Genomic DNA, 57671 nt, shown 5'->3' on the forward strand with positions numbered 1-57671 from the left:
TCCTTTTATAACTCCAAAGGTAAATTTGAATTATGCGTGCATCCCCAATCCAAAGCCAAGCTGAAATCCCGTCTGAAAGCACTGACAGGTCGTAGCAACGGAATGGGTTATGAACGTAGAAAACAAAAACTTAATGAGTATATAAGAGGCTGGATAGGTTATTATCACCTTGCCAATATGAAGCGTCTTCTCTTGGAAACAGACGAATGGCTACGCCGTCGCATACGTATGTGTATATGGAAATCCTGGAAGAACCCTAAGACGAGAATATCAAACCTGATTCGCTGTGGAATCCCTAAAAGGAAAGCCCATGAATGGGGGTACACTCGTCTGGGTTACTGGCGTATTGCTGACAGTTGGATAACACACAGTTCTATGACTAACGAACGATTAAGAGTTGCCGGATATCCAACACTCTATGACGAGTATCTCAAATGGTATCCCAAATAAAGAACCGCCACGTGCGGAACCGCATGCGTGGTGGTGTGAGAGGTCGGGAAACGAAAGTAGGAAGAAAACTGCTTCGTTTTCCTCCTACTCGATTTTATTTCTGATGTGCCAGTCGCTGCATCAGCACCACGTCCTTAAACGTATTGCCCATGTGCCACCATTCCTTCAGCAGGCCGCATTCCACGAAACCACATGAGCGAAACAGGTGCAGGCTGGCTTCGTGGTCTGAAGGAATGCGGGCTACCAACTGGTGGAAAGACAGGAAACGGAAAGCATAATCGCAGAGCAACTCCAATGCTTCGCGGGCATATCCTTGGCGGCGATGCCCGTGGTGAATCAGGATACCCACTTCGCCGCGGGCATGACGGGGCGAGAAGTCGGAGATGTCTACCGTACCCACTACAAGGCCCGTTGCCCGTTCTACGGCCATCAGCCGGAGCTGACGGTCGGCATAGACATCGCACTGCGTGCTTTCGATATATTGGCGGAGGGCGAAGCGCGAATAAGGGGCCGTGAGGTCGGACACGTTCCAGCAGTCCGGGTCATTTTCGACGTCATACATGAAGTCCAGATCCTCCGGTTCCACCGCACGCAAGTCGAGATGCCGGCCTTGCAGAAATAGATGTTCCTTCATACCTTATTCCTCTTCTTTGTCAATGTTCAACTCTCTGCGCAGACGTTGTTCGCCCGGGACGCAAAACAGCGAAGCCACCAAGCCTATCAGGGCACACAGCAGGCAGTTGTTGCTCATCAGCAGATAATATCCGGCCATGCCGCAGGCAATCGGCAAGAAAAGCATTGCCAGTCGCCACACACTCCACCGTACATAAAGGCTTATTGCCTGTCCGATGCCAGTCTGAGCAATTTGTCTTGACAAAATGCGGGCAAAGAGCTTGAGAGACACGGGCACGTTGAGCACAGTGAGAAGTATCACTATGGTTTCTGCTCCATACGTCATCCGCACATTGCCAGCCAGAAGCCCCGTCCACGAAGCTCCGGCTTCTCCCCATATTACGACTGCTACAGGAACTGCCCAGAAGATGGCATAACATGCTTTCAGGATACGGACCGCACGTTTGATTTGTTCTTCCATGATAGAATATAGATATAAAATAATGAAACAATTTCTACAGACTTCCAGTAAAGGGGGTACGGTTCACGATGCTGCGTCCCAAAGTTACCTCATCGGCATACTCCAGTTCATCGCCCACGGCAATGCCCCTTGCAATGACAGATAGTTTTACACCCAGCGGCTCCAGCTTGCGATAGATGTAGAAGTTTGTGGTATCGCCTTCCATCGTGGTACTCAGCGCCAAGATGACTTCGTTTATTCCCCCTGCCTTGACACGTTCTACCAGACTTTCAATCTGCAAATCGCCCGGACCTATGCCGTCGATAGGCGAAATCACTCCACCCAGCACGTGATAAAGTCCGCGATACTGCTGGGTAGCCTCCACGGCCATCACGTCGCGGATATTTTCTACGACGCAGACGGTAGAAGCATCCCGCTGGGGATTGGAACAGATGCGGCACGTTTCCGTATCAGAAATGTTGTGGCATACTTTGCAAAACTTGGCTTCGTGTTTCAGCGTAACCACGGCACCGGCAAAAGCCTCTACTGCTTCCCGCTCTTGGCGGAGCAGATGAAGCACCAGGCGCATGGCTGTCTTGCGTCCTATGCCGGGCAATTTGGCAAACTCACTTACGGCCTTCTCCAATAATACCGATGGATATTGTTCGTTCATTTTCAATGTTTCTATGAAGGGACTTAAACTTTCTGTCCAATGGTTTGATTCTTAATATGCTGATAATCAGTTTGCTGATTCGTATATATAACGAGCTCGCTGCTTATCGCTTGGAAGTTGGCTGCTTATCGCTTGGCAACCTGCTCTGAAGGGGTTATCAGAGAAGCTGCTTGGTGTACGGTGCACCCGTGTTTCGCATAAAAAGTTTAAATCACTTCTATTTACAAGGCACAAAGATACGACAAAAATGTGAATATATGCAGTTCATCCTGGAAGTCGGCTTATCTGTTGTGCCACAAAGTCTGTGTTATGCGTAACATTCCGTAGGTCATGCTTGTGCATACTGAATATTATATCTAAATTTGTCGTCCGTTCAACAGCGATGAATGACCAACTTAACAGACATAAAATATTATGAGAAAAACTTATCTATTGCTACTGATGCTCGGCTGTACGCTGGCCGGGCACGCAACTTACCGAGGGAGGGTCTATGTAGACTCCAACCGGAACGGAGTGTATGACAAAGGAGAGAAAACTCTTCGCAACGTATGTGTATCAGACGGGCTTCATGTGGTTAAAACTGGAGCAGACGGCACCTATTCATTGCCCGGACACGAGCGCCAGCGCTTTGTGTTCATTACCACCCCTTCCGGTTACAGTGCGGAAGGAAAATATTATCTGCGGACCGAAGGGAATCAAGAAGGACAGACATACGACTTCGGCTTGCAGGAATGGAACAGGTGCATCGGAAAAGATGGAAGCCACCGTTTTGTTCACGTGGCCGATACGGAGATTTTCAACACGGTCAATCAGGAAGACTGGGCGAACGAACTGCGTGACTATGCTGCTAATGAGAAAGTGGCATTCATGGTGCATACCGGCGATATTTGCTATGAGAACGGGCTGATTAACCACATCCGGCTGATGAATACTTCCAACATGGGCTGTCCGGTTTTCTATGGCATAGGGAACCATGATTTGGTAAAAGGGAAATATGGAGAAGAATTGTTCGAAAGCATTTACGGTCCGGTATGTTACTCGTTTGATGTCGGTTCCACCCACTACATCATGACCCCGATGCTGGGCGGCGACTATCAGCCCAGTTATAAGGCACGCGATGTATTCCGCTGGGTAAAAAACGACCTGGAGCAACAGCCGGAAGGCAAGCCGGTGATTTTCTTCAATCACGACCTGATAAGCTACACCGACCAATTTGTATTTGATTTGGGTGACGGAGAAACACTCGATTTAAGTGCTTACAATGTGAAAGGATGGTTTTATGGACATTGGCACAGTCACTTTGTACGGCAGCAGGGGCGCATACGCACCGTATCGACTTCTACTCCCGACAAGGGTGGAATAGACCATGCTACTTCTGCCTTCCGGGTCGTAGACATTGACCGTCAAGGCAATATCGAAAGTCGCTTGCGATACACCTACATTCATCAATCCGTTGCTTTCGCCTCCATAGCTAACGATGTGTGCGTGCAAGACGAAACGGGCGATTTCCTGCTTTCCATCAATACATACCACACTGCAGCCCCTGCCAAGAGTGTTACTTGTTCATTTACTGACAATAACGGTGCTTCCTTGGCTCCTGTCAAATCTCTGGCTCCGCAAAGCGATTGGAACTGGCGGGCTCATTTCAGGCTTCCCGAAACCTGCCGGGGCAGACGCATCTTTGTAACTGCCACCGTCCGTTTCTCAGACGGAAGTATTGCTAAGGAGCGGACTTCATTTGTGTACGATTCGCCTCATAACGTCTTGCATGCCGATTGGGTAACCAACCTGAAAGCCAATCTTCTTTACACGCAACCGGTGGTGGCAGAAGGAAAAGTCTTTATTGCTTCACTGGATGAAGAGTTGAGAGGGGAAGCGGCTGTATTTGCTCTGGATGCAGAAACCGGCAAACAGTTGTGGCGTCATGAGGTACGTAATTCCATCAAAAACAACATAGCTTATGCCGAAGGTACGGTGCTTGCACAAGATGCGGAAGGTTACCTTTACGCTCTGGATGCCGGTACGGGTGCGGTGAAGTGGGAAAAGAAACTGGCCCTTGACGGATTGCCACTCGTGCTGGAAGGACTGACTGTCGACCGCGGGAAGGTCTATGCCGGTACCGGACACGGATTGGCTGTTTATGATATAGCCTCCGGCGAACAAATCTGGAGAAATGTAGGTTGGCAACGGAATCAGGCCGCTACTTGCCATCCTCTGGTGACTGAAGATGTATTGGTCATGGGTACTCAATGGAGCGGACTCTATGGGAATGATCTGAAAACGGGTGACTTGCGATGGAAACTGGAAGAACCTGATATTCGGGAAAGAGGAGCTACACCGGCTTATGTCGACGGGCTGCTTTACATGGCATCCGGTAATGCCTTCTTTGTAATAGAACCGTCTACAGGGCATATCATCCTGCGAAAGCCGCTGCCTTTCAGTGCCAATACGAATTCTACTCCGCTGTTAACCGACCGCCTGGTGATTTTCGGGACACAAGGCTGCGGACTGGTAGCTCTCGACCGTGAGACTTGGGAAGAAGTCTGGCGTGTGCAGACACGTCCGTCATTGATTTATACCTCGCCCTATTCGCGTCATCCGGTAGCTACTGTCGATTCATCACCCATCCTGGTGGGAGACATCGTTTACTTCGGTGCTTCGGACGGTATCTTGTATGGAGTAAACAGGCAAGACGGGCAGGTTGTCTGGAAGCACCGGACGGGAGCTCCTGTATTCTCCAGCCTTACCAATGTTGGAAATCGCTTGTTTGCTGCTGACTATTCCGGAAATGTCTACGCTTTTACATTGCCTGAATAAATCTAAGGTATAGTCGTTAAGAAAAAGTTGAGCCAATGGCAGAAAGACGAAGTGTTGTCGTCAGACTGCCATTGGCTCAACTTTTTCTCGTTATATATATTTCTCTGTTACTGATAGAATGCATCAGGATAGCTTACCATTCCCTGCACGCCGTCCAGCCCGTGTTCTTTCAGTGCTATGGCCATGCAACACGGGTCGGGAGCATCAAACGGAAATTGAATCCCGAACAATGACGCTTTCTGATAGCCAAATTTCGGATAATATTCCGGGTGGCCAAGAAGCACGGCTGCTCCATAACCCAATTCCGAAGCTTTGCTATGTGCTGCACGGATAAGCATCCCGCCTATGCCCTTGCCCTGAAATGCGGGTAATACGGCTAAAGGAGCGACTGCCAACACCGTGTGGCTGAGGCTTCCTGAGACGACTTTTGCTTCGGACAGCAGAATATATCCCGCTATCTTCTTATCGGCGGTTTCTGCTACCAGAGACAACTCAGGTATGAACGTATCCGATTGATGCAGCCGCTCCACCAGCTTGTGTTCGGTATGGTCGCTTTCCTCCATTTGCAAAAACGCGAGTCTCACTACCTCTTGTATCTGGTTAAAATCCTTTTCCTTTTCTTGCCTGATTATGATTTCATCCATATCATATTGGTCTTATAGGACAGGCAAAGAAGTGATTAGAACTTTTTGCCTGACAAATACTTTGGTTGGTATCTTTTTGATAATCAGTATTGTATTTCATATATGTAACGAGCTTGCTGCTTATCGCTTGGAAGTTGGCTGCCTATCGCTTAGTAATTTTTTGTGAAGGGCTTATCAACTAAGCCCTTCTATATACGGTGTACTAATGTGGCACTTAACAAGCTTCCATTTCTTGCTTACTCGCAGGACTCTGCATTCAATCCCAGTTGGTGTTGCACCGGCGTGAGTATGAATGTGAATGAATAATCCTGGTAAGGCAGACGATATTCGGGCAGCGGCCAGGCTCCCCAGCTGTTGACACATCCCAGTCCCATCTGTGCTTTGTCGATGCACACGTTGGTCAGGTCGGCCTGTTCTATTTCGTTGGAATGGCGTTGAATCTTGCGGGGGCCTTCGTCCAGCGATTCGATGGTATAGTGCAGGGCCGATGCCGAGAAGGGAGCTTCGGAAACGATTTCCAGCCCGTTACCTCCAATATTGAGCACCTGCCACCAGCGCAGGTCTGTCTTATTGCCGGTTTCCTGAGGACGTACGTAGGGGTAGAATTGACTTTCTACGCTTTGCCGGTAGACTCCCAAGAAGGTGTTATGGTTACGGTCGGCGTAGTTTTCTACCGGACCACGGCCATAGTATTCGATGGTTTCGAACGAGCGCGGCATCTGAAGCTGCATGCCGAAGCGGAACATATCGGAAACTTTGGCGTTCTTGTCGGCTTTCAATTGCTGGGTAACTTTGATGGCTCCCTGGTTGTTGATGACATAGGTCAGCGACAGTTTACCCGATACGGCAGGTATGTCATAAGTAGCTTCTACAATGGCCTGTCCGTTTTCTGAGTGTTGCTTCAGACCGGTCAGCTTCAGTTCGGGATTGAGCCATACGCGGAAGCGGTTTTGGAGGCCGGCTCCAAAATCATTGTCTGTGGGGGCACGCCAGAAGTTGGGTTTCAGCACGCTGCCTTCTTTCAGGTAGGATAGTCCTTTTGCTTCGTAGAGAGACAGGAAGCCGTTGTACTTGTTGAATTCGATGCGGAAATCTTCACCCGTGATGATGAGATAATGCGAGTCGTTGTCGCGCACTGTAGGCGGTACCGTCTCTTCATTGCTTCCGGCTTGGTTGGCGAAATCCAGAGAAGGCTGCTTGTAGGGGTTCAGCACCAGCTGGTCGCGTGCCACGGCAAAACCGGCCGGCAGGATGCCATCGTCGGATTTGAGCTTGTAGGACACGTTGAGCAGCCATTCGGCGCACTGGCATGTAGGACCGATTGGAAGCTGCATGGTAGCAGTCTGGTGGGGAGCCACTTGGAGGTCGTCTATGCGTCCGCTACGCATAACTTTTCCATTCTTCAGTACTTGCCATTCCAAGTAATAGGCAGAGAGGTCGCGGAAGAAGTTTTCGTTGTAGATATTTATCTTGCCTTGCTTCAGGTCGGCGGGTGTGGTCCAGATGTTTTGGTAGAAATAACGTACCTCGTAAGCGTGTGGATTAGGCACGCGGTCGGGGCTGACAAGGCCGTTATTGCAGAAGTTGATGTCGCTGGCATCGAAACGGTTGAAGTCGCCTCCGTAAGCGTAAATGAGCTTTCCGTTAGAACCTATCTTGTGGATACCTTGGTCGACGAAGTCCCAGATAAATCCTCCCTGGTATTTGGGATATTTGCGTACAAGGTCCCAATACTGTTTGAATCCTCCCATCGAATTGCCCATAGCGTGAGCGTATTCACATTGGATGAGGGGCTTGGTTTTCGAGTCGTCTTCACAATAGGCGGCACAGTCTTTGTAGTCGAGGTACATGGGGCAGTAGATGTCTGTCTTGCCGCTGTATCCTGCCTGCTCGAACTGTACGGCACGGCTGGGGTCTTCGGCCTTAATCCAGTCGTAAGCCTGCTCAAAGTTGGGACCGTAACCTGCTTCGTTGCCCAATGACCAGAAAATGATGGCGGGGTGGTTGAAGTTTCGTTGTACATTGCGTTGGTTACGTTCCAGATGCGCTTGGAGATAGTCTTCGCGTTTGGCCAGTGTCTCATCGCCGTAGCCCATTCCATGCGATTCGACATTCGCTTCGGCTACCATGTAAAGGCCGTACCGGTCGCATAGGTCATACCAGTAAGAGTCGTCGGGATAATGGCAGGTACGTACGGCATTGATGTTGAGTTGCTTCATTACCAGTACGTCTTGTAGCATCCGTTCGCGCGACACCACGTAGCCTCCGTCGGGGTCCATTTCGTGGCGGTCGGCTCCTTTGAAGAGAACGGGCTGGCCATTAACGAGTATCTGCGAGCCTTTCAGTTCTATTTTGCGGAATCCTACTTTGACAGGGATGATTTCGGTCGGTGCCAGTTCGCCAATTTGTGCGTATAAGGTATAGAGGTAAGGCGTCTCGGCTGTCCATTTGTGGGGAGCTTCGATGTTCATGGTTACGGTTTCGCCTTGTGTGGTGGCATGTGCCACTTCTTTTCCCTCTTCGTCTTTCAGTATCAGAGATGCCCGGGCTTTTCCTTTCAGTTGCACGTCTACGGTGAGTGTGGCATCTTTATAGTCAGCATCAAGGTCGGGTGTCACTCGTATGTCTTCAATGCGTCGTTTATCGCGGGCGTAGAGGTAGCAGTCGCGGCCTACGCCGGAGTAGCGGAAGAAGTCCTGGTCTTCCAGATAGGTACCATCGCACCAGCGGAATACCTGGAAGGCGATAAGGTTCTCCTGACCGGGACGGAGGTAGCGCGTCAGGTCGAATTCGGCCTCCAGTTTGCTGTCTTCGCTATAACCTACGAAACGTCCGTTGACCCACAGGTAGATGTTGGAGGTAACAGAGCCGAAGTGTGCGATGATGTCTTTGCCTTTCCACGAAGCCGGTACGGTGATGGTGCGGCGGTAGGTTCCTACGTGATTGTTTTCAACGGGTACTTGCGGCGGGTTGTTCTTGTATTGTTCACGCCAGGGGTAACCCACGTTCACGTAAATGGGGTCGCCATATCCGTTCAGCTCCCATACGCCGGGTACGGGCATTTCCGCCCATGCCTTGTCATTGTAGTCAGCACGCCAGAATCCGGTGGGGCGCGCGTCGGCATCTTTCACCCAGTTGAATTTCCACATGCCGTTGAGCGACATGTAATAGGCTGATTGGGTACGTTCGCCTTGCTGGGCCGCATCAGACGACTCGTAGGCAAAGTAATCTGTGTGCATTGGAGCACGATTGATGGCATTGACCTGCGGGTCTTGCCATTCGGTAAACGTCTGTGCGTTTGCCGCAAGGCCGAGCAGTGTGGCCAAGCCGAGGGTAAGATACTTTCTCATGGTTCTTTGTAAATTGATGGTTGATAATTTATATGTATGTTTATTATAGGTATTCTTATAAGTACCTTTGTGCAGCAGACAGCCAGTATCCCAGTGCGCATAACAGAATAATGACAATAGGCAGATTATCCAGTTTCTGCTGTTTCCAGTTTTTCTTTCAGGAATTGTCCGGTGTAACTGGCTGCGCAGGCCGCTACTTCTTCGGGAGTACCGGCTACTACAAGGTTTCCCCCACGGTCGCCTCCTTCTGGACCAAGGTCTATGACATAGTCCGCGCATTTGATAACGTCCATGTTATGTTCGATGATGACAATGCTGTGTCCACGCAGAATAAGTGCATTGAAAGCTTCGAGCAATTTGCGAATATCATGGAAGTGCAGTCCCGTGGTAGGTTCGTCGAAGATGAACATTGTGGGGTCTGCTTTCTCCAGGCTGAGGTAGTAAGCCAGCTTGACACGCTGATTTTCGCCTCCGGATAGTGTGGACGAGGACTGCCCCAGTTTGATATAACCCAAGCCGACATCTTGCAGAGGGCGGAGTTTTTTGGCTATCTTCTTCTGCCTGTGCTGGTCGAAGAACTCGATGGCCTGGTCGACAGTCATTTCCAGCACATCATAGATGCTGGCTTCGTGGAATTTCACTTCCAACACATCCTGCTTGAAGCGTTTGCCGTGGCATGATTCACACTCCAACACTAAGTCGGCCATGAACTGCATTTCTACGGTGATAGTGCCTTCGCCCTTGCACTCCTCACATCTTCCACCTTCGCTGTTGAAACTGAAAGTGCCTGCCGTGTAGCCCATTTGTTTGGAGAGAGGTTGGTCGGCGTAGAGCTTGCGGATGTCATCGTACACCTTGAGGTAAGTCACAGGGTTACTGCGTGAGGACTTGCCGATGGGGTTCTGGTCGATGAATTCCACGTTGCGCAGGTCGTTCAGGGAGCCGTCGATGGATATGAATTCGCCGGGCCGCTCGCTGCATTCGTCCAGTTCACGTTTTAGGGCACGGTAGAGTATGTTGCGTACCAAAGTCGATTTGCCCGAGCCACTCACTCCTGTCACTACAGTCATTACATTCAGAGGGAAACGCACGTCCACGCCTTTGAGGTTGTTCTCGCGGGCACCCTTTATTTCGATATAGTTATTCCAGGGGCGTCGTTGGGCAGGAATGGGAATGGTTTCTTCGCCCTGTAGGTAACGTACAGTATAGCTTTGAGTCGTTGCGGTGAGTTTATCTTCCTTATCCTTATTGGCAGTTAATATATCCTTCATATCTCCCTGATACACTACTTCGCCTCCCAGGCGTCCGGCTTTGGGACCGATGTCGATGATGTAGTCGGCTGCGCGGATGATTTCTTCGTCATGTTCCACCACTACCACTGTATTGCCCAGGCCCTGGAGTTGGCGCAGTACGCGGATGAGCTTGTCTGTATCCCGACTGTGCAGACCGATGCTCGGTTCGTCCAGTATGTACAAACTTCCCACCAGACTGCTTCCGAGTGAGGTAGCTAAGTTGATGCGCTGGCTTTCGCCGCCAGACAGAGAGTTGCTCAGGCGGTTCAGTGTCAGATACCCCAGTCCTACATCAATGAGGAAACGGATGCGGCTTTTGATTTCAGCGACGATGCGGGTAGCTACTTGCGTATCGTGTTCGTTCAGCTTCAGTTGGTCGAAGAATGTTTTCAGTTCCGTGATGGGCAAGTCCACCAGTTGCGAGATATTCCTTCCTCCCACGTGCACATAGCTTGCCTGTGGTTTGAGCCGAGTGCCGTGGCAAGCGGGGCAGGTAGTCTTCCCCCGGTAGCGGGCCAGCATGACGCGGTATTGTATTTTGTATTGGTTCTCTTGCAGCATCTTGAAGAAGGCGTTGATGCCTTCGAAGTAAGGAGTGCCCTCCCAAAGCATCCGCCGTTGTTCGTCAGTCAGTTCGTAGTAAGGGGTAAAGATAGGCAAGCCTGCTTTTTCTGCCCCGCGGATGACCATATCACGCCACTGCCCCATCTTTTCGCCCCGCCAGCACACCACAGCCCCGTCATAGACCGACAATGCGCGGTTGGGGACAACCAGATGTTCGTCTATGCCCACCACTCGACCGAATCCTTCACACACGGGGCAGGCACCGATGGGGGAGTTAAAAGAGAACATCTGGTCGGTGGGTTCCTCGAAGGTTATTCCATCTGCTTCGAACTTGGTGCTGAACCGATAGAGACTGGTGCTACCGTCTGCCTGGTAGAAACGCAGGAGACATGCCCCGTCGCCTTCGTACATGGCAGTCTCGGCAGAATCAGTCAGCCGGCTCATGGCATCTTTATCGTGTGAAGCTGTGGCCCGGTCGATGAGCAGGAATACGGTGTCACCTTCTTGGGGCACATATTCTTCGATGCGTGTCATCTGGCCGTTCACTTCCAGGCGGGTGAATCCTTCCTTCTGGTAGATGTCGAGTTGCTGTGCCAAGGTGCGACCTTCGCGCAGGAGGATGGGAGAGAGTACGGTGTAGCGCGTACCGTCGGGATGTTCCAGCATACAGTTCACGATGTCTTCGGGCCTGTGTTTCTTTACCTCTCGTCCGCTGACAGGGCTGAACGTATGTCCCACGCGGGCAAATAGCAGGCGCAGGTATTCATAAATCTCCGTCGAGGTACCTACGGTAGAGCGCGGGTTGCGACTGTTTACCTTCTGCTCAATGGCGATGGCAGGCGGTATTCCCTTGATGTAGTCGCACTCCGGTTTGCTCATGCGTCCCAGGAATTGGCGGGCATAGCTGCTGAGGCTTTCTACGTACCGTCGTTGCCCTTCGGCATAAAGCGTGTCGAAAGCCAGCGATGATTTGCCCGAACCGCTGAGACCTGTGATGACCACCAGCTTGTTGCGGGGTATCTTCACATCAATATTCTTCAGGTTGTTGACGCGGGCACCCTTTATGAGTATATAATCTTGTTCTGGCATAAATGATAAATTATCGGGATGACTCTTCAAGTACAAATGATGCGGTTCTGTATCCTTAGTTTTTCCTTGCAAAATGAATACCCGTTTACAGTTTTACTTTCTTTGTCACCGATTTCGATTCGTTCCACATTCGGTCGAGTGCCGTCACCACATAACGGTACTTGGTCGTACCGTCTGTGTAAGGCAGCTTGTAGAAAGGAATAGGAGTGATGGCCACGATGTGGCTGGGATCATCCAGGTTTATATCTTCCTTGTCGTCAAACCGATAGACTACGTAGCGCATGGCCCGTTGCATCTCGTGGCGGTACTTCGGCTCCGTCCAGCAGAGGATGTATCCGTCTTCCATCCAAACAGGTTTCAGCTTGCGTACTTTCTTGGGAGCTTCATCGTCTATGAAATCGAATACGGGAATAAGCGATGGGTACTTGTGATACTCCTGAATCAGCGCGTCGCGGTAACGTCCTTTATTCTCTTCCAATGCGGCTGCATACCACTGGCAACTACCTCCGATGGACTGATAGCTGCGTTGCAAAGCCATTTTCTTTGGAAGCTGGTTGATGTTGGGATTGTTTGGGTCGGCATGAGCGATGGTGTTGTCGATGCTCTGTCCGATGAACAGAGGCCTGTTCTCCGAATGTAAGGCCCACCATTTCACCAGCGTTTCGTAGTCGGCCCGCGGATGCCCTATCTCCCAATAGATTTGCGGGATGTTGTAGTCAATCCATCCTTCGCGTGCCCAAAGCAATACATCAGCATACAGGTCGTCGTAGTTCTGCAGTCCCTTGGTGCGGCTACCCAGCGGGTCGCTGCTCTGATTGCGGTAGATACCGAAGGGTGATACCCCGAATTTCACCCAAGGCTTGGCTTCGCGGATGGTGTAATGCAGTTCGCGGATGAGCAGGTTCACGTTATGTCGTCGCCAGTCGGCTTTGTTCTTGAAATCCTGTCCGTAGCGGGCGTATGAGGCGTTGTCAGGGAAGTCCTGTCCGCTGATAGGGTAAGGGTAGAAGTAATCGTCTATATGAATACCATCTACATCGTAGCGCGTCACGATGTCCGCCACCACCAGGCAGATGTGCCGTCGGCTTTGGGGCAGGCCGGGGTCGAAGAACACCTGGTTGCCATAGGTCAGAAACCATTCCGGATGCAGGTTATACACATGTTCCGGCGCCAATTGGTTCTTGAGCGACGTTTTCACGCGGTAGGGATTCACCCAGGCATGCAGTTCCATGCCGCGGCGGTGGCATTCGTCAATCATAAATTGCAGCGGGTCCCATCGGGGTGAGGGTGCCACGCCCTGTGAGCCTGTCAGATACCGGCTCCAAGGTTCTAAGCGCGATTCATAGAGTGCATCGGCTTCGGGACGTACCTGGAAGATGACTGCATTGATGCCCGCTTCCTGCAGGGAGTTGAGCTGACGTACGAGCGTGCGTTTCATCTGTTCGGTCGGCATTCCTTTGAATTGGCCGTTGACAGTTTGAATCCAGACAGCGCGAAATTCGCGCTTGGGATACCGTGACGCGTCTACCGTAGTTTGCGCCGAGGTGACCGTGGCCAGCAGGAGACACAAGGCGGTGATGAGTAGTTGTCTGATGTGCATAACCTTTTTGCTTTTTTCTGAGAATGAATTTCCTGCAAAGGTAAATAAAAGGAATGGTTTCGCAAAATGTCATCACTCTCTTGTTGCCTCTGTTTTTATGGCGCTGCAAAATAAAATCCGTATGTTTTGTCGCAGCTCGCCTGCGTGTGTTGGCAACCATCCGGCAGGGGGGCGTTGGAATGGCTGGTGTGAGAAAGAAAGGATGTTTTGGTTGGCAATGTATATGGCTGATAGACAAGCAGGTAGTTCTTATCTATAAGAAAGCCGTTGCTACGCGCTTGGAAGCCCGCTTCTACGCGCTTGGGAGTTTGCTTCTTTGCGTTTGGAAGTTTATCCTGGCAAGCGGTTGATTGGACAGTTTTATCCCTTCTTTGCATTTTTTTATCGGTACAAAACAAGTTTTGCCGGTGGATAAGCCGAGGGTGGCAGCGGGATAACAGACGCTTGTGTTTTTTAAGACAGCCATTTCCATCCTTTGTTTCGTGGCTGTTTCATATTTTATTTATACCTTTGCACAAGTTTGAAGGCCTGCCGCCTGATACGCAACGATAAATATTATTATAACCTTATAAAAGAAATGATTAGCTTTTTCAGAACCCAGTCGCAGAGCGTGATTGCTGTAGAGTGCGACCATACGCCCGATCGGGCAGAGAACGAGAAACTCTGTTGGCTTTTTGGGGAAGCAACCCCTGAGGCCGAGAACAATCTTGCTGGCTATTTCGTGGGACCGCGCCGCGAGATGATTACTCCGTGGAGCACCAACGCGGTGGAAATCGTCCAGAACATGGGCTTGAAGGGCATTACCCGCATCGAGGAATACTTCCCCGTGCAGAGCGAAGATGCTGACCATGATCCCATGCTGCAACGCATGTACCGGGGGTTGGACCAAGACGTGTTTACTACACACCGTCAGCCCGAACCTATCCGGCACATCGAGGACCTGGAGGCTTATAACGAACAGGAAGGGCTGGCGCTCAGTGCCGAGGAGATAGCTTATCTGAAGAAAGTAGAGAAAGACTTGGGACGTCCTCTGACGGACAGTGAGGTCTTTGGGTTCGCCCAAATCAATTCCGAACATTGCCGCCATAAAATCTTCGGAGGCACGTTTGTCATCGACGGCGTAGAGAAGGAATCGTCCCTCTTCCAGATGATTAAGAAAACTACCAAAGAGAATCCCAACCGCATCATATCGGCTTATAAAGATAATGTGGCTTTTGCCGAAGGCCCTGTCATCGAGCAGTTTGCTCCTGCCGATCAGTCCAAACCGGATTATTTCCAGGTGAAAGATATCAAGAGCGTCATCTCCCTCAAGGCAGAGACGCACAATTTCCCTACCACTGTGGAGCCTTTCAACGGTGCCTCAACAGGTACGGGCGGAGAAATCCGCGACCGTATGGGGGGAGGCAAAGGATCGTGGCCCATTGCCGGAACGGCTGTCTACATGACTGCCTATCCCCGTGTGGAGGAAGGACGTCCGTGGGAGGAAATACTGCCTGTGCGCAAATGGCTCTACCAGACGCCCGAACAGATACTTATCAAGGCATCGAACGGTGCCAGCGACTTTGGTAATAAGTTTGGCCAGCCGCTTATCTGCGGTTCGGTGCTGACTTTTGAACATCAGGAAACACCCGACGATGCCGAATATGGCTACGACAAGGTTATTATGCTGGCTGGTGGCGTAGGCTACGGCACGGAGCGTGATTGCCAGAAAGGTCATCCGGAGGCAGGAAACAAAATCGTGGTTATGGGCGGCGACAACTACCGCATTGGCTTGGGTGGAGGTTCGGTGTCTTCTGTTGATACCGGACGTTATAGCAGCGGCATTGAACTGAATGCCGTGCAGCGTGCCAATGCCGAAATGCAGAAGCGTGTCTATAACGTGGTACGTGCTCTTTGTGAAGAAGATGTTAATCCGGTGGTTTCCATTCACGACCACGGGTCGGCCGGACATGTCAACTGCCTCTCTGAGTTAGTAGAGGATTGTGGCGGTTTGATTGATATGAGCAAATTACCTATTGGCGACAAAACTCTCTCGGCCAAGGAAATCATTGCCAACGAAAGCCAGGAACGCATGGGGCTGTTGATTAAGGAAGAAGCCATTGAGCATGTGGCCAAGATTGCCGAACGCGAGCGTGCCCCGATGTATGTGGTCGGCGAGACTACAGGCGACCATCGCTTTGCTTTCCAGCAGGCTGATGGAGTGCGCCCCTTCGATTTGGCGGTCGACCAAATGTTCGGCTCGTCGCCCAAGACGTTTATGATAGACAAGACGGTAGAGCATCACTATGAGATGCCGACTTATGAGCTTTCTAAACTGCATGAATACCTGGCTAATGTGCTCCAGTTGGAGGCAGTGGCTTGCAAAGACTGGTTGACCAACAAGGTAGACCGTTCGGTGACGGGTAAGATTGCCCGGCAGCAGTGTGTGGGCGAACTTCAGTTGCCGCTGAGCGACTGTGGCGTTGTGGCATTGGATTACCGGGGCGAAAAGGGCATTGCGACAGCTTTGGGACATGCACCGCAGGCTGGGCTGGCTGATCCGAAGGCCGGTTCCGTGCTCTCTGTGGCCGAAGCTCTGACTAACATCGTTTGGGCTCCCCTGGTTGAGGGGTTGGATACCGTCTCGCTTTCGGCAAACTGGATGTGGCCCTGCCGTTCGCAAGAGGGTGAGGATGCTCGCCTCTATACGGCGGTCGAGGCTTTAAGCGACTTCTGCTGTGCCTTGCGCATCAATGTACCTACCGGCAAGGATTCACTCTCTATGACGCAGAAGTATCCCGATGGTAGTAAGGTGATTTCTCCGGGCACGGTCATTGTATCGGCCGGTGGTGAGGTGAGTGATGTCAAGAAGGTGGTTTCGCCCGTCTTAGTCAACAATCCGCATACCACACTCTATCATATAGACTTCAGTTTCGACCGTCTTAAACTGGGAGGTTCGGCTTTTGCGCAGAGTTTGGGCAAGGTGGGTAGCGAGGTGCCTACGGTACAGAATCCCGAATATTTCCGCGATGCCTTCCAGGCCGTTCAGGAGCTTATCAGCCGCGGGCTTGTCTTGGCAGGACATGATATTTCGGCAGGTGGTCTTATAACGACCTTGCTTGAGATGTGCTTCTCTAATATGGAGGGTGGTTTGGACATTAGTCTTGACAAGTTCAAGGAGACGGACTTGGTGAAGATTCTTTTTGCCGAAAATCCTGGTGTAGTTATTCAGGTAAGCAACAAGCACAAGGATGAAGTGAAGAAACTATTGGAAGATGCGGGTGTGGGCTATATTAAGTTGGGTAAGCCTACCGATGAGCGCCATATTCTTGTAACGAAGGACGAGGCAACTTATCAGTTTGGCATCGACTATCTGCGCGATGTGTGGTATTCTACTTCTTATCTGCTCGACCGTAAGCAATCTATGAACGGCTGTGCCAAGAAGCGTTATGAGAACTATAAGATGCAGCCGGTAGAACTTATTTTCCAGCCCGGATTTACCGGCAAGCTTTCTGGCTACGGCATCAGTCCCGACCGTCGTACACCTTCTGGAATCCGTGCTGCTATTATCCGCGAGAAAGGCACCAACGGTGAGCGTGAGATGGCTTATTCGCTCTATCTGGCCGGATTCGACGTGAAGGATGTGACGATGACCGACCTGGTGAGTGGGCGTGAGACACTGGATGATATAAATATGATAGTCTTCTGTGGCGGATTCTCCAATTCCGATGTCTTGGGTTCGGCCAAAGGTTGGGCGGGTGCTTTCCTCTTCAATCCCAAGGCCAAGGAAACCCTCGACCGGTTCTATGCTCGCGAAGACACGCTTTCGCTGGGAGTATGTAACGGTTGCCAGCTGATGATGGAGTTGAACCTTATTGTTCCCGAAGACGAGAAGCGAATCCGAATGCTCCACAACGACTCGCATAAGTTTGAGAGTCGCTTCCTGGGTCTTACCATTCCCACTAACCGAAGTGTGATGTTCGGTTCGCTGAGCGGAAGCAAGCTGGGTATCTGGGTGGCTCATGGCGAAGGCAAGTTCTCTTTGCCCTATGCGGAAGAGCACTACAACATAGTAGCCAAATACAGCTACGATGAATATCCTGGCAATCCCAATGGCTCTGACTATTCGGCAGCAGCTGTGGCCAGTGCTGACGGACGCCATCTGGCTATTATGCCCCACTTGGAGCGTGCCATCTTCCCCTGGCAGAATGCTTCTTATCTGGCCGACCGTGTCAAGACCGACCAGGTGACGCCGTGGATAGAGGCTTTTGTCAATGCCCGCAAGTGGATAGAGGAGAAATTGAGAAAATGAGGACGTTCGACATGGGTTCTCACTCTTATTGTGCTTTATGAAACCCAAGAAGAAGCACTATCGCAAGCAAGAGAACGCTCTGCTTATTCAGACGCTCTATGACCTCCGTATGCCTCTGGCCGCTATGAAAGAGCGGCTGGAGGCATTGGCAGGACGTGGAGATTTGCCGGAAGATGCACGCAGCGAAGTGTACTCGGTGCTCCAGCAAACCGGTGTTTTCTATCGGATGGCCGAGGGGGTGGGGCATCATTTCCGCATGGAGAAGGAGACTCCTAATGTGTGGAGTGCCCGTTTGCGGAAAATAAGGACGTATGCCCGTCTCTATTCCAAGCAACCGTGTGAAGGATCACAAGGTTCTTTTCAACCTTGTGCCAACTGCACCGGCGAGCAAGATTGGAAATTCATTGCCCACGTTAAGAAATATGTGGAGGAGAATATGAATAATCCTGGATTCAACATTGATTCCCTTTGCGACCTGCTTAATATGAGTCGTACCAGCTTTTACAACAAGCTAAAGGCACTCACGGGGCAGGCTCCGGCAGATTATGTACGGCTTATTCGTCTGAATTGTGCCAGGGTTTTGTTAAGGGAACATCGTTACTCCATTACTGAAGTGGCGGAGATGACGGGATTTAGCGATGCCAGATATTTCCGTGAGGTATTCAAGAAGCACTTTGGCGTCAGCCCCAGCCGGTATGCCAAAGACAATCTTATCAAGTAATTAGAAACAGGCAGGTCTGTCTCTTGCTTGTTGCAACTCAAGTGGCAAAAGTTGAATTATTTAGTTGTATGGCGAAATGAATCTGTATCTGGATGCTTTTTCTATCTTTTTCAAGATTGGTGCTTTTACGATTGGTGGAGGCTATGCCATGGTGCCGTTGATAGAGGATGAGATTGTGACCCGGCGTGGGTGGTTGGCCAAGGAAGACTTCATCGATTTATTGGCCATTGCCCAGTCTTCGCCAGGCATCCTGGCTGTTAACATCTCCATTTTTATCGGTTATCGTCTAAAAGGGGTGCCGGGAAGCATAGTTACGGCTTTGGGCACGGTGCTTCCGTCGTTTCTCATCATTCTGGCCATTGCTTTGTTTTTCCATAATTTCAAGGACAATGCTTTGGTGGAGCGTATTTTCAAAGGGATTCGTCCGGCTGTGGTGGCACTGATTGCGGCGCCGACGTTCAGCATGGCCAAGTCTGCTCGGATCAACCGGTATAATGTATGGATACCTGTTGTGTCGGCCTTACTCATCTGGCTGCTCGGATTCTCACCTATCTGGATTATTATTGCTGCTGGTGTAGGAGGATATGTTTATGGAAAGATGAAAAATAAGAAGGCAGACACAGAACACAGGACGTGATGCTTTTCTGTTAGAGAATTTTGCCTGTTTGCGTGTGCTGCATAGAGTTTACAGAGGAGATTTTTCTCCAGTGTGACGAAGCGGTACATGTACATCCGGGCTAAATTTGATTAGTTATTTCTATTTTAATTTGTCATTGCGCAATGATTTTTTTGCAACTTTTCTATACCTTCTTTAAGATCGGTCTTTTTGGATTTGGTGGAGGCTATGCTATGCTTTCCATGATTCAAGGAGAGGTCGTTACCCGCCACGAGTGGCTTACGCCGCAAGAGTTTACGGATATTGTGGCCATTAGTCAGATGACTCCGGGACCTATTGGCATCAATTCTGCCACCTACGTAGGGTATGATGCCATAGTCAATGCCGGATATGGAATGGGTTGGGGGGTATTTGGTTCAGTGTTGGCTACATTTGCAGTGGTACTCCCTTCGTTTATCCTGATGCTCACTATTAGTCGTTTTTTCTTGAAATACCAGAAGCACCCTGTGGTAGAATCGGTGTTTAGTGGGTTGCGTCCGGCTGTGGTGGGATTGCTGGCTTCGGCTGCATTGGTGCTTATGAATGTGGAGAATTTCGGTTCGCCGGTGGATGATACGCGTTCGTTTCTGATTAGTTGCGTTATTTTTGTCGTGGCTTTCATCGGCACCAAGCGATACAAGGTGAATCCCATTCTGATGATTGTGCTTTGTGGCGTGGCAGGCGTCTTTCTTTATTAACATAGGTTGCTGTTGTGCCAAAGAGATTCCCGGATAATTTTACTTGTAGCCTGTAGTCCGGGTTGAATAAGAACTTCGTTAATATTTTCTGATATGGATAAAAAAAACATTATATTTGCTCCGAATGTCCTTCTGTTGGATGCGGCATTCTTGAATGGAACGGTTCGTGACATTAAGCTGTTGATGGGTAATAAGCTGGGACGCGAGTTGCCCGATACGGATTTGGTGGACTGGTTGATATGCCTCGCGTTGGATGGAGGTTTGCGTGGCGAAAGCAACGAATTGCAAGTTCTTTGGGTGGCTGATGAAGGTGTCCGGCAAATGCCGGGATGTATCCCCTCTGCTTTGGAGGAATTGGACGGGCAGGCTTGTCAGACTCCGATAGGAGAGTTCTCTTTCTCTGTTGTTCCTTCGGCAGGGTTGGTGTCGCGTGCAGGTTTGTTTGCTGAATTGATGAAGTTGGCGCTTGATGCCAAGGAGGTGAAACGTCTTCTGCTGGTACCGGATTTTTATGAATATGGAGAAAAATTAGCCAAGACGCTACATGATTTCAATACGGAGTCGGATGAAGACGATGCACTCGGTAAGGTGCTTTGTTTCCTGCTGGAAGAGCCGGATGGGGGATTTCCTTGCAGCATAGACTTGATTACCTATTCGCTGATGCATATTTGGGGGATTGCACCCGATGATTTGTAAATCCGGTAAAAAGCTGTACCTTTGTGCCCGCAAAAATAGAACCTTCTGTTTTTAGGTTCCGATTCTGTAACTTTTGAGTTTATGAGTGCCGGTCATGCTTTGAAGTTATTTAAACTTTCTTGTGCCATCGGAGGCCCCGCGTGCATAAGAATGGCAGTCCTGATACGCGCTTTGCAGCACGCAGCCAAGCGATAAGCAGTTTACTTCTATGCGATAAGCAGTAAGCTTCTTATATATAAGAAATAATGTGTTGATTATCAATCAAATGAGAATTGTGCCGTATGGCGGTCGGAAAGTTTTAATCACTTCCTTGACTTAAGAATTTTAAACTACCAATAAACTTATTCACTTAATACAATCATTTTATGACTGAAACCTCAACCTCCTTACAAGCCAGGAAAAAGCCTGTTTATGTTTCTCTCCTGGCATTGCTCTTCGTATGTCTCATGCTGGATTATGTGCCTGTATGTGCTCCTTATGTGGGATGGGCCACTCCCCCTGTAGCTCTTTTCTTGGGACTGGCTTTTGCTTTGATGTGCGGACAGGCATATCCTAAGTTTAATAAGAAGATGTCTAAATACCTCTTGCAATATTCTGTAGTCGGTTTGGGCTTCGGCATGAATTTGCATGCTTCGCTTGCATCGGGTAAGGAAGGAATGGAGTTTACTATTATTTCCGTGATAGGTACACTGCTCATAGGCTGGTTCATCGGGCGCAAATGCCTGAAGGTAGACCGCAATACTTCCTACCTCATTTCATCGGGCACTGCTATTTGTGGAGGAAGTGCCATAGCAGCTGTGGGGCCTGTACTGAAAGCCAAGGATGAGGAAATGTCGGTGGCTCTGGGAACCATATTCATACTCAATGCCATTGCCTTATTCATCTTTCCGGTCATCGGTCATTGGCTTCAGATGGGGCAGCATGAGTTTGGCACTTGGGCAGCCATCGCCATACACGATACCAGTTCCGTGGTCGGTGCCGGTGCTGCATACGGTGAAGAAGCTTTGCAGGTAGCTACTACTATCAAGCTGACCCGTGCCTTGTGGATTATTCCACTGGCCATTGTCACTTCTTTCATCTTCAAGAGCAAAGGCAAGAAGATGTATATGCCCTGGTTCATCCTTTTCTTTGTGCTTGCCATGGTGTTCAATACCTATGTATTAGGACGTACGGAGACAGGAGTGCAGGTGGGAGCTTTCATCAATGATTTTGCCCGCAAGATGCTTACTATTACGCTTTTCTTCATCGGTGCTTCCCTCTCGCGTGATGTACTGAAGGCTGTCGGCATCCGGCCACTGGTGCAAGGCGTATTGCTTTGGATAGTTATCAGCGTGGCCACACTGGCTTACATTTATTGGGGTTGATGGGATGAGGCAGAAGTTACATCCTATGATGCTGGTAGGTACGGGGAGCGATGTGGGTAAGAGTATCCTGGCTACGGCTTTTTGCCGCATCTTCCGGCAAGATGGTTATTGCCCCGCTCCCTTCAAGGCACAGAATATGGCGCTTAATTCTTACGTCACGTCCGACGGACTGGAGATGGGGCGTGCGCAGGTGGTGCAAGCCGAGGCGGCAGGTGTGCCTTGCCAGGCAGATATGAATCCGCTGTTGCTCAAGCCTCAATCCGATCATACGTCGCAGGTTGTACTTAATGGGCGACCTGTGGGCAATCTGGATGCTTATGACTATTTCCGTAAAGAGGGGCGCGATGAGTTGCGGCGGGAAGTTTGTGCTGCCTACGATAGACTTTCGGCACGTTACAACCCCGTGGTGCTTGAAGGAGCAGGAAGTATTTCCGAAATCAATCTGCGTGATACAGACCTAGTCAATCTTTCCATGGCAGCCCATGCCGGAGCTGATGTCTTTCTGGTGGCCGATATTGACCGAGGAGGAGTCTTTGCCAGCGTCTACGGCTCTTTGGCCTTGCTTCGTCCGGAGGAGCGTCGCTTGATAAAGGGCGTTCTGATAAATAAGTTTCGGGGCGATCTTCGCCTTTTCCAGCCGGGGGTGAAGATGATGGAAGAACTTTGCGGCATTCCTGTCCTTGGCGTGATACCCTTTCTGCAAGGCCTTGCCATTGATGAGGAAGATTCTGTATCGCTGGCCTTCAAACATACGGAAGCCGAGGCAGGAAAAGTCAATGTAGCGGTGGTTTTATTGCCCCATCTGAGTAATTTTACAGATTTTGGAGCTTTGGAGCAAGACCCGCGTATCCATCTTTTTTATACCCGTCGGCCGGAAGAGTTGCTGGAAGCGGATGTCATAATTCTGCCAGGAAGCAAAAGCACCATTGCCGATTTGGAATCATTGCGGAGAAGTGGAGCCGCTCAGGCCATTCTTTGTGCGCGAAAGAAAGGAACTGTTATCTTGGGTATTTGCGGTGGCTATCAGATGATGGGGCAGGAAATCCTTGACCCGCATCATGTAGAAGGTGATATGGAATGCTATCCCGGTTTAGGACTCTTGCCAGTGCGTACCTGTATGATGTCCGACAAGGTGACACGGCGCACCCGTTTCCGCCTGCAACCGGAGGGTGGAGAATGGCTGGAAGGGTACGAAATCCACATGGGTGAAACAGTCCTGGGTGAGGGAGCTTCACCTTCTCCTTTGATTTACCTGGCCGACGGAGGTACAGATGGTTACCGGATGGATGAAAGATGTATGGGTACTTATCTGCACGGCATCCTGGATTATCCGGCTTTCCTTCATCTCCTGTTTGCTCCTTTGGCTGGCAAGTGGGCAAAGACATCCGATTTCGATGCCCGTCAGTTTAAGGAAACGCAATACGACCGTCTGGCAAATCATGTACGCACTTATGCCGACATGCCGCAAATCTATCGCATATTAACCACCTCAACTCCTCACGAAGCCTTATGATAGAAGGACACGGTGATGACCTTTATAAATATAAGTACCCTATACGGATTAACTTCAGTTCGAATTTGACAGACTGGATAGATGCCACTCCTCTGCGCTTGTTCCTACGCGAGCGGGTAGGTGAAGTGCTCTCTGTTTATCCTGAACCCAGACCTTTTACTCTCGAAAGCCGTATAGCGAGTCATTTGCACTTGTTACCCGACAATGTCTGCGTTACGAATGGCGCTACGGAAGCTATTTATCTGATAGCCCAGACTTTTACCGGCATTCGGAGTGCTGTTTTTCAGCCTACATTCAGTGAGTATGCCGATGCCGCCCGCATGTATGGTCATCGAGTGGTTTCGCTCTACCAATGGCCTGCTCACGGACGCTTGCCCGAAGACTTGCAGATGCTCTGGCTTTGCAATCCTAACAATCCTACAGGTCAGGTACAGGATAAAGAAGCTTTGGCCTTATTGGTTGAAAACAATCCCCAAGTGCTGTTTGTCATCGACCAGTCTTACGAGGATTTCACTTTCAAGCCTCTTTTTTCGGCCTGTGAGGCGGCGAAGTATCCCAATGTGCTTCTGCTTCACTCCCTGACCAAGCGTTATGCCATGCCCGGTCTGCGACTTGGATTTCTTACCGGGCCAGCCCCGCTGGTAGCTCACTTGCGTACGCACCGCATGCCTTGGTCGGTGAATGGAGTGGCATTGGAGGCTGGACTGTTTCTGACGGAACATCCGAATGCTATTCCTTTCGATTTATCGGGATGCTTGAAGGAGAAAGAAAGATTGGTGTCCCGCTTGTGTGCCATGGGGGTATTTGAAGTGTGGGATTCAGATACGCACTTCTTTCTGGTGCGTCTCCGCATGGGGCATTCTTCGGCTTTAAAGGATTATCTGGCCAGCGAACATGGCATACTTATCCGTGATGCTTCTAACTTTGAGGGACTGAACGAAGCTTTCTTTCGCCTGTCTGCCCAGCGGAAAGAGGATAACGATCATTTGTTGGAAGCTATGGCACAATGGTTGGAAAGTTGAATGATGATGGAATATGTGTTGACAGTTGCTCCTTTGCTCCTGGCTTGGGTACTTGACCGGGTGGTCGGAGACCCTTTGTGGCTACCTCATCCCGTAGTGCTTTTCGGACGTATCATTGCTTGGTGTGAACATACCTTCAACCGTGGTGTCCGACGTCGGCTAAAAGGGGCATTGATGGCGGTGGTACTTGTAGCGGGTGTGTGGCTGGTTATGAAGGGGCTGCTATGGGGAGCTGGTGGTATTTCTCCGTGGTTGGAATGGGCATTAGAGGTTTTATTCATCTTCTATTGCCTGGCTGGAACTACCTTGGTGCGTGAGGTGCGCGAAGTCTTTCGAGCTGTCGACCGCTCTTTGGACGAAGGACGTCGGCAGGTAGCCCGTATTGTAGGGCGTGACACTCAGTCGCTCTCGGCTCAGGAGGTACGTACCGCCGCTCTGGAAACCTTGTCAGAAAACCTAAGTGACGGGGTTATCGCGCCGCTTTTTTGGTATCTTGTGCTTGGGGTGCCCGGCATGATGGCCTATAAGATGGTAAACACGTTGGACAGTATGGTGGGATACCGCAACGAACGCTACCGGAAGTTCGGTTCTTTTTCTGCCCGGATGGACGATGTGGCCAATTTCATTCCGGCCCGCCTCACGGCTCTACTCATGTTGCTCGTTTCCGGTCGTCCGGATTTGTGGAAGTTTGTGGTCCGTTACGGCAACCAGCATGCCAGTCCCAATTCCGGTTATCCTGAATCTGCTCTGGCTGGAATTTTGAATTGCCGTTTCGGAGGACCACACAACTACTTCGGGGAAGAAGTCTGGAAACCCTACATCGGTTCCAATGAACGGATGTTGGACACTGCTGATATGCAAAAGGCGGTATCTGTCAACCGAAAGGCAGAAGTGCTGATGCTGCTCCTGATTATGTTGGCTGAGTGTCTGGCCGGTTGGTCATAAGCGGAGTCGGACAATGCTCCCATAAGCGGGTATATGTCGGAAAGCCTCTTCCGGTGTGATGATTCCGGCATAGATTTGTGCGCAGGCTATGACTCCTCCGTGTGTAAAGATACCTGCCTTCTGGAACGGTTTTCCGCACAAGTCCTTCATAAAAAGCGAAACCCGGTGCAGTTGTTCCATGAACGATTCTCCTCCGGTGGCAGCTACATGCAGGTAGTCTTTGTACCAAATATGCAGGCGGGGGTCGGTTATCTCGTCATAGCGTTGCATCTCCCAGTCACCGAAATTAATTTCCAGCAGGCGGTCGTCGCACACAGCATCAGCATAACCACAATACGTAGCCAGGCGTGTGCACCGGTTCAGCGGACTGGTGTAGACTGCTTCCAAAATGCCTTCTGACTGCAAGGCACGGGCTACTTGTGCTGCTTCTTCGGGGAAGGTGGGGCAGAGGGCAACGTCTGTCTGTCCATAGCAGGTTCCCGGAGGTACATCTACCGAAGTATGTCGAATCAGAATTACTTCCATAGCCAAGCCAGTGTGCAGAGATAGAAACTCAATTCGCAAAGCAGAAACAAGGCCCCGCAGCAGTCGCCCGTATATCCTCCCAAGCGTTTTTTCATCCAAAGGCAGAGCAGGAAGAAGACAAGGGGAGGACACAGACAGAGCCACATCCATCCTGCCGGGAGCAGCAGACATACGGGTATCCACCCGAAGAAGGTTCCCATTAGTGCTTCTTTCGCCGACATCCTTCTGTAAGTGACTTGTGCTTTGCTTTCTTCTTCCTTGCGGGCATAGGGCAGGAAGTTGATAAGGTGTGAAGCGCACCATTTGGAGTAGGTATCGGCACAGAAAGCCACGGCACATAGTGTGTGGAGTGGCATGGCACCCATCTGCGTCATCAGCAGGAAATAGACAATGAGGCCGATGACGCCGAAGGTGCCGATGTGCGAGTCTTTCATAATGGCCAGTGTCCGTTCGCGTGTAGTGCCTCCGCCAAAACCATCGCAGAAATCAGCCAGCCCGTCTTCGTGCAGACATCCCGTAACGAGCAAACGGGCTGTCAGGGCAAGTATCCAGGCCACGGAAAGCGGAAAAATCTGTCCGGTCAGCCAAAGCGTCAGGGCCACAATGCCTCCTGTGAGCCATCCCGTCAGCGGCCAGTAAGGTACTACCTGTTTAAAGCAGTCGGCGGGCACATGGGCTATTCGCCAGAAAGGCAGACGGGTGAAGAAGATAAAGGCGGCAAGCATGTTTTTCATCATGGTTGCGTCAGAAGTATTTTGTTATTTCGGCATGAGTAAAGCTGTCCATCTCGTTAATCATGCGCACGGCTGAGTCTACCAGCGGGTAGGCGCACACGGCACCGGTGCCTTCGCCTAAGCGCAGGCCCAGGTTTAGGAGCGGACGGGTATGCAAGTAGTCCAGAAGCAGATGGTGTCCTGCTTCATCGCCTCCGTGGGCAAAGATGGCGTAAGACAGTACCTCCGGACAGAGGCGCGAAGCAGCCAAGATGCAGTTGGTCATGATGAAGCCGTCTACTAAAATCACCATCTTCAGTTCTGCTGCCTGAAGCATGGCGCCTGTTGCCATCACCATTTCCAGTCCGCCGAAATGTCGAAGGACATCACAGGCCGAACCATCGCCCCGGTAGTGGGCTACGGCTTGCTGCAATACTTCATATTTGTGGTGGATACCGTCCTGATTCAGTCCGCTTCCTGCCCCGATGCACTGTTCCAGAGGAATTCCGGTCAGCAGATGCATCCACACCGATGAAGGCGAGGTGTTGCCTATGCCCATTTCTCCGAAACTCAGCACGTTGCTTCCTTCAGCATGACACAGACGTACGATTTCTGCCCCATACTCTATGCATTGCTCAAACTCCTCTTCCGTCAGGGCGGGTTCGTGCAGAAAGTTGCGGCTTCCGCGGCGTACCTTCCGGTTGATGATGCCCCGTTCATAGGGCAGCTCGTTGTCTACTCCGGCATCGACAATCTTGAGCTCGAATCCATGTTGTCTGCACAAGAAGTTGATGCCGGCACCTCCGTTCAGGAAATTCAGTATCTGTTGCCAGGTCACTTCTTTGGGCGACACGCTTACACCTTCTTCCACGATGCCGTGGTCGGCGGCGAAGATGACGTTTTGCGGATGCTTCAGTACGGGTGACAAGGTCTGTTGGATAAGTCCAATTTGCAGAGCCAGTTCTTCTAAGCGTCCCAGCGAACCCTTGGGTTTGGTCAGGTTGTTTATCTTGTCGGTCAGTGCGCGACGGATTAGTCCGTCGGGGCAAGTAATATTAAACGATTTCATTGGCAGTATTGGGTTTGATGACTACGGGAATGCCTGATACCATAAGAATGACCCGGTCGGCCCGCTCGGCGATGTATTGGTTCATCCAGCCCAGCAGGTCGGTGAATTTGCGTTGCAGCTCATTGTCCGATGTGCCCCCCAAGCCTATTTCGTTGGTTACGAAGATGAACGTGGCATCCTGGTCGGTGAAGGCATCCCATTCGCGTTTCGCTTCCTCCAGCGTCCGGTCAATGTCGCCCTTCAGGTCGAAAAAGAAGTTGGTACACCACAGCGTAATGCAGTCTGTCAAAACCACACGTCCATCCACCCGGTGGCGGCTCAGATGCTTTTCTTCTTCGATGTTGGTCCATTCCGGTCCCCTCCGTTCCTGGTGGCGTGCCACACGCTGGCGGAATTCTTCATCCCAGATGCGTGCCGTGGCCAGGTAGACAGGGGTAGGAGAGAGGCGAAGGGCCAGTCTTTCGGCATAGCTGCTCTTGCCCGAGCGTGCTCCGCCGGTAATCAGGATAATCTCTTTCATATTTATGTAATGAGGGAACAAAAGTAATGAAATCTGTTTGAAAAATGCCTCTGTGCGGCTTAAAAACTTCGCATCTTTTCTATAAAGAAGCATTGCCATTCTCTTGCTTTGTGCCTGCTTTTTTCTTTCTATTTGGGCACGATATTGCTTATCTATAAGAAGCCGGGTGCAAAGGGCTTTGGAGCGTGCTTCTTATAGAGATGAAGGACGCTTTTCTCAAATGGCACTTTTGCTCGTTCAAGAGGTACTTGAGGAAGCCTGGTGCATAAAACTGCATTTGTGTGTAACAATTCGGCCGGTGTTTCCGTCTTTTCAGTGTAACCCAATAAACATAACGCGATAGATTCATGGATGCGGCCAGTTTTAAGAAGATGTTTTTGCCTTACCACCGTAAACTTTACGGGGTGGCTCTTCGTCTGCTGGAGAATGAAGATGATGCCGAAGACTTGCTCCAGGAAGCCTATCTGAAATTGTGGGACAAACGGGATGCATTGGGAGTTGTGGACAATCCCGAAGCTTTCTGTATTACGTTGGTGCGCAACATGTGCCTTGACCTGCTTCGTTCCGGACATTATGCGTGGAGCAGGCAACGTGTGGAGCTGACCGATGCCCTTCCGCTGGCTGTGCCGGATCATACCATAGCCAGCGACGATGCCCAAGTAGTGCAGATGCTTATAGATGATTTGCCTCCGCAACAGCGTCAGGTGGTCCGCCTGCGTGATGTGCAGGGTTATCCTTATGAGGAGATTGAGAACGTGACGGGACTCAGTGCTGTCAACATTCGTGTGATGTTGTCGCGGGCCCGTAAGAAGATACGTGAAGAATTTTTTAAATTGCGTGACTATGAAAAGAGAAGAGATTGAACGACTGTTGACCCTTTACTATGAAGGTCGGACTGATGAGCAGGAAGAAGAACGTCTGCGTCAAGCCCTTCTGAAAGCCGACGACCTGCCAGGTGATTTAGAGGTGGAGCGAACTTTGTTCCTTTCGCTTCACCAGCCGCATGCCGGAGAGGACATCTCTGTGCCCGACGGTCTGGAAGCCAGTCTGGAGGCCTTGATTGACCGGAAAGCCGCTGTACCTCGTCGGCTTTGGCTGAGGTGGGGAGCCGTAGCTGCTTCGTTGCTCCTGATTGTAGGAATAGGTTGGGGCATAGCAGAGATGCGTCGGCCTTCTGTGCCGCAAGACACCTTTACCAATCCCGAAGACGCACACCGCGCCCTGCAGGCCATCTTCATGGAGATGTCGATGCATTGGAACGAAGGCATGGAGCAGTTAGAAGCTTCGCAGCGCGATCTTATGGCGGTGCGGCGGGAAATCAATGAAGAGTTTGAACCATAATCTTATTTATACATTAGTTATGATGAAGTTTTTTAGATTCTATCTGGTCCTTGCGGCCGTGCTTCTGCCCTTGTGCGGCTGGGGGCAGGAAAAGCTGTTCGACAAGTACAGCGACATGAAAAACGTGAAGTCGGTCTATATTTCCAAGCCCATGCTGGAAATGGGACCGGAGTATTTCACCAACATCTATTTGGGCTCGAGCACCAAGAAACTGAATTCTGTCCGTCTGCTTTCCACGTCAGATTCTGTGGTCTGTAAGAAGTTGTTCAAGGACATCCGTTCTCTGCTCAAGCCTTCCGATTACAAATTGCTGATGAAACAAAAGGGAACGTCCACCAGTTCGGAGTTCTACGTTTCCAAGTATGTAGATATCATTGAGGAATTGATTATGCTGACATACAAGGAAGATAAGTTCCTGAGGTTCATCTATCTGGAGGGAAAGATGACGGAAAAGGACGTGAAGGATATCCTGCTCTATCAAGGGACTTCCGACAACGTAATCCACTGAACAGATAGAAGAATTTCAGGAGCAGCCGGGAGAATGGAATGTAGGAATTTGCCGGTATCAAACCTGACCAGAGAGGGAAAAGAGAGGGAAACAAGAAAGGCGCGGGAAACCGCGCCTTTCTTATGGGTATTGGATAGGGATGCTTATTCTTTCGTTTTCAGCGCCTCGAAAATCTGGGCTTCCAGTTCTTCTGCCAGTTCGGGATTATCCAGAATCACTTGTTTGGCGGCATCACGTCCTTGTGCCAGCCTTGTGTCGTTATAGCTAAACCACGAACCGCTCTTCTTGATGATGCCCAGTTCCGAACCTAAATCAATGATTTCGCCGGAACGTGAGATTCCCTCGCCGAACATGATGTCGAACTCTGCGCGGCGGAAAGGTGGAGCGACTTTGTTCTTCACAATCTTTATCTTTGTCTGGCGTCCCAGCACTTCATCGCCGTTCTTGATGGCCTGTCCCGGTCGGATATCAATGCGTACCGAAGCATAGAACTTCAGCGCATTACCACCCGTGGTAGTTTCGGGGTTGCCGAACATGACTCCAATCTTCTCGCGCAGCTGGTTGATGAAGATACACGTGGTACGTGTCTTGCTGATGGCAGAGGTCATTTTTCGCAAGGCTTGTGACATGAGCCGTGCCTGCAACCCGACCTTGTTGTCTCCCATGTCCCCTTCGATTTCTGCTTTGGGAGTCAGGGCTGCCACGGAGTCGATGACAATGATGTCTACAGCCGACGAGTTGATAAGCTGGTCGGCAATCTCCAGTGCTTGTTCGCCATTGTCGGGTTGCGAGATAAGCAAGTTGTCTACATCTACGCCCAACTTGGCAGCATAGAAACGGTCGAAAGCATGTTCTGCATCAATAAAGGCGGCAATGCCTCCAGCTTTTTGAGCCTCGGCTATGGCATGTATGGCCAGCGTGGTCTTACCGGACGATTCCGGTCCGTAGATTTCGATGATGCGTCCACGGGGATAACCTCCCACCCCCAAGGCTACATTCAGTCCGATGGATCCCGTAGGAATCACTTCGACATGTTCTACTTCTTGGCTTCCCATGCGCATGATGGAGCCTTTGCCGAAGTTTTTCTCTATCTTTTCCATGGCCATCTGCAGAGCCTTCAGCTTTTCGTTGGAAGGCTGCTGGGATGCGCCATTTTCATTTTCAAAGTTCAGTTCGTCTTTTTTTGCCACTTTCTTATGTGTATTAAATTAAAGAGTTATTGATTAGCTTTCAGTATCTGCGGCGCATGTTCCTTCGTCTTGATTTCCTTCGGGGTAAAGATGCGTTCGATGATACCCTCTTCATTAATGATAAAGGTAGTTCGGAATGTTCCCATGTATTTACGTCCGCACATGCTTTTCTCGCCCCACACGCCAAACTGTTCCACCAACTTTTTGTCGGTGTCTGCTATCAGCGGAAAAGGGAGGGCGTTCTTCTCAATGAATTTCTGGTGTGACTTCTCGCTGTCCACGCTGGCGCCTATTACGGCGTAGCCTGCTTGTTGCAGTTCGTCATAATGGTCGCGTAGGCTGCAGGCTTCGGCTGTACATCCGGGCGTGCTATCTTTGGGATAGAAATACAGCACAACTTTCTTTCCTTTATAGTCACTCAGGCGGATTTCTTCGCCTTTTTCGTTTGTTCCCAATAATTCGGGCGCTTTGTCTCCTACTTGCATGTCTTTTGTTTTTTAAAGTTCCAAATCTCCGTCAAATACCTCATGCCAAGGCAATCCTTGTTTGTTCAACTGTTCCATGAAGGGATCGGGGTCGAATTCTTCTACATTCCATACACCCGGGCGTTTCCACAGACCTTTAAGGAACATCATGGCTCCAATCATGGCAGGTACGCCTGTTGTGTAGCTTACCCCTTGCATACCGGTTTCCTGGTAGGCGGCCTGATGGCTGCAGTTATTATATACGTAATATGTACGCTCCTTACCGTCCTTCAATCCACGGATACGACATCCGATAGAGGTTTCCCCGTCGTAGTTCTCGCCCAGGTCCTGCGGGTTGGGCAATACGGCCTTGAGGAATTGCAAAGGTACGATTTTCATGCCGTTGTAATCAATGGGGTCAATGCGTGCCATGCCTATATCTTGGATAACCCGCAGATGTGTCAGGTATTCTTGTCCGAAAGTCATCCAGAAGCGTGCCCGCTTGATGGTAGGGAAGTTCTTTACCAGCGATTCCAGTTCTTCGTGGTAAAGCAGGTAGGAGTCACGCGGACCAATGTTGGGATAATTCAGAGACTTGTGTATTTCCAGCGGTTGGGTAGTGACCCACTGACCGTTTTCATAATAGCGTCCGTTTTGGGTGATTTCGCGGATGTTGATTTCCGGATTGAAGTTGGTAGCGAAGGCTTTGTGGTGGTTGCCGGCATTACAGTCCACAATATCTAAGTATTGGATTTCGTCGAAGTAATGTTTGGCTGCGTATGCAGTATAAATGCCGCTCACTCCCGGGTCGAATCCACATCCTAAAATGGCAGTCAGCCCGGCCTCTTCAAAGCGTTTTTTGTAAGCCCATTGCCAGCTGTATTCAAAGTGTGCTACGTCCTTAGGCTCGTAGTTGGCCGTATCCAGGTAGTTTACGCCTGTCTTCAGGCAGGCTTCCATGATGGTAAGGTCCTGATAGGGAAGAGCCACGTTGATGACGATTTCCGGCTTGAAACTGTTCATTAACTCTACGAGCTCGTCCACATTGTCGGCATCGACCTGTGCGGTCTGGATGTTGGGATTGCCGATGGCCTTCACCACGGCGTCACATTTCGATTTTGTGCGGCTGGCAATCATAATGTCGGTAAAGACATCGGGATTCTGAGCCACCTTGTGGGCAACAACGGTACCTACACCGCCTGCACCGATAATAAGAACTTTGGCCATTGTCTTTTTTTATTATTAGAATGTATCTGTTTGAATGGAAAAATCTTGTTTATCGTCAGCAAATATACGGTTTAATTCTCAGGTAGGCAAACAATCGCCTTTCAAAATCCCTATGGACATCATACCATTTTCTATCTCCATTATGAACAAAATGTTTTTCGTATGGTTATTTTGTTTACCTTTGCAGCACGTCTCTTCTGTATGAGTGCAGTATAGATGACTGATTTTGTTTATATAATGATTGAGTTATCAGATTTTAATATTAAAAAGAAAAGTACGATGAAAAAGTTTTTTGTATCTTTTTGTCTGGCAGCGGCAACTTTAGGGCTGTCATCGTGTGGTTCTACCAAGAACACGGCTGTGTTGGCCGATATTGATGGTGAATGGAGTATCATTGAAATTAACGGTGCCGCCGTAGTTCCAGCGCCCGGACAGGCTTACCCTTACATAGGTTTCGATAAAGCAACGGGACGGGTGCATGGCAATGCCGGGTGTAACCGCCTGATGGGTTCGTTTGACGTGCAGGCTGCTCCTGGCACTATCGACTTGTCCAGACTGGGTACTACGCGCATGATGTGTCCGGACATGACTGTGGAACAAAATGTGCTCAACGCCTTGGCCCAGGTGAAACAGTATGTCCGTTTGGGTGATGAAAACATTGGACTGTGCGGCAAGTCGCTCAAACGTCCCATCATGGTGTTGAAGCGCAAGGCACCCGACATGACTTTGGCTGATTTGAACGGTAAGTGGAAGATTGTGGAAGCAGGAGGAGTGGCGATTCCTGATACCTTGGAGAATCAGCCTTTCATTGAGTTGGATACAGCCGCAAAGACCATGCACGGACAGGCTGGCTGCAACCTTATTAACGGAGGTTTTCAGACGGAAGAAGGTGAGCCGGCGTCTATTTCATTCCCTCAGTTCATTAGTACCATGATGGCCTGCCCTGATATGGAGATTGAGGACCGTGTGAAGCAGGCATTGAATGCTACCCGTACTTTTGCCCGTATTCAGGATGGGGAAAACCGCGTTGGATTCTATGATGCGGAAGGGACATTGGTAGTGGTTCTGATAAAAGAATAACCGGAAATGCAGAAAATCATTAACCCTTGGAAGGAAACTGAGGGATATAATTGTTTTGGCTGTTCTCCCGGCAACCCTGCGGGGCTGCACATGGATTTTTATGAGGATGGTGATGAGATAGTATGCCGGTGGGTACCCCGTGCAGAATATCAGGGCTGGCTGCATACACTTCATGGGGGCATTCAGTCGGTGATGCTCGATGAGATTTGCGGCTGGGTGGTATTCCGCAAATTGCAGACTGCCGGTGTCACCACCAAGATGGAGACTCGCTTCCGTAAATCTGTTTCTACGGATGACAGCTTTGTGATGCTTCGTGCCCGGCTGCGTGAGACGCGGCGTAATCTGGCCATTATCGATGCCCGGCTTTATGACAGTCGTGGCGAACTTTGCACCGAGGCGGTTTGTACCTACTTTACCTTTCCGCCCGAAAAGGCTGCGCAGGAGATGGCTTTTCACCAGTGCAGGGTGGAAGGTGAGTAAAAGAAGAGAGAAAATCGTGTCAGTTCTCTGACCAGAACGTAATTTATGCCCAAAAACAGGGAGGCTGTATCGGAATAGAGTACAGATGGTTATATTGTCCAAAGGAACGGAATGATAGTCTGAACTCTTTTTTGAGACAGCCTCCTTGTTTGTAGATAAGCGGTTGGCACCCGGATGCCCGGGTTGTCAGTTATTTCCTGCCTGTAACATTGAAATATCGGGCAATCCTTTCAGTTATTTCAGCCTCCCCTTGCAGAAGTTGGCAGGACCTCCGAATTCCTTTTCATAGTATAGACTAACTATGAACTGCAACTTATTTTTTCCTTGAAAAAATACAACTTGCCTTTTCGGATGGCTCATCATAAACAGTGCCGGGCGCTAAGCAGCGAATAGCCGGGCGCTAAGCAGCATACTTCCAGGCTATAGGCAGCATACTTGTTATATATTAGAAGCAATATATTGATAGTCAGTGGTATATGTGTCCGTCAGTAACTAAGCGATAAGGATAGGGTTTCTTCCCGGTTGGTAGCCGGGCGATGCGGCCCATGAGTACCATTATTACAGAAATAAATACCTCGATTACCTGTGATGCAGGCAGATAGGTGGATGGTTGGGGAAGAAGAAGTATATTTGTGACCTGAAATTATGCATGACGGACAGTATGATGAGTAGTATAATAAAGGCCGATACGATTCAGCAGTATAATCAGTTTTTTGGACAGCAAACCCGCCATCCGCAAGTCGACATCATTCATTTTGACCATTCGGAAAACCAGCCTACGCACAAGATGACATTCGGTTTTTATGCCTTGTTTCTGGTAAAAACAGTAGGCATTACGATGGATTACGGCAAGACTAAATATGATTTTGATGAAAGTACTGTCATTTGTCTGGCACCCGGACAGACCATCGGGGTTTATCGGATGCCGGGTGGTCCTGTGCCGGAGGCTGTAGGACTGTTGTTTCATCCCGACCTTTTGCTTGGTACGTCATTGGCTTCAAAGATGAAGCAGTTTACTTTTTTCTCTTATTCTTCCAACGAAGCCCTGCATTTGTCTGCCGATGAAAGTCTCATTGTACAAGATTATATGGATAAAGTACAGAGGGAACTGGAACATCCCATGGATAAGTTTTCCAAACAGTTATTAGTCTCTAACATTGAAGTCTTACTTTACTATTGCATGCGTTTCTTTGAGCGTCAGTTCGCCAGTCGCGAAAAGCTAAATAACGATGTCCTTGTGTGTTTTGAGCAATTATTGAACGAATACTGGGATTCCGGTGAGGCAAGGCAGCATGGCCTTCCTACCGTAAAGTATTTTGCCGACAAAATATGCCTTTCCTCCAATTACTTTGGCGATTTGATAAAGTCTATTACAGGAAAAAGTCCGCAGGAATACATACAAGCCAAGATTGTAGAGGTAGCTAAGGAGGCAATTCTGAATCCTTTTCTGACGGCAAAGGAAGTTGCAGGAATGTTAGGTTTCCAATATCCGCAACATTTTCTTCGTTTCTTTAAGAAGCAGGTAGGCTGTACGCCCAAAGAGTATAAGCAGAATAGTTCGAAAGCGTAAGAGGATGTGTTTGTGCTGTTGCAAGTTGAGGGAGGCACTGTGTCGAAGTCAGTTTTTAGTGTCGGTTAAAATGTTGCTTAGCCTGATTGGGGTGACTATTTTTGAGGATTTTTCTCTGTGGTTGTGAGGAGCGTAGCAGGCTGCGTGCCGAAGGACAACAAGGAAAAAGACCGGAGAAAACCTCAAAAGCGACAGAATAAAATCTTTCAGAGAGAGAATCCAAACCGGCTCTTAGTGCTTGGATGAGAGAAGATAACGAAAAGATGGTGCTTCTTGGAAGAATAATTGAATATTTTTGGAGCTAATTCAGCACAAATATTTATCTTTGTCCTTGTAATGAAGTGTAAAAACGGATAAGCTTATGGGTTGTTTTATGAATGTTTTGTGGCTGGTATTGGGCGGCGTTTTCACAGCCATTGAATATGTAATATCGAGTTTGTTGCTGATGGTGACCATTGTGGGCATTCCCTTCGGCATGCAGACTTTGAAGCTGGCAGGGCTGGCCCTATGGCCGTTTGGCAAGAAGGTGGTGAGCGGTGAACGTTCGAGCGGCTGCCTGCATGTGCTGATGAATGTGCTTTGGATTCTGTTGGGAGGCATTTGGATTGCTGTATCCCACTTGATTTTTGGAGCTATTCTCTGCATCACAGTCGTTGGTATTCCTTTCGGATTGCAGCATTTCAAACTGGCAGGACTGGCTCTGACACCTTTTGGAAAGGATATTGTTAATGATTGATGAGACGGTCTCTTTCCTCTTTCTGTTGAAAAAATAAATGGTTAATAGAACACCTGGGTGTCTGCCATTAACCATTTATCATTTATTGTTGCCTCCTTGCCTTACAGCGGCATGTTTCCATGCTTCTTCGGCGGATTGCTCTGGTTCTTGTTGTGAGCCATTTCCAAAGCTTGTACCAGTTTGTAGCGTGTATCGCGCGGCAGGATGACTTCGTCGATATAGCCCCGTTCGGCGGCACGGTAAGGGTTGGAGAATTTCTCGTCGTATTCTTTTATAATATTGGTTTTTTCTTCGGGCGAAGCCTTGCGGTAAAGAATGTTCACCGCTCCTTCGGCACCCATCACGGCAATCTGTGCCTGCGGATAAGCCAAGTTGATGTCGGCTCCCGTAGGTTTGCTGGACATGACGATGTAAGCGCCTCCGTAGGCTTTGCGGGTGATGAGCGTAATCTTGGGCACGGTGGCTTCGGCATAGGCATAAACTATCTTGGCACCGTGGCGGATGATACCGTTATGTTCCTGTACGGTACCGGGCAGGAAGCCAGGCACGTCCTCGAAGGTGATGAGGGGGATGTTGAAGCAGTCGCAGAAGCGGATGAAGCGGGCAGCCTTGTCACTGGCATCGATGTCGAGCACACCGGCTAAGTAGGCAGGCTGGTTGGCCACGATACCTACGGAGCGTCCGTTCAAGCGTCCGAAGCCGATGACCACGTTTTTGGCAAAGTGAGGCATGACTTCGAAGAAATACTGGTTGTCCAGCACCGGTTCAATGATGTCCTTGATGTCGTAGGGCAGGTTCGGGTCTTCAGGAATGATTGTCTGGAGCGACTCTGTCTGTCGGTGTATGTCGTCCGTGCAGGCAGTGAAGGGAGCATCCTCCATGTTGTTGCTGGGCAGGAAGCTGAGCAGCTCACGGATGGTCATGATGGTTTCCTCTTCGTTGTTGCACATGAAGTGGGTAACTCCGCTCTTTGAGCTATGCGTGTAAGCACCGCCCAGTTCTTCTTTGTCTACCACCTCGTTGGTGACGGTCTTCACCACATCCGGGCCGGTAATGAACATGTGGCTCTGCTCTTTCACCATGAAGATGAAGTCGGTCAATGCAGGCGAGTAGCAGGCACCGCCGGCGCAAGGCCCCAAAATGGCAGAGATTTGCGGGATGACGCCCGAAGCGATGGTGTTCTGATAGAAGATGGACGCATAACCTTCGAGGCTGTTCACCCCTTCCTGGATGCGGGCACCGCCCGAGTCGTTGAGGGCGATGATGGGAGCACCGTTCTTCAAAGCCAGTTCCTGCACCTTGACTATCTTGGCGGCGTTGGTTTCGCTCAGCGATCCGCCGTGGGCAGTGAAGTCATAGGCATAGACAAACACCAGGCGGCCGTCTATCTTGCCGTAACCTGTCACCATACCGTCGCCGGCAATCTGTTTCTTCTCCATGCCGAAGTTCGTGCAACGGTGTGTGACGAACTTGTCCAGCTCATTGAACGAGCCTTTGTCCAACAGCATGTCGATGCGTTCGCGGGCGGTCATCTTGCCCAGCGTGTGTTGCTTCTCTATCTTGTCCACGCCACCGCCCAGCGAGGCGCGCTTGTCCAGTTCTTCAAACTGGCGGTATATTTCTTCTCTGTTCATAGTTATTTGTTTTTTAGCTACGGGCTACAAGCCGACTTGTTGTTCATAGCTAAATCTCATTGCTTATTCATTCTCTTCCTTGATTACTTCCAGCTCAATCAGTGTCTGGTTGGCATTGACGGCCTCACCCTCGGCTACGAGGATGTTGCGCACCACGCAGTCGGCACTGACTTTGTAATTGCTCTGCATCTTCATCGCTTCGAGCACGATGGCGATGTCGCCTGCAGCCAGCAGGTCGCCCACTTTGACGGGTATGCTGACCACCTTACCAGGCATGGGAGCTACAATCTTGTCTCCTTGTTTTTCGTCCGCACCCCGGCGCATGTGCAGGTATTTGGCCTGCGTGTCTACTATATCCACGTGGAACGAGCGGGTCAGGATATTGACATCGTAGTTCTTGCCTCCCTCGCCGCGCACCAGTCCGGCGTTGAACGAGTTGCCGTTATGCAGGATGGAGCAGTTGCCGTTTTCGGCCATCACGATGTCTACCTCCACAGGTTTGCCGTCGATGGTAAGCTGCACTTTGTTTCCTTCTTTGCTGACCAGCGTGACGTCGGCCACGCGGTCTCCGATATGAATTTCCATATTATAATATTAAATATCGAAGAATGAAGAGTGAAGAAACAGGAATTCCTGTGTAGAGCGGCCAAACTTACTAAGAATCAAAAGAAATGTCTGCTTGCCGTTGATTCTCCATTCTTCATTCGTAATTCTTCCTTAATTTTATATCCTCAGCACGCCTTTTTGCAGACCGAACTCGCGCCAGCGGCTGATAGGCCGTGCGTCGGGCAGTTGGGTGGAAGAGTTTTCTTCGAGATTCACCAGATAGTCGATGTAGGCAGCTATCATGGCGATGTTCTCCAACTCTTCGTTGTGCGTATTGTTGCGCACCAGCATCTTGGCGTTTTTGGCGATGAAGAGCGTATTGTATTCGCCGCGCACGAAGTCGGGCACGTGCATGATGCGCTTCAGATAAGCCAGGTTGGTCTTCAATCCTGTAATCTTATACTCGTAGAGTACGCGGCGCATGCGCTCGATGGCATATTGGCGGGTGGTGGCCCAGACGATGAGCTTGCCTATCATGGGGTCGTAATAGATAGGGATTTCATAGCCCTCGTAGACGTAGCTGTCGATGCGCACGCCGATGCCGTTAGGCTCGGTCAGTTGCTTGATGATGCCGGGCGAAGGCATAAAGTTGTTTTCCGTGTCTTCGGCGCAGATACGGCACTCGATGGCATGTCCGCGCTGGAAGAGCTCTTCCTGGTGCAGGTGCAGCACTTCATCGTTGGCAATGCGTATCTGTTCCTTTACCAAGTCCACGCCCATTACTTCTTCCGTGATGGGGTGTTCCACCTGCAGGCGGGTATTCATCTCCAAGAAGTAGAAATGCCGGTTTTTGTCCACCAAGAATTCAATGGTACCTGCGCCGCTGTAATTTACAGCCTTGGCTGCGGCTACGGCCTTCTCGCCCATTTCGCGGCGCAGTTCTGGTGTCAGGAAGGGCGAAGGGCTTTCTTCCACAATCTTCTGGTTGCGGCGCTGCACAGAGCATTCGCGGTCGAAGAGGTGGATGACGTTGCCATGGTTATCGCCCAATATCTGGAACTCGATGTGGTGCGGCTCCTCGACAAACTTCTCTAAGTAGACAGTATCATCGCCGAAGGACGACATTGATTCGGAGCGGGCGGTGTTGTATGCCTCGGCCACTTCGTCTTCGCTGTGGATGAGTCGCATACCCTTGCCCCCGCCGCCCATCGATGCCTTCAGCATGACGGGATACCCAATCTCGTTGCAGATGCGCACGGCTTCTTCCACACTTTGTAGCGGCTGTTCGGTGCCGGGCACTACGGGCACTCCGGCAGCAATCATGCGCTTGCGGGCAGCAATCTTGTCGCCCATGGCCTCCATTGTTTCGGGTGCAGGGCCGATGAAGATGATGCCCTCTTCGCGGCAACGGCGGGCAAAGTCGGCATTTTCCGACAAGAACCCGTAGCCCGGGTGGATAGCATCTGCACCGCAACGCTTGGCGGTGGCAATCACTTTTTCGATGTTCAGATAACTTTCTTTTGCCACGGCGGGTCCGATGCAATAGGCTTCGTCGGCATACGATACGTGGTGCGACGTGCGGTCGGCTTCGGAGAACACGGCGACGCTCAGTATTCCCATCTCACGGCAGGAACGCATCACGCGCACGGCAATCTCGCCTCGGTTGGCAATCAATACTTTCTTAATCATATTTCAAATATGTTTTGGTTCAGTGCCGTCTTCCTAATCCCACGAGTAAAGACGGTCGTTTCTTTGTTTCGCACAGGCAGGTCTTCTGACTGACTCCTAATCTTGAGGCCTTCCCGATGCTTTTTCCCGGAGGGGGCATCAGTGGCAAGCAGTGTCACGATATTGGCAGAGCTTCACAGCAGCGGGACTGTCCGGGAGTTGCACCCGGTTCCCTTTTAATCCGGAAAGCGGAAAGCTGTCCGGAACCTGTTTGCGGTGCAAAGGTACTACTTATTATTTACATGCAGTTTTTTTGGCACATTTTTTCGCTTATTGTGCATAAAAAAGCTGTTTTATCTCAAAAAAAAGCAGGAACAATGTGAAGTTTGTCCCTGCCTTTCCTACTACATCCTTGTTGTAGCCTTATAGGTTGTTTTTACTTTTCCTTTTTCAAGCAACCGCTTGCTCCTGCTGAGCAAGCAGTTTTTGAAGTTTGCCGTTCAGTGTCTGGCACATAACGCCATTTCTCATCGCTTGGTAGCGTTTGATTTGATACTGCAATTTCAAAATTTCATTTACGTTTTTTTTCATAATTCTTTGGTTTTTGTGCTCCCGCGTTTCGGGAGCCGGTTTAACATCTTTATATCAAAATGATTCAATCTTTTCTCTGTCACTGGTTGCATGGCATTAATACCTTAACAGGGCTCTGATAGACAGATGATTACTTCTTATATATAATGAATCTGCTTCTTAGGGCTTGCGACGTTGCTTCTTATACCCTTGAGTTTTGTTTCTTAAGGTTTGGAAGTCCGTACTTGCAAGCTGTCGGGCATTAATGCCATTAAATGGTTCAAAATTTCAAATCACTTTGTCTGCTTTCTCTTATTAACGCTGCAAAGGTACAAATTGTTTTCGGAAAACATGTTTTATAACATAAAAAATGCGTGCTCTTTTGTTTTTTTTTAGAATTGAGTGCTCTTTTCACCTTAATATATTACGTTTATGTGAAGATAAACCAGTATATTTGTCCGGTTATAATTTAAAAATTCAGTAGTATGAGAAGAATCATGGTTTCTCTCCTCGGGCTTTGCTGTCTGGCGGCTTTTCTGGTGTCGTGTGGCGGAAATGCCCATTTCATTACCGATGAATCCTATCGCGCCCAAGTGGAGCGGGATTTCGAGCAGAAAAAGTCGCAATTGCCTCATGGCAATCTTTTTGCCGTGTTCGACACGAACCTCACTCCTTATGAGCGTGAGGCATTGCAGTTCCTTTATGCCTACATGCCCTTGCCTGACGTGGCAGATTTTCCGGGCGAGTTTTTCCTGGCCAATGTCCATGCTTCGCAACAGGCTGCGGCAGAGATGCCTTGGGGTAAAAAGGTGCCTGAACTGTTGTTCCGGCATTTTGTGCTTCCGTTGCGCATTAACAACGAGAAACTGGACAGTGCGCGTATCGTCTTCTACGGCGAACTGAAGGATCGTGTGAAAAATCTATCCATGTCCGATGCCATCTTGGAAGTAAACCATTGGTGCCATGAGAAAGCGGTCTATCAGCCCAGCGATGCCCGTACCAGCTCTCCGCAGGCTACGGTACGTACTGCTTTCGGACGTTGCGGCGAGGAGTCTACTCTGTTGGTGGCCGCTTTGCGTTCGGTAGGCATTCCGGCACGTCAGGTCTACACGCCCCGCTGGGCACATACCGACGATAACCATGCTTGGGTAGAAGCCTGGGCCGATGGAGAATGGCACTTCCTGGGGGCTTGCGAGCCCGAACCCGTGCTCGACCTGGGCTGGTTCAATGCGCCTGCCAGCCGTGGCATGCTGATGCACACGGACGTGTTCGGCCGTTACAACGGACCTGAAGAAATAATGTCCGAGAACCCCAACCTCACCGAAATCAACATCACGGAGAATTACGCGCCCATAGCCTCTGCCAAGGTATTGGTGACCGATGCAGAAGGCAAGCCTGTAGCGGATGCGTGCGTGGAATTCAAGATTTACAACTATGGTGAATTCTATACCGTAGGTACCAAGTACACCGCTGCCGACGGCACTTGCAGCTTGAGTGCCGGCCTGGGCGACATGCTGGTCTGGGCATCGAAAGACGGACGCTTCGGCTTTGCCAAAGTATCGTTCGGCAAGCAGCAGGAACTGACCGTGAAACTGGATAAACAGGAAGGAGACCTCTTTGCAGAAGACATAGACATTGTACCGCCGGTGGAGAATGCCCACTTGCCTGAGGTGACACCCGAACAACGAGCCGAAAACGACCGCCGTATGCAGCAAGAAGACTCCATACGCAACGCCTACACGGCTACATTCTTCCACGATGACAAGGCACGCGAGTTTGTCGCCACGCTCACCGGACTGAAACCGGAAGAGGCCGACCTGGCTGCCAAATACTTGGTACAATCATGCGGCAATCATGAAACCCTCACCCGCTTTCTTACCATGGCCTCCAACGAAGGGAAAGCTTCGCTGGCTGTAAGCTTGTTGGGAAGAAACTCGCTTTCCACCAAAGACCTGCGAGACATCAGTTACGATGTGTTGTTGGACAATTTCCTGAACACCCCCGATGTAAAGACCGACCGCTATATCAGCGACCTGCTGAGTCCGCGCGTGTCCATTGAAGGTCTGGTGCCTTACAAGGCTTTCTTCCAGACTAACATCAACGGCGACCTGGCCGATACGTTCCGCCAACAGCCTCAACGACTGGTGGAATGGTGCAAGGACTCTATTGCCATTCATGACGAGCTGAACACGCAGGGTATGCCCATGTCGCCCATCGGTGTATGGAAAGCACGTGTAGCCGACCGTCTCTCGCGCGACGTATTCTTCGTTTCCGTAGCCCGCAGCCTGGGCATCCCGGCTTGGAAAGACGAGGTGACGGGCAAAGTGCGTTACCAAGACCTCACCGGCCGTGATGGCAAGAAGAACGGGACCATTTACGATGTGGACTTCGAACGAGGCTCCGCACAAGAAGTCCCGCCCACAGGTCTGCTGTCTGCCACTTACAAGCCGACGCCCGTATTGGACGACCCCAAGTATTACTCCCACTTCTCCATGTCTAAGTGTGTGGACGGCCGGTTGCAGTTGCAGAACTATGACGAGAATTCAGCCGTGTGGTCCACTCTCCTGAAGACTCCGCGCGCCGTTCCCGAAGGTTACTACGTGATGGTGACCGGCACACGACTGGCTAATGGCGGCGTACTAGCCCACATCAGCTCGTTCAACATTGAGGCAGGCAAGTCCACGTGCATTCCGTTGCAGATGCGCGAAAGCAAGGACGAAATCCAAGTCATCGGTAGCTTTAATTCCGAGACACTCTTCACGCCCCTGGATGGCGGAAAACCCGCAGCAGAACCGATGAGTTTCCTGGCAGCCTGCGGACGCGGCTACTACGTGGTGGGCATCCTCGGCCCGGGACAAGAACCCACGAACCATGCTTTGAAGGACATTGCCAAGCTGAACAAAGACTTGGAGGCTTGGGGACGCAAAATGGTACTGCTCTTTCCCGACGAAACGCAGTATAAGAAATATCATGAGAAAGACTTCCCCGGTCTGCCGTCTACCATCATCTATGGTTTCGACACGCATGGGGCCGCCGAACAGATAGCCCGTGAGATGAAGTTGCGCAATAAGAGTTCATTGCCTATCTTCATCATCACCGATACGTTCAACCGTGTAGTCTTCGTATCACAGGGCTATACCATCGGGTTAGGTGAGCAGTTAATGCGTACCGTCAGAGGTTTGTAAGTGCTTTGATGGTGCGTGTCACCCTTTCGGCCGTAGTCACAGGGCGGGAGTACTCAGAGATGTGTACGGTTCCGCCCATTGAAACGGCTTCATTGCGGTATTGCATGCAACTGGTCACTTCCTCGCGGGCAGAGAAGTGAAATTCATGGATGCCCGTTTCGTGTGCAATACGTGCAATATTCTTTTCATTCACTCCACAGCCGGCGAGCAGAGTAATACGTTCGCCGGCTTTCTTTTGCAGTTCCTTCAGGAAAGGAATGCCTTGTTCGGCGTTGGGTTGCTGGCCCGAGGTGAGAATGCGGTTGCAGCCCAGGGCAATAATGTCTTCCAGAGCTTTCAGAGGATTACGACATACATCGAATGCACGGTGGAAAGTGACGGACATGCCTTCAGAAGCTTCCATCAGGCGTTCCATCAGCGGGAGGTCAACATCTCCTTCGGACGTGAGGCAGCCGAACACTACACCGTCAGCACCCAGTTGGCGGGCATTTTCAATATCTTTCAGCATGATGCGCTGTTCCAGCGGTGAGTAGAGAAAGTCGCCTCCACGTGGACGAATGATGACGTGCAGACGGGTAGAAGTCAATACGTCGCGGGCTGTGACTATGTCGCCGTATGAAGGGGTAGTTCCTCCTTCGGGAATGCCGGCGCAGAGTTCTACGCGATGGGCTCCTCCGGCTTGGGCAGCCAGACAACTCTCGACAGAGTTGGCACAGATTTCAAACAGATAGTTTTCCATATTGATAAGAGTTTTGAGGGTGAAATAAATAAAGGCACGGATTATGCGGAATTTACGGATAAATCAATAAGCATCCGCGTAAATCCACGTAATCCGCGCCTCTTATATACTATATAATATATTTTACTTGGCGTAGCTCACCGCACGCGTTTCGCGGATAACGGTAATCTTCACCTGACCGGGATAGGTCATTTCGTCTTGAATCTTTTTCGCTATTTCAGCAGAGAGATTCTCCGTCTGCTTGTCGTCAATCTTGTCTGCACCTACGATGACACGCAACTCGCGACCAGCCTGGATAGCGTAAGTCTTCGTAACGCCCGGGTAGGACATGGCAAGCTGTTCAAGGTCGTTCAGACGTTTGATGTAAGCCTCCACAATCTCGCGGCGGGCACCGGGGCGGGCACCGGAGATAGCGTCACACACCTGTACGATAGGTGCCAGCAGACTGCTCATTTCGATTTCGTCGTGGTGCGCACCAATGGCGTTGCAGATGTCAGGCTTTTCCTTAAACTTCTCGGCCAGTTTCATGCCATAGAGAGCGTGCGGCAGTTCAGGCTCCTCATCGGGCACCTTGCCTATATCGTGCAGCAGGCCGGCACGTTTGGCTTTCTTGGGATTCAGCCCCAGTTCAGAAGCCATTACGGCACAGAGGTTCGCTGTCTCGCGGGCGTGTTGCAAGAGGTTCTGTCCATAGCTTGAGCGGTACTTCATTTTGCCGATGATGCGAATCAGCTCGGGATGCAGCCCGTGAATGCCCAAGTCGATGGTGGTGCGTTTGCCGGTCTCGATGATTTCTTCCTCTACCTGCTTGCGCACTTTGGCTACTACCTCTTCGATGCGGGCAGGGTGGATGCGTCCGTCGGTTACCAGCTGGTGCAACGCCAGGCGTGCTATTTCGCGGCGTACGGGGTCGAAAGCTGAAAGCACGATAGCTTCGGGTGTGTCGTCCACCACGATTTCCACGCCGGTGGCAGCTTCGAGGGCGCGGATATTACGTCCTTCGCGTCCGATGATGCGCCCCTTGATTTCGTCCGACTCAATGTGGAATACGGTGACGGAGTTTTCAATAGCCGTTTCCGTTGCCACGCGTTGTATGGTTTGTATGACGATGCGTTTGGCTTCTTTGCTGGCAGTCATCTTGGCATCGTCCATGATATCGTTGATGTAGGATTGTGCTTCGGTTTTTGCTTCTTCTTTCAAGGATTCAATCATACGTTCCTTGGCTTCTTCGGCAGAGAGCCCGGAGATGGCCTCCAGCTTTTCTATTTCCTGGCGTTGCAGGTGTTCCAGTTCTTCTTTTTTCTTGTCAATGATATCCAACTGGGCTTCCAAGTTTTCCTTGATAGCTTCGGCTTCCTGCTTTTTGCGCTGTACTTCTTCATTGCGTTGGTTCAACACCATTTCGCGTTGTTTCAGTTTGTTTTCTGCCTGTTGGATTTTCTGGTTGCGGGCAGCTACTTCTTTTTCCAGTTCGGCTTTCTTGTCGAGGAATTTGCCTTTCACTTCCAGCAGTTTGTTTTTCTTCATGACTTCCGCCTCTGTCTCAGCCTCTTTCAGGATGGCCTCGTATTTGGACTTGAGCCCGTATCGGAAGAATACGTAAGCTCCCAATCCTCCGACGATGAGGCAGGCAACTGATACTAATATTGAAACTACGTCCATTTTTATTAATTATTTAATGTATTAAAAATAAAAAACACTGCCCGAACCTCTCTCTTGCCGGAGGGAGGCCCAAACAGTGCGTGATTTGTTTCCTTTTCTCTTCGGAACCTTTTCCGTGTGTGGCGCCTATGTCGTTTCTTTGAAATGGGCATCGAGCACTTCGGTCAGTTCTTTTATTTTGTTCGTATAAGGTTCGGTATCGTTCCGTTCCTTCTGGTCCTGCATTTGGAGTGAAAGCTCGAAAGCGGTGATGGCCATCACTTTTTCGGGCGACATCTCCGGGTGTTCCAGTTGGTTGCGGTTGAACCTTATGTTGACCTGTTTGGCGGCTTCTCTCACAATCTCCTCGTCTTTCCGGTCGATGAAGACGGGGTAGGTGGTTCCTGCCAGATTCAGGTTGATTCTTATCTTATCGTTCATACATCTTCTTCTCTTTCCGTTGTTATTCGTTCAGCAAAGCGATGCATTTATCCACTTCACGCACAAGTTTCGACAGTCTCAGCTTGGTTTCTTTCACATCGTTTCCGTCCAAACTGATGGCCGTGGCTGTCTTCAAGTCGGTGTAGCGTTGTGCCAGTTCATCGAAGTCTGCCTGTAAATTTCGCCTGGCTTCTTCCGCTTCGTCTATCTGTCTGCGGAGTTCAGCGTTTTCGCGCCGTTGCTCTTCGTGCAGGTAGATGAGGTGTCTGAGCCGTGTTTCAAAGGCATTTAAAAGTTGCTTTCCTTCGTCTGTCATAGCTACTCCGCCAAAAATTCACACAAATATACAATTTACCTGCATATTACAAAAATTTTTCAGGAAAAAACCGCATTTTGTACCGCATTTTTCTATTTTTTCTCTGCTTCGGGGCTTATTTCCGCCTTTTTTCGTCTATTTTTCTCCTGCGTTTTGTGTGGATGCAGGCAACCGGACAACAGGCTGTCTTTTATGTGGTGGAGGAGGAGAAGAAATATCGGACAGAGATGTCTGTTGTACAAATCCTGTTGGGTGGTATGGGAGAAGTTGTTTCGTTGTCCGTTGTGTTTCTTCTTTTTTCTTCTTCTTTTTCGTCACAGGATGCCTGGCGCGTACTTATTCCCATGTTCTTGATGTTCAGTGAGTTTTTTCATATATATAACCGCCTGATTCCTTAGCGCTTAGAAAGTTGGTTCATATTGCTTAGGTGCTTTGTGCTTAGCGCTTGGAAGTTTTTCGGAAAGGTAGGTAGGGGCAGTCGGTCTGCTGGAGGAGTAAATCGCTTCAGCAGTTATTCTCGGTTTTGAATATTAGTGGAAGAATGAAGAATGAGGAATTGCACTATGCGCGTAGATTCTTCATTCTTCATTTCGTATTTGGAGCCTGTTTAAATTTTCCTCTTTAAGATTTATATTCAGCCTCTTTTGAGCTTCTAGTCGATGGTCTGCTTTAGTCGATGGTCCACTCCGGATTGTGCGGCACGGTTTTCTTCGGGTCGTAGAACATGCCTTCGTGTGTGGGGATGTGCAGTACGTAGGTTCGTCCGCTTTTGTTTTGCAGGAAGGTGTCGCGCAGCCAGGTGTTGGCATCTTTCAGTTGGGCGTAGGTGATTCCCTTGCCTTGGGCGTACGAAGCCAAGTCGGCTATGCCTGTAGTGACCGTGTCTGTGGTGTAAGGGATGGGAGGGTAAAGGTCGGTCCGCTTCAGCAGGAAGCCGTATTGCTGCGGATGGCTCAATACAGACTTAGCAGCCAGGAGCCGGAACATGTAGCGGGCGGTTTCTTCGACCAGCCAGAGGTCGACGGCGCGGGTGACCCCCTGTTTTTGCAGCTGTTGGCTGATGCGTCCCTGTCCGGCATTGTATGAGGCAGCCACGCAGAGCCAGCTGCCATATTTCTCATACGCCTGTTTCAGGTATTGGCAGGCAGCGCGGGTGCTTTTTTCTATATGATAGCGTTCGTCTATATTGTCGTTCACCTCTAAGCCGAAGTCCCGTGCCGTGCCTTTCATGAACTGCCACATTCCGGCAGCTCCGGCACCGGAGCGTGCCTGCGGGTTGAGGCTGCTCTCGATGACAGCTAAGTATTTCATGTCGTCGGGTAGTCCTTCTTCACGCAGGATAGGTTCGATGACAGGGAAATAGCGGTTGGCACGTTTCAATGTCAGCATGGTCGAAGAGTGCATGTAAGTGAATGCCATCAGTTCGCGGTCCAGCCGTTCGCGTAGGTCGTAGCGGTCGAGGGCGATAGTCTCGCCTGCAAAGTCAATGCTTTGCGGCACACGGAGCGGGGCGGTGTAGGAGGGTACTTGCGATTTTACAGAGTCGCGTTCGGGGCGGAATTCCCCGTTGCCCACCAGCATGGGCAGCGACACGCCGAGACAGAGGGCTGCTGCGGCGGTCAGGGCGGTGGCCTTGAGATGTTTTTTCATTGCTATTGGTTGTATATGTTTTCAGTTCATTGTCTTTTTTCCAGTGCCAGGGGGCAGGTGAGGTATGGAAGGGAGGAGCGTGATTAGTCCGGATTCAGTCCGGGCGTTTCCTTCCGTTCAGTTCCTTACCGGCAATCTTTCCCATAACCACCGGGGGATGAGCCGCCAGATGAACACCAGTATCCGGTATCGTCCGTCGATGATGCAGACACGCTCCTTGCGGTGCAGGGCACGGACAATACGGGTGGCAACACGGGCGGGCGACATCAGCATGGGGTAGTGCTTATCGCCCCGAAGCAAGTCGGTGTCTACGAACCCCGGTCTTATGTCAGTGAACCGGACTGGCAGCCGTTGCATTCGTGCCAGTTGGGCCAGGGCGTCGATGTAGGTGTTCTGAAAGCGTTTGGTGGCAGAATAAGCAGGTGCAGCTCCCAATCCCTTGGTGCCGGCAATGGAACTGATGGCGGCTATGTGTCCGCTGCCCCGGCGTCGGAAATAGTCGAAAGCCGTATCCATCAGTCGGATGAACCCCATGACATTGGTCTGTGCCGTAGCCAATTCCACTTTTGTGTCCAGCATGGGGTTCTGCTTTCCGATGCCCGCACACAGCAGGAAGATGTCCATCCCTCCCAGGTCTTCGACCAAGGCCATCAGACGTTCGGATGCATCTTCGGCAGTGATGTCTATCTTGCGGTACACCACTTGCCCGGGCATGCTGGCTTTTAGTGCCTGTAAGGCTGCTTCCCTGCGCCCGGCCACCCCGATGCGGCATCCGCACCGGATAAGTTGCAAGGCAACTTCATGCCCTATGCCTGAGGTTGCCCCTACGATGACGACTCGTTTCATATTTTTCCCGAATGGTAGTCTTTTGGTTTCTTTTCTCTGCAAAGGTAAGCCATTTCTTTATAAATCCTTCATCAAATTTGCGTTTTGTCAGAATATGAAGTATATTTGTTTCCGTTTTCCGCATAGGCAGACTGTCCTGCCGAAGAATGACGTAGGAAACGATTTCATAACTAATAACCCTATAGAGAAGAATGGAAAAAGTAATTGTCAATTCGTATGAAGAGTTTGAGAAACTGGTAGGACAACCCATCGGTACTTCCGAGTATGTGGAAATATCGCAAGAGCGCATCAACCTCTTTGCCGATGCCACATCGGATCATCAGTGGATTCACGTTGATGTGGACCGTGCCCGTACCGAGAGTCCTTTCAAGAGCACCATCGTGCATGGCTATCTGACGCTCTCCATGTTGCCTTATCTTTGGAACCAGATTATTGAGGTGAATAACCTGAAGATGATGATTAATTATGGCATGGAGAAGATGCGTTTCGGACAGGCCGTACTGTCAGGACAGCGCATCCGTCTGAATGCCAGCCTTCAGTCGCTTGCCAACTTGCGTGGCGTGGCTAAAGCCGAAATCAAATTCTCTATCGACATCGAGGGAGAGCGCAAGAAAGCATTGGAGGGAGTGGCCGTCTTCCTTTATTATTTCAATAACTGACAGACGGTTATCGGTAGCAGTATTCCTGCCATAAGTGACGTAGGGCCGCTACAGGATGAAACCATAACATGCGGGGACCGGCATAGCGCATTACCTGGCGCATCCGTTCCCGCATGTCTCGTTTATAGCAGTGAACGGGGCAGAGGCGGCATGTTTGTTTCTTCTCTCCGAAAGGACAGTGTTCCAGGCGGGCGTGGGCATAGGCCAGCAGGGCGCGGCATTCGGCGCACAATTCCCGGTTTCCTTCCTTGTGCCGGCAATAGAGTCGGATTATCTGTTCTACAATACGTTTCTCTTGGGTGATGCGTAACATTCCGGTTCTGCTTGAAAAAACGGTCGCAAGTTACAAAAAAGGCGAGGAAATGCCAAGATTCTTCCTTAAAAGAGCTATCTTTGCTTCTACATTAATAATATTCAATAATATGAAAAAACTTCTCATTGTTCTTGCCTCGATGCTTGTATTGTCGGGGTGTGGCACCGTTCCTCTGACGGGCCGCAGGCAGATTCTGTTGGTGTCCGACCAAGATGTGCTCTCTTCCAGCCTGACCCAATACAGGGATTACATGAAAACGGCTCCCAAGTCGGCTTCCACCCAGTGGTCAAACATGGTGACTCGGGTGGGCAAGAAGATTGCCGATGCTACCGAGCGCTATTTGCGTGCCAACGGCCTGGCTGCCGAAGTGAAAGATTTCTCGTGGGAGTTCAACCTTGTGAAGGATGACCAGGTAAATGCATTTTGTATGCCTGGCGGGAAGATTGTGGTGTATGAAGGATTAATGAAGATTGTCTCGTCGGATGATGAACTGGCCGTGGTGTTGGGGCATGAAGTGGCACATGCCGTGGCCAAGCACAGCAACGAGCGTATGAGTCAGCAGGTATTGGCGCAATATGGCGCGCAGATACTGAACCGCTCCCTGTCGGAGAAGAGTGCTGCCGTGCAGAAACTGGCGGGAACGGTTTATGGCATCGGGACTCAGGTAGGCGTGATGCTTCCTTTTTCCCGCAAGCATGAATCCGAAGCCGACTACATGGGGCTTATCCTGATGAAGATGGCCGGATATAATCCGGATGTGGCAGTGGGTTTCTGGCAGAAAATGTCGGCAGGCACTACCGGCACTGTTCCGGCTTTGTTGAGCACCCATCCCAGCGATGCACAGCGCATTAAAGATATCCAAAAAGCCCTGCCGACGATAAAGGCCAATTATTAAAACGGACTTTTCGCGGAGAAGGTCATTTTCTTTCCGGTGACCGGGTGAGTAAAAGACAGCGTTTCAGCATGTAAGTAAAGCCGTTCTGCCGGTTTGCCGTAGAGCATGTCGCCCACGATGGGACAATGCAATCCCAAAGGATGGGCGGCATGCACTCTCAATTGGTGTGTGCGTCCCGTCAGCGGATAGAAAGCAATAAGGGTCCGGTTGTTTTTCCGTTCCAGTACTTTATAGTCTGTGATGGCCGGTTTCCCTTCTACCGGGTCAACCTTTTGTCGGGGACGGTCGTGAGGATCAGGGCAGAGGGGCAGTGCTATGCGTCCGGTGTCTTGATTGACCGTTCCCTCCAGCCAGGCAATGTATTGTTTGTGGATGAGGCGTTGTTCAAACTGGGCTTGCAGGTGCTGGTGCGCTTCCTTGGTTTTGGCCAGTAACAGCAACCCCGAAGTATCCATGTCCAGGCGGTGTACAGTCAGCGGATTTTCGCGTTGAGGCAGGCGTGCCTGTACCAGGCTATATACGGAGAATTTCTCTTCCTTGCCGGGCACCGAGAGTAATCCTGCCGGTTTATTGACCACTATGATGGCATCGTCTTCGTACACGATTTCTAATTCCTTTCCGACACTGCGCAGTGCCAGCGGGTTGGGTTCTACGTCCAGTCCTTGCAGCATGTGCCGCAAGATGGGACCGCACTTTCCGGTGCATGATGGGTAATAGCAACCTTGCCTTCTCACTTCAGTCTGTGGCGATGCTCCCCACCAGAATTCAGCCATGGCGAGAGGTTTCCATCTGTGCTGGTAAGCATATTGCAGCAGTTTAGGGGCAGCACATTCGCCAGCACCGGCAGGAGGAATACGTTGCACGGTATCGGCAAATATCTCACACAAGTCTTTCATCTCCCCGCGGTAGTTCAGCAGTTTGAACTGTTCGAACAGACGCTGTTGCAGGGCAGCAGAGCGGGTTTTCCGTTCGTGTTTCAGGTCTTGCAGGTGGAATTCGTGTGCAGCTACGGTCTGTCGGGCCGTTTCTATGCGTTCTTTCCAGCGGCGTTCCAGCCGTTTGTACTCAGCCTTCTGGAATTGGCTTTCGCGTATGAGGGCAGCCGATTCCTCGGGTGACAGAGGAGGGGTGGTCTGGCGTCGTTTTTCGCGGAGCATTTTGGCTGCTTTTACTGCCTGTCGGGCATCATTCAACTCCTGGGCAGCTTCCGTTTCCAGCCTCTGCACCTCTTCTCGTTGTTGCAGAAAAACCTTATCTCTGGTCAACAGACTGATGTCGGCATTGAGTTGGGAGATGGCTGCTTCTTCTTGTTTGAAAAATCCGTCGGGTTGCAGTAAATCATATACAGGAGGCACGAAGAACGGATGCCGGTTGCTTCCTCCCAATATGCCCGAGAAAGCAGCCAGATACCCTATTCCGTCGTTGTCGGTCTGCACCACCAGTACACCGAACATCTTTCCTTCATTCCATTCCGGATGTAGCGCCAGGTATTGTTGCACTTCTTCTGCTGCCTTTACACATAAAGGGTGTGGAGTGTAGTAGAAAGGATAAGTGAACTGCCTGGGCAGAGGTATATCTGATACCGGAGTCTTGAATCTGTGTAACATCGTGGTGCAAAGATAGTGGATTCAAATTAAATACAGAGGCACCCATGTACAAGACATTTGTGCCTCCGAGCGGTTTGCTAACGGCCTTCTTCCTCCTCCTCGTCTTCCTCGATGGCATCCAAGTCATCGGGGTGAAGGGGACGGACAGGTTCCGGTTGCTTGGGAACGCCTTTCTTTATTTTCTTGCCATGTTTACGTTCCCACTCCCAGGCCGCCTTGCGTGCCTCGTAGTCTTCATACTGTTTTTCCAGATAGTTGTCTGCCATAGTCTGATCGTATTTTAAGGGGTTATAAAAAAGGTTTTCCTTTATCGCAAAGTGGGCAGGCTGAATTCCTGTCCGTCGTATTGTTCTCCCATGCCGTCGGCCACAGCCACGCGCAGCACAATTTCGCCTGTCTTGATGCGTTTGCCGGCAGATACCGTGGCAGTATATTTCACTCCATTGTGTGGGGCGATGCTTTCCACCATGACCGACGGTGAGATGTAGATGCGCTTCATGCCCGTCAGTTCTTCGACCACGGGTACTACGTTGAATACGGGCCGGTTGCCTTCATTGATGATTTCGAAGACAACCTTGCTGCTTTCGCCCGAACTGATGGCATGGTCGCGGTTGTCGTCGATGAAGCGGATATTCCGAATCTTCAAGTTATACATGCCGTTTGCTGTCCGGTGTCTGCGTTCGGTCTGTACGGGAGCAGTCCGTTCTATCACATAGGCATCTTCCGGTTCTGTCCGGGGGCGTGACGCAGCGTTGCCGATGGCGGCTCCTGCAATGGTGCCTACAATAGCTCCGATGGCCGAGCCGCGGTAGCCTCCGTGCCAGCCGTGTCGGCTGTCACCAATCAGTCCACCTACCAGGCTGCCGACATTTCCGCCGATGGCGGCACCCGCCAAGGTAGCACCCGGGTCGCCTCCTGAAGCAGTGCGGCTGGTATAACATCCGCTGCACAGCAGCACGATGGCAAGGGCTGTCGATATGGTTCTTATTCGTTTCATGGTTATCTGTTTTTTTTAGAAGTCCTCCCGCGTAAAGGCAATGGCGCGGTTGACATATTCAATGAAAGGATAAGTGCGTTGAAAGAGCTCCACAGTCTTTTCTGCTACGTTCCCATCAAGCATGAAAGCCTTGCCGGGTGAGTGTACCAGACAGTAGGTGCGGTATTTCAGGTATGCTGCGTATGGTGAATCGGCCGGATAACCGGCGGGTACCCGTTTCAGTTTCCCCTCTTCGTCCAGGCAGAAGGGGCGTGCTTTATGTAGGATACGCTCAAAGTCCCCTTCGCCGTTGCAAATATCCTCGCGCAGGGTACGGAGCGGTTGCTTCTCCATCATGTAGTGTCCTGATGCCAGCATGTTGCCGGAGAGGTAGCCATCTTCTTCGGGACCTACCTGAAAATAATATCCTGCAAATCCCGATTTTTTCCCGCCGGGGCAGATAAAGGCACCGATGTGCGTCTTGTACGGGCTTTTGTCGGCCGAGAAACGGGTGTCGCGATAGATGCGGTACGTGCAATCCTTGGCACAAAGTCCCTGGATGCTTTTGTCAAAGCGGGCAATACCCGCGATGATTTGTTCGGCAAGCGCATTGAATTGTTCTTGGGCGGCCAAATAGTCGCTTTTGTGCGCCTGGAACCATTCGCGGTTGTTATTGCGTTCCAGTTGTTCGAGGAAACAGATGACATCTTTCATAATCCACAGGTTTATGATGGTTATGCAAATGTAGTAATAAGTTTGTTAGGTTGCTCCAAAAAGCGGAGATTATTTTTTGCCTGCTTGTCTGAGAAACGGTTTCGGATAATTGTAAGCATATCCTGTTGTAAAGGCCGGAATAGGGCGATTTTGTAAACGGATTTTTCCCATCTTTCACCGCATCCGATTGTTGTTCAATGCAATGATAAAATGTAAGCAGCCTTATTTTGTAAATGGGAAAATAGAAGATTTCCGGGCATCTTCAGTGAAAGATGTTCACCCGTATTTGTCTTGCGGAAAACGCCCTCACGCTTTCAACACCTTAGTAGTCGCTATAGATGAGTGAGATGCGGTGAAAGATGCTGCCTTCACGCATCTTTCACCGCTTTCTCCGTACGTCAACAGGCATAGCCTTAATAAGTTTCACGGAATACCTTTGAAGCGGACAGCTTATATATTGTAAGTAGGATGCTTACCGCTTGGAAGTTGGCTTCCTCCAAGTTGGGGCCTTTTCGAAGGTTGTGAAAGATGCGTGAAGGAAGTATCTTTCACAACAAATTGCTGGTAAATAAGTCCTTGCAGCAGCGTGAAGGCGTGAAGGCTTTTTGAGAGAAAACTTATTCTTTGTGAAGGAAAGAGTGGATTCAGGGCAGATTGGCGAGGCGAAAATTTGAAAGCCGGTAAACCTACAGATGGGACTGCTCAAATGGCATATTACGATTCTCAAATAGAGGTTTAGGATTCTCAAATGGAGGTTTAGGATTCTCAAATAGAGGTTTAGGATTCTCAAATAGAGGTTTAGGATTCTCAAATGGATCCACCCTGCAAAAATATTGGAATTTTGATGCGTTTGCCCTGATTAATTTTGGATGTTTAGGGATAAAAGCATATATTTGCAAGCGAAGTGCAAAGCGTTGCCTTCGAACCTTTTTTGTGAGATAAAAAATTGTAAGAAGCGTTGTGCTTCATTCTTGTTCTTGAGAACCTAGGAAATTGTCGAGATACACAAGAGTGGCACAGTCGGTTCCTACGCTGGTTTCCAGCGTGGGTCTGCTGTCTATTCCATTAGTGTATCGGGTTTTCCTAGGACCTTCAAGAACGATGAATAGCACGCAGTCCTGCGCTTTTTTTATGTTTAAAATTCTTTGGGGACTGGAGGAATAATATTGTGGAAAAATGAGATTTCGTTGTTTTTTGTTGTTGGCGATATTGGCGATATTGCCGATTTTTGTGAATGCGCAGGCGAATCGTTTTGATCAGCCTGCTGAAATGCCTGTTATTAATACCTATGTACCAATTCCTTCAGAAATGTTTATGCTAATGAAAGCAATGGCATCAAATCCTGAAGTAAGAGAAAGATTGAAACAGCAGAAACTTTTAGAAGAGCGGCAAAGGCTTTTGAAAGAACAGGAACTTGCGGAAGAACGAAAGAAAATTTTTGAAAGAATGGCTGATAAACAAGATTTTGAACGATATATTCAATTGGGAATGGAATGTTTGAAGAAAAAACAAATTACTAAATTCCTAGATTATGCACACGCGGCATTACATTGTGGTCATTATGATGCTACATTATATTATAATTTAGGCATTGCTTATATGTTATTAAAGAAAAAGCGTATAGGGAAGAGATGGTTAAAGAATGCAGCTGAATATGGATTGAGGAAAGCTAATGAAGCATTGTATGCAATTAAACAGAAACATGCTTTATCTTATGATTGGTTTATATATTAATTCCCTTTATTTTATGAAAGCATTTATAACTATTTGTCTGTTGCTCGTTTCTGTTTGTTTAAGCGGGCAGAATTATACTCAAAAGTATAATAAACTTTTGGAACGAATAGAGTTTTTTGATTCTTATGGTTCTATGGTCGGGTATGCAAAATACAATTCATTATTGGATCGCATTGAATACTATAACGCTTACGGGAATTTGTTGAAAACGGAAAAATATAATGGAACGCTTAACCGTAAGGATGTACAAGACCAATATGGAAACTCTAAAGGATACGAAAGGAAAAATGGAATTTTGAATCGTACTGAGGGCTATGATTCTTATGGGAATCAACAGTATTCTAAAAAGTGGAATGATATGCTTCAACGATATGAAATATATGATTCTTATGGAAATATGATTGGTTATTATAAATGGAATCAATTGTTGGAGCGATGGGAGTTTGTACGGAATAGATAATAATTTGTGAGTTTATTATGAGATTGTTCTTCATCTGTGTATTGTGGGTTATATATCCATTTGTGGCCTTTGCACAAAGTAGTTATAGCTACAGACAAGCCTGTCAAGATTTGGATAGGTTGGATAACGCTATGGTTGATATGATAGCATCCTTTACTCGTTTTCCTTGGAATCATCAAAATACGATTGTGGTATTCA

At 49.9% G+C, this 57671-nt stretch carries 53 protein-coding genes, 1 pseudogene and 1 riboswitch (1 of these 55 running past the window's edge); of the genes and pseudogenes, 24 read left to right on the forward strand and 30 right to left on the reverse strand.

Annotation, left to right across the window (positions count from 1 at the left end):
* Positions 1-450 (forward strand): group II intron maturase-specific domain-containing protein (locus tag B5F34_RS04890; protein WP_275532580.1); only part of this gene is annotated, 450 nt, incomplete at its 5' end.
* Positions 451-544: 94 nt separating this feature from the next.
* On the opposite strand, the gene B5F34_RS04895 is transcribed toward B5F34_RS04890, so the two are convergent.
* The 3 genes from B5F34_RS04895 to recR are packed head-to-tail and all read right to left on the reverse strand — an operon-like array spanning position 545 to position 2195.
* Positions 545-1084 carry a GNAT family N-acetyltransferase gene (locus B5F34_RS04895; protein WP_162609288.1) on the reverse strand — a complete coding sequence of 180 codons (540 nt, stop codon included), beginning with the start codon at positions 1082-1084 and terminating at the stop codon, positions 545-547.
* A gap of 3 nt (positions 1085-1087) precedes the next feature.
* On the reverse strand, positions 1088-1543 hold the full coding sequence (locus tag B5F34_RS04900) for a hypothetical protein (protein WP_087335678.1): 456 nt from the start codon (positions 1541-1543) through the stop codon (positions 1088-1090).
* Positions 1544-1577: 34 nt separating this feature from the next.
* Positions 1578-2195: a recombination mediator RecR gene (recR, locus tag B5F34_RS04905; RefSeq protein WP_087335680.1), complete on the reverse strand. Its 618-nt coding sequence runs from the start codon at positions 2193-2195 to the stop codon at positions 1578-1580.
* 414 nt (positions 2196-2609) lie between these two features.
* Here recR and B5F34_RS04910 point away from each other — a divergent pair, with 414 nt between their 5' ends.
* A complete protein-coding gene (locus tag B5F34_RS04910; RefSeq protein ID WP_087335683.1) occupies positions 2610-5012 on the forward strand; it encodes a PQQ-binding-like beta-propeller repeat protein in 2403 nt (800 codons plus the stop codon).
* A 107-nt stretch (positions 5013-5119) separates the two neighbouring features.
* Here the strand turns inward: B5F34_RS04910 and B5F34_RS04915 are convergent, their stop codons facing one another.
* From B5F34_RS04915 to B5F34_RS17295, 5 genes are all read right to left on the reverse strand, one after another.
* Positions 5120-5656, reverse strand: a complete 537-nt coding sequence (locus B5F34_RS04915; RefSeq protein ID WP_087335686.1) for an N-acetyltransferase — start codon at positions 5654-5656, stop codon at positions 5120-5122.
* 236 nt (positions 5657-5892) lie between these two features.
* Positions 5893-9006, reverse strand: a complete 3114-nt coding sequence (locus B5F34_RS04920; protein ID WP_087335688.1) for a glycoside hydrolase family 2 TIM barrel-domain containing protein — start codon at positions 9004-9006, stop codon at positions 5893-5895.
* A 125-nt stretch (positions 9007-9131) separates the two neighbouring features.
* Positions 9132-11951: an excinuclease ABC subunit UvrA gene (uvrA, locus tag B5F34_RS04925; RefSeq protein ID WP_087335690.1), complete on the reverse strand. Its 2820-nt coding sequence runs from the start codon at positions 11949-11951 to the stop codon at positions 9132-9134.
* 85 nt (positions 11952-12036) lie between these two features.
* A complete protein-coding gene (locus tag B5F34_RS04930) occupies positions 12037-13551 on the reverse strand; it encodes a family 10 glycosylhydrolase (RefSeq protein ID WP_087335691.1) in 1515 nt (504 codons plus the stop codon).
* Between the two features lie 95 nt (positions 13552-13646).
* On the reverse strand, positions 13647-13928 hold the full coding sequence (locus B5F34_RS17295) for a hypothetical protein (RefSeq protein ID WP_140392957.1): 282 nt from the start codon (positions 13926-13928) through the stop codon (positions 13647-13649).
* A 161-nt stretch (positions 13929-14089) separates the two neighbouring features.
* On the opposite strand from B5F34_RS17295, the gene purL reads away from it, so the two are divergent.
* The 9 genes and pseudogenes from purL to cbiB all read left to right on the forward strand — a co-directional run bounded on the left by purL (position 14090) and on the right by cbiB (position 25456).
* A complete protein-coding gene (gene purL / locus B5F34_RS04940; protein ID WP_255376950.1) occupies positions 14090-17842 on the forward strand; it encodes a phosphoribosylformylglycinamidine synthase in 3753 nt (1250 codons plus the stop codon).
* Between the two features lie 367 nt (positions 17843-18209).
* A pseudogene (locus tag B5F34_RS17840) lies at positions 18210-18563 on the forward strand (helix-turn-helix transcriptional regulator); the annotation flags it as partial.
* A gap of 76 nt (positions 18564-18639) precedes the next feature.
* Positions 18640-19200 carry a chromate transporter gene (locus B5F34_RS04950; RefSeq protein WP_087335892.1) on the forward strand — a complete coding sequence of 187 codons (561 nt, stop codon included), beginning with the start codon at positions 18640-18642 and terminating at the stop codon, positions 19198-19200.
* Positions 19201-19343: 143 nt separating this feature from the next.
* On the forward strand, positions 19344-19916 hold the full coding sequence (locus B5F34_RS04955) for a chromate transporter (RefSeq protein WP_087335696.1): 573 nt from the start codon (positions 19344-19346) through the stop codon (positions 19914-19916).
* A 93-nt stretch (positions 19917-20009) separates the two neighbouring features.
* Positions 20010-20612: a DUF6621 family protein gene (locus tag B5F34_RS04960; RefSeq protein WP_087335697.1), complete on the forward strand. Its 603-nt coding sequence runs from the start codon at positions 20010-20012 to the stop codon at positions 20610-20612.
* A 365-nt stretch (positions 20613-20977) separates the two neighbouring features.
* Complete coding sequence (locus B5F34_RS04965; protein ID WP_087335699.1) at positions 20978-21976, forward strand: putative sulfate exporter family transporter; 999 nt, start codon at positions 20978-20980, stop codon at positions 21974-21976.
* Between the two features lie 4 nt (positions 21977-21980).
* Positions 21981-23489: a cobyric acid synthase gene (locus tag B5F34_RS04970; protein ID WP_087335701.1), complete on the forward strand. Its 1509-nt coding sequence runs from the start codon at positions 21981-21983 to the stop codon at positions 23487-23489.
* Positions 23486-24511: a threonine-phosphate decarboxylase gene (locus B5F34_RS04975; RefSeq protein WP_087335703.1), complete on the forward strand. Its 1026-nt coding sequence runs from the start codon at positions 23486-23488 to the stop codon at positions 24509-24511. The genes B5F34_RS04970 and B5F34_RS04975 overlap by 4 nt, the downstream gene beginning before the upstream one ends.
* Positions 24512-25456, forward strand: coding sequence for an adenosylcobinamide-phosphate synthase CbiB (cbiB, locus tag B5F34_RS04980; protein WP_087335705.1), 945 nt, complete (start codon positions 24512-24514; stop codon positions 25454-25456).
* On the opposite strand, the gene cobC is transcribed toward cbiB, so the two are convergent.
* From cobC to cobU, 4 genes are read right to left on the reverse strand one after another with little or no spacing between them, the layout of a single operon-like run.
* Positions 25451-25981, reverse strand: coding sequence for an alpha-ribazole phosphatase (gene cobC, locus B5F34_RS04985; protein ID WP_087335707.1), 531 nt, complete (start codon positions 25979-25981; stop codon positions 25451-25453). The two genes, cbiB and cobC, sit on opposite strands and share 6 nt — an antisense overlap.
* Positions 25972-26715 carry an adenosylcobinamide-GDP ribazoletransferase gene (cobS, locus tag B5F34_RS04990; protein ID WP_087335894.1) on the reverse strand — a complete coding sequence of 248 codons (744 nt, stop codon included), beginning with the start codon at positions 26713-26715 and terminating at the stop codon, positions 25972-25974. The genes cobC and cobS overlap by 10 nt, the downstream gene beginning before the upstream one ends.
* A 10-nt stretch (positions 26716-26725) precedes the next feature.
* Positions 26726-27763: a nicotinate-nucleotide--dimethylbenzimidazole phosphoribosyltransferase gene (cobT, locus tag B5F34_RS04995; protein WP_087335709.1), complete on the reverse strand. Its 1038-nt coding sequence runs from the start codon at positions 27761-27763 to the stop codon at positions 26726-26728.
* Positions 27750-28283 carry a bifunctional adenosylcobinamide kinase/adenosylcobinamide-phosphate guanylyltransferase gene (cobU, locus tag B5F34_RS05000; RefSeq protein WP_087335897.1) on the reverse strand — a complete coding sequence of 178 codons (534 nt, stop codon included), beginning with the start codon at positions 28281-28283 and terminating at the stop codon, positions 27750-27752. Before cobU ends, cobT begins: the two co-directional genes overlap by 14 nt.
* A 347-nt stretch (positions 28284-28630) precedes the next feature.
* On the opposite strand from cobU, the gene B5F34_RS05005 reads away from it, so the two are divergent.
* From B5F34_RS05005 to B5F34_RS05015, 3 genes are read left to right on the forward strand one after another with little or no spacing between them, the layout of a single operon-like run.
* Positions 28631-29146, forward strand: coding sequence for an RNA polymerase sigma factor (locus B5F34_RS05005; RefSeq protein ID WP_087335710.1), 516 nt, complete (start codon positions 28631-28633; stop codon positions 29144-29146).
* The gene (locus tag B5F34_RS05010; protein ID WP_087335713.1) at positions 29127-29624 is read left to right on the forward strand and encodes a hypothetical protein; all 498 of its coding nucleotides are present in this window, start codon (positions 29127-29129) and stop codon (positions 29622-29624) included. Before B5F34_RS05005 ends, B5F34_RS05010 begins: the two co-directional genes overlap by 20 nt.
* A gap of 19 nt (positions 29625-29643) precedes the next feature.
* A complete protein-coding gene (locus B5F34_RS05015) occupies positions 29644-30132 on the forward strand; it encodes a DUF4252 domain-containing protein (RefSeq protein WP_162609289.1) in 489 nt (162 codons plus the stop codon).
* A 143-nt stretch (positions 30133-30275) separates the two neighbouring features.
* Here B5F34_RS05015 and recA read toward each other — a convergent pair whose 3' ends face one another.
* From recA to B5F34_RS05030, 3 genes are read right to left on the reverse strand one after another with little or no spacing between them, the layout of a single operon-like run.
* Positions 30276-31322 carry a recombinase RecA gene (gene recA / locus B5F34_RS05020; RefSeq protein WP_087335719.1) on the reverse strand — a complete coding sequence of 349 codons (1047 nt, stop codon included), beginning with the start codon at positions 31320-31322 and terminating at the stop codon, positions 30276-30278.
* 26 nt (positions 31323-31348) lie between these two features.
* The gene (gene bcp, locus B5F34_RS05025) at positions 31349-31807 is read right to left on the reverse strand and encodes a thioredoxin-dependent thiol peroxidase (RefSeq protein ID WP_087335721.1); all 459 of its coding nucleotides are present in this window, start codon (positions 31805-31807) and stop codon (positions 31349-31351) included.
* Between the two features lie 12 nt (positions 31808-31819).
* A complete protein-coding gene (locus tag B5F34_RS05030; protein ID WP_087335723.1) occupies positions 31820-33013 on the reverse strand; it encodes a saccharopine dehydrogenase family protein in 1194 nt (397 codons plus the stop codon).
* Between the two features lie 279 nt (positions 33014-33292).
* Between B5F34_RS05030 and B5F34_RS05035 the strand changes: the two genes are divergently transcribed.
* The 4 genes from B5F34_RS05035 to B5F34_RS05050 all read left to right on the forward strand — a co-directional run bounded on the left by B5F34_RS05035 (position 33293) and on the right by B5F34_RS05050 (position 36879).
* On the forward strand, positions 33293-34093 hold the full coding sequence (locus tag B5F34_RS05035; RefSeq protein ID WP_087335725.1) for an META domain-containing protein: 801 nt from the start codon (positions 33293-33295) through the stop codon (positions 34091-34093).
* Between the two features lie 6 nt (positions 34094-34099).
* Positions 34100-34573 carry a PaaI family thioesterase gene (locus B5F34_RS05040; RefSeq protein ID WP_087335727.1) on the forward strand — a complete coding sequence of 158 codons (474 nt, stop codon included), beginning with the start codon at positions 34100-34102 and terminating at the stop codon, positions 34571-34573.
* A gap of 664 nt (positions 34574-35237) precedes the next feature.
* A complete protein-coding gene (locus tag B5F34_RS05045; protein ID WP_087335900.1) occupies positions 35238-36143 on the forward strand; it encodes a helix-turn-helix domain-containing protein in 906 nt (301 codons plus the stop codon).
* A 361-nt stretch (positions 36144-36504) separates the two neighbouring features.
* On the forward strand, positions 36505-36879 hold the full coding sequence (locus B5F34_RS05050; protein ID WP_087335729.1) for a YccF domain-containing protein: 375 nt from the start codon (positions 36505-36507) through the stop codon (positions 36877-36879).
* A gap of 101 nt (positions 36880-36980) precedes the next feature.
* Here B5F34_RS05050 and B5F34_RS05055 read toward each other — a convergent pair whose 3' ends face one another.
* From B5F34_RS05055 to B5F34_RS17710, 4 genes are all read right to left on the reverse strand, one after another.
* Positions 36981-38513, reverse strand: coding sequence for an acyl-CoA carboxylase subunit beta (locus B5F34_RS05055; protein ID WP_087335731.1), 1533 nt, complete (start codon positions 38511-38513; stop codon positions 36981-36983).
* Positions 38514-38576: 63 nt separating this feature from the next.
* The gene (locus B5F34_RS05060; protein WP_087335732.1) at positions 38577-39098 is read right to left on the reverse strand and encodes an acetyl-CoA carboxylase biotin carboxyl carrier protein subunit; all 522 of its coding nucleotides are present in this window, start codon (positions 39096-39098) and stop codon (positions 38577-38579) included.
* A gap of 138 nt (positions 39099-39236) precedes the next feature.
* Positions 39237-40748, reverse strand: a complete 1512-nt coding sequence (gene accC, locus B5F34_RS05065) for an acetyl-CoA carboxylase biotin carboxylase subunit (RefSeq protein WP_087335734.1) — start codon at positions 40746-40748, stop codon at positions 39237-39239.
* Between the two features lie 57 nt (positions 40749-40805).
* A riboswitch (cobalamin riboswitch) is annotated at positions 40806-41013 on the reverse strand.
* A 164-nt stretch (positions 41014-41177) separates the two neighbouring features.
* The gene (locus B5F34_RS17710) at positions 41178-41318 is read right to left on the reverse strand and encodes a hypothetical protein (protein ID WP_204245584.1); all 141 of its coding nucleotides are present in this window, start codon (positions 41316-41318) and stop codon (positions 41178-41180) included.
* Between the two features lie 476 nt (positions 41319-41794).
* On the opposite strand from B5F34_RS17710, the gene B5F34_RS05070 reads away from it, so the two are divergent.
* Entirely contained in the window at positions 41795-44482 is a 2688-nt protein-coding gene (locus B5F34_RS05070; protein WP_239448819.1) for a transglutaminase-like domain-containing protein, read from the forward strand.
* Here the strand turns inward: B5F34_RS05070 and B5F34_RS05075 are convergent.
* The 6 genes from B5F34_RS05075 to B5F34_RS05105 form a co-directional block, all read right to left on the reverse strand.
* On the reverse strand, positions 44469-45221 hold the full coding sequence (locus B5F34_RS05075) for a copper homeostasis protein CutC (RefSeq protein ID WP_087335739.1): 753 nt from the start codon (positions 45219-45221) through the stop codon (positions 44469-44471). The genes B5F34_RS05070 and B5F34_RS05075 overlap by 14 nt on opposite strands.
* Positions 45222-45344: 123 nt before the next feature.
* A complete protein-coding gene (gene rny, locus B5F34_RS05080) occupies positions 45345-46883 on the reverse strand; it encodes a ribonuclease Y (RefSeq protein WP_087335742.1) in 1539 nt (512 codons plus the stop codon).
* Between the two features lie 126 nt (positions 46884-47009).
* A complete protein-coding gene (locus B5F34_RS05085) occupies positions 47010-47303 on the reverse strand; it encodes a cell division protein ZapA (RefSeq protein WP_087335744.1) in 294 nt (97 codons plus the stop codon).
* Positions 47304-47325: 22 nt separating this feature from the next.
* Positions 47326-47619 (reverse strand): hypothetical protein, encoded by a 294-nt coding sequence (locus B5F34_RS05090; protein ID WP_087335746.1) that lies wholly within the window; start codon positions 47617-47619, stop codon positions 47326-47328.
* A 669-nt stretch (positions 47620-48288) separates the two neighbouring features.
* On the reverse strand, positions 48289-49269 hold the full coding sequence (locus B5F34_RS05100; RefSeq protein WP_087335751.1) for a lytic transglycosylase domain-containing protein: 981 nt from the start codon (positions 49267-49269) through the stop codon (positions 48289-48291).
* Positions 49270-49386: 117 nt separating this feature from the next.
* Complete coding sequence (locus B5F34_RS05105) at positions 49387-50115, reverse strand: SDR family NAD(P)-dependent oxidoreductase (RefSeq protein ID WP_087335753.1); 729 nt, start codon at positions 50113-50115, stop codon at positions 49387-49389.
* Between the two features lie 191 nt (positions 50116-50306).
* Here B5F34_RS05105 and B5F34_RS05110 point away from each other — a divergent pair, with 191 nt between their 5' ends.
* Positions 50307-50774 carry a MaoC family dehydratase gene (locus B5F34_RS05110; RefSeq protein WP_087335755.1) on the forward strand — a complete coding sequence of 156 codons (468 nt, stop codon included), beginning with the start codon at positions 50307-50309 and terminating at the stop codon, positions 50772-50774.
* Positions 50775-50781: 7 nt separating this feature from the next.
* On the opposite strand, the gene B5F34_RS05115 is transcribed toward B5F34_RS05110, so the two are convergent.
* Positions 50782-51087: a nitrous oxide-stimulated promoter family protein gene (locus tag B5F34_RS05115; RefSeq protein WP_087335756.1), complete on the reverse strand. Its 306-nt coding sequence runs from the start codon at positions 51085-51087 to the stop codon at positions 50782-50784.
* Positions 51088-51196: 109 nt separating this feature from the next.
* Between B5F34_RS05115 and B5F34_RS05120 the strand changes: the two genes are divergently transcribed.
* The gene (locus B5F34_RS05120; protein ID WP_087335758.1) at positions 51197-51982 is read left to right on the forward strand and encodes a M48 family metallopeptidase; all 786 of its coding nucleotides are present in this window, start codon (positions 51197-51199) and stop codon (positions 51980-51982) included.
* Here B5F34_RS05120 and B5F34_RS05125 read toward each other — a convergent pair.
* From B5F34_RS05125 to B5F34_RS05140, 4 genes are all read right to left on the reverse strand, one after another.
* Positions 51979-53589 carry an RluA family pseudouridine synthase gene (locus tag B5F34_RS05125; RefSeq protein WP_087335760.1) on the reverse strand — a complete coding sequence of 537 codons (1611 nt, stop codon included), beginning with the start codon at positions 53587-53589 and terminating at the stop codon, positions 51979-51981. The two genes, B5F34_RS05120 and B5F34_RS05125, sit on opposite strands and share 4 nt — an antisense overlap.
* Before the next feature lie 77 nt (positions 53590-53666).
* Positions 53667-53855 (reverse strand): hypothetical protein, encoded by a 189-nt coding sequence (locus tag B5F34_RS05130; RefSeq protein WP_087335762.1) that lies wholly within the window; start codon positions 53853-53855, stop codon positions 53667-53669.
* A gap of 41 nt (positions 53856-53896) precedes the next feature.
* Positions 53897-54586: a glycine zipper family protein gene (locus B5F34_RS05135; protein WP_087335764.1), complete on the reverse strand. Its 690-nt coding sequence runs from the start codon at positions 54584-54586 to the stop codon at positions 53897-53899.
* A 15-nt stretch (positions 54587-54601) separates the two neighbouring features.
* On the reverse strand, positions 54602-55279 hold the full coding sequence (locus tag B5F34_RS05140) for a DUF2461 domain-containing protein (RefSeq protein WP_087335767.1): 678 nt from the start codon (positions 55277-55279) through the stop codon (positions 54602-54604).
* A 1176-nt stretch (positions 55280-56455) separates the two neighbouring features.
* Here B5F34_RS05140 and B5F34_RS05145 point away from each other — a divergent pair.
* The 3 genes from B5F34_RS05145 to B5F34_RS05155 all read left to right on the forward strand — a co-directional run.
* Positions 56456-57013, forward strand: a complete 558-nt coding sequence (locus B5F34_RS05145; RefSeq protein WP_140392958.1) for a hypothetical protein — start codon at positions 56456-56458, stop codon at positions 57011-57013.
* A 13-nt stretch (positions 57014-57026) separates the two neighbouring features.
* The gene (locus B5F34_RS05150; RefSeq protein ID WP_087335902.1) at positions 57027-57473 is read left to right on the forward strand and encodes a hypothetical protein; all 447 of its coding nucleotides are present in this window, start codon (positions 57027-57029) and stop codon (positions 57471-57473) included.
* A 131-nt stretch (positions 57474-57604) separates the two neighbouring features.
* On the forward strand, positions 57605-57671 hold the 5' portion of the coding sequence (locus B5F34_RS05155) for a hypothetical protein (RefSeq protein ID WP_239448812.1). It continues 515 nt past the right edge of the window; only the first 67 of its 582 coding nucleotides appear in the window; it begins with the start codon at positions 57605-57607; the stop codon falls past the right edge of the window.

The organism is Mediterranea sp. An20 (assembly GCF_002160055.1).
GTDB lineage: Bacteria > Bacteroidota > Bacteroidia > Bacteroidales > Bacteroidaceae > Bacteroides > Bacteroides avicola.

Excerpts from the sequence above, each read along its gene's own strand:
- B5F34_RS04895 (WP_162609288.1), bottom strand. The coding sequence starts at position 1,084 with ATGAAGGAACATCTATTTCTGCAAGGCCGGCATCTCGACTTGCGTGCG.
- B5F34_RS04900 (WP_087335678.1), bottom strand. The coding sequence starts at position 1,543 with ATGGAAGAACAAATCAAACGTGCGGTCCGTATCCTGAAAGCATGTTAT.
- recR (WP_087335680.1), bottom strand. The coding sequence starts at position 2,195 with ATGAACGAACAATATCCATCGGTATTATTGGAGAAGGCCGTAAGTGAG.
- B5F34_RS04910 (WP_087335683.1), top strand. The coding sequence starts at position 2,610 with ATGAGAAAAACTTATCTATTGCTACTGATGCTCGGCTGTACGCTGGCC.
- B5F34_RS04915 (WP_087335686.1), bottom strand. The coding sequence starts at position 5,656 with ATGGATGAAATCATAATCAGGCAAGAAAAGGAAAAGGATTTTAACCAG.
- B5F34_RS04920 (WP_087335688.1), bottom strand. The coding sequence starts at position 9,006 with ATGAGAAAGTATCTTACCCTCGGCTTGGCCACACTGCTCGGCCTTGCG.
- uvrA (WP_087335690.1), bottom strand. The coding sequence starts at position 11,951 with ATGCCAGAACAAGATTATATACTCATAAAGGGTGCCCGCGTCAACAAC.
- B5F34_RS04930 (WP_087335691.1), bottom strand. The coding sequence starts at position 13,551 with ATGCACATCAGACAACTACTCATCACCGCCTTGTGTCTCCTGCTGGCC.
- B5F34_RS17295 (WP_140392957.1), bottom strand. The coding sequence starts at position 13,928 with ATGCAAAGAAGGGATAAAACTGTCCAATCAACCGCTTGCCAGGATAAA.
- B5F34_RS04950 (WP_087335892.1), top strand. The coding sequence starts at position 18,640 with ATGAATCTGTATCTGGATGCTTTTTCTATCTTTTTCAAGATTGGTGCT.
- B5F34_RS04955 (WP_087335696.1), top strand. The coding sequence starts at position 19,344 with ATGATTTTTTTGCAACTTTTCTATACCTTCTTTAAGATCGGTCTTTTT.
- B5F34_RS04960 (WP_087335697.1), top strand. The coding sequence starts at position 20,010 with ATGGATAAAAAAAACATTATATTTGCTCCGAATGTCCTTCTGTTGGAT.
- B5F34_RS04965 (WP_087335699.1), top strand. The coding sequence starts at position 20,978 with ATGACTGAAACCTCAACCTCCTTACAAGCCAGGAAAAAGCCTGTTTAT.
- B5F34_RS04970 (WP_087335701.1), top strand. The coding sequence starts at position 21,981 with ATGAGGCAGAAGTTACATCCTATGATGCTGGTAGGTACGGGGAGCGAT.
- B5F34_RS04975 (WP_087335703.1), top strand. The coding sequence starts at position 23,486 with ATGATAGAAGGACACGGTGATGACCTTTATAAATATAAGTACCCTATA.
- cbiB (WP_087335705.1), top strand. The coding sequence starts at position 24,512 with ATGATGATGGAATATGTGTTGACAGTTGCTCCTTTGCTCCTGGCTTGG.
- cobC (WP_087335707.1), bottom strand. The coding sequence starts at position 25,981 with ATGGAAGTAATTCTGATTCGACATACTTCGGTAGATGTACCTCCGGGA.
- cobS (WP_087335894.1), bottom strand. The coding sequence starts at position 26,715 with ATGAAAAACATGCTTGCCGCCTTTATCTTCTTCACCCGTCTGCCTTTC.
- cobT (WP_087335709.1), bottom strand. The coding sequence starts at position 27,763 with ATGAAATCGTTTAATATTACTTGCCCCGACGGACTAATCCGTCGCGCA.
- cobU (WP_087335897.1), bottom strand. The coding sequence starts at position 28,283 with ATGAAAGAGATTATCCTGATTACCGGCGGAGCACGCTCGGGCAAGAGC.
- B5F34_RS05005 (WP_087335710.1), top strand. The coding sequence starts at position 28,631 with ATGGATGCGGCCAGTTTTAAGAAGATGTTTTTGCCTTACCACCGTAAA.
- B5F34_RS05010 (WP_087335713.1), top strand. The coding sequence starts at position 29,127 with ATGAAAAGAGAAGAGATTGAACGACTGTTGACCCTTTACTATGAAGGT.
- B5F34_RS05015 (WP_162609289.1), top strand. The coding sequence starts at position 29,644 with ATGATGAAGTTTTTTAGATTCTATCTGGTCCTTGCGGCCGTGCTTCTG.
- bcp (WP_087335721.1), bottom strand. The coding sequence starts at position 31,807 with ATGCAAGTAGGAGACAAAGCGCCCGAATTATTGGGAACAAACGAAAAA.
- B5F34_RS05030 (WP_087335723.1), bottom strand. The coding sequence starts at position 33,013 with ATGGCCAAAGTTCTTATTATCGGTGCAGGCGGTGTAGGTACCGTTGTT.
- B5F34_RS05035 (WP_087335725.1), top strand. The coding sequence starts at position 33,293 with ATGAAAAAGTTTTTTGTATCTTTTTGTCTGGCAGCGGCAACTTTAGGG.
- B5F34_RS05040 (WP_087335727.1), top strand. The coding sequence starts at position 34,100 with ATGCAGAAAATCATTAACCCTTGGAAGGAAACTGAGGGATATAATTGT.
- B5F34_RS05045 (WP_087335900.1), top strand. The coding sequence starts at position 35,238 with ATGAGTAGTATAATAAAGGCCGATACGATTCAGCAGTATAATCAGTTT.
- B5F34_RS05050 (WP_087335729.1), top strand. The coding sequence starts at position 36,505 with ATGGGTTGTTTTATGAATGTTTTGTGGCTGGTATTGGGCGGCGTTTTC.
- B5F34_RS05055 (WP_087335731.1), bottom strand. The coding sequence starts at position 38,513 with ATGAACAGAGAAGAAATATACCGCCAGTTTGAAGAACTGGACAAGCGC.
- B5F34_RS05060 (WP_087335732.1), bottom strand. The coding sequence starts at position 39,098 with ATGGAAATTCATATCGGAGACCGCGTGGCCGACGTCACGCTGGTCAGC.
- accC (WP_087335734.1), bottom strand. The coding sequence starts at position 40,748 with ATGATTAAGAAAGTATTGATTGCCAACCGAGGCGAGATTGCCGTGCGC.
- B5F34_RS17710 (WP_204245584.1), bottom strand. The coding sequence starts at position 41,318 with ATGAAAAAAAACGTAAATGAAATTTTGAAATTGCAGTATCAAATCAAA.
- B5F34_RS05070 (WP_239448819.1), top strand. The coding sequence starts at position 41,795 with ATGGTTTCTCTCCTCGGGCTTTGCTGTCTGGCGGCTTTTCTGGTGTCG.
- B5F34_RS05075 (WP_087335739.1), bottom strand. The coding sequence starts at position 45,221 with ATGGAAAACTATCTGTTTGAAATCTGTGCCAACTCTGTCGAGAGTTGT.
- rny (WP_087335742.1), bottom strand. The coding sequence starts at position 46,883 with ATGGACGTAGTTTCAATATTAGTATCAGTTGCCTGCCTCATCGTCGGA.
- B5F34_RS05085 (WP_087335744.1), bottom strand. The coding sequence starts at position 47,303 with ATGAACGATAAGATAAGAATCAACCTGAATCTGGCAGGAACCACCTAC.
- B5F34_RS05090 (WP_087335746.1), bottom strand. The coding sequence starts at position 47,619 with ATGACAGACGAAGGAAAGCAACTTTTAAATGCCTTTGAAACACGGCTC.
- B5F34_RS05100 (WP_087335751.1), bottom strand. The coding sequence starts at position 49,269 with ATGAAAAAACATCTCAAGGCCACCGCCCTGACCGCCGCAGCAGCCCTC.
- B5F34_RS05105 (WP_087335753.1), bottom strand. The coding sequence starts at position 50,115 with ATGAAACGAGTCGTCATCGTAGGGGCAACCTCAGGCATAGGGCATGAA.
- B5F34_RS05110 (WP_087335755.1), top strand. The coding sequence starts at position 50,307 with ATGGAAAAAGTAATTGTCAATTCGTATGAAGAGTTTGAGAAACTGGTA.
- B5F34_RS05115 (WP_087335756.1), bottom strand. The coding sequence starts at position 51,087 with ATGTTACGCATCACCCAAGAGAAACGTATTGTAGAACAGATAATCCGA.
- B5F34_RS05120 (WP_087335758.1), top strand. The coding sequence starts at position 51,197 with ATGAAAAAACTTCTCATTGTTCTTGCCTCGATGCTTGTATTGTCGGGG.
- B5F34_RS05125 (WP_087335760.1), bottom strand. The coding sequence starts at position 53,589 with ATGTTACACAGATTCAAGACTCCGGTATCAGATATACCTCTGCCCAGG.
- B5F34_RS05130 (WP_087335762.1), bottom strand. The coding sequence starts at position 53,855 with ATGGCAGACAACTATCTGGAAAAACAGTATGAAGACTACGAGGCACGC.
- B5F34_RS05135 (WP_087335764.1), bottom strand. The coding sequence starts at position 54,586 with ATGAAACGAATAAGAACCATATCGACAGCCCTTGCCATCGTGCTGCTG.
- B5F34_RS05140 (WP_087335767.1), bottom strand. The coding sequence starts at position 55,279 with ATGAAAGATGTCATCTGTTTCCTCGAACAACTGGAACGCAATAACAAC.
- B5F34_RS05145 (WP_140392958.1), top strand. The coding sequence starts at position 56,456 with ATGAGATTTCGTTGTTTTTTGTTGTTGGCGATATTGGCGATATTGCCG.
- B5F34_RS05150 (WP_087335902.1), top strand. The coding sequence starts at position 57,027 with ATGAAAGCATTTATAACTATTTGTCTGTTGCTCGTTTCTGTTTGTTTA.